Consider the following 57671-nt stretch of genomic DNA (forward strand, 5'->3'; position numbering starts at 1 on the left):
GGCCTTTGAATGGGTTCATGTGCAGCTCCATCAGCAAAAGGGGATGATAAGTTTATCACCACCGACTATTTGCAACAGTGCCATTTCTTTTCTCATTCCTTCAACACTAAAAGCTCCTTTAAAAAGGTTGCAGGGGGCGCATGATGGAAATAAGTTTTCTATAGCATGCAGTTCAGGGTGCATAACCTTACCCGTACTTCGGGCAACATGAGTTACGCCGCTGCCGACAGGGGCTCTCACCAGTTCAAAGTCGCGTCGAACAGGCTCAACATGATCGGCATGCCACCCTTTTTCAGGAAGCTTGCAACCACAATAGGCACAACGCCCCCCAAATTTCATTCGCAGCTCAGCTCGCTGTATTTTAGAGATCTTATTTTTAGGTTTTGAGAACCTACCATCAGGTGATTCAGCTTTGGATAACTTTGCTGAGGGCTCAGGTAATTCAACTAAATTCCCGTTGATATTTATCACCTTGACCATATCATTTTCCGCCTTTACTAAGCTCACGGGCACAGGAACTGGCTTAAGTAACCGCTAAAGATAACAGCCACTGACTGCATCTACCCAGACCTTCTGTTTATACTCAATAGGCCACCCCTCTTTATCTGCCCGGATGACGCAATCATTTACCGTGGTGCGTGACCGGATACGAACATCAAGCGGAAGCGAATCGTTATCCACACGAGCCTGTGCCTCATTTAAAATGCGTAAAAACATCTCTTTGGTCATTCAGATACCCCCTCAACTTTGCGAATTTTGATCAGATGAGGGCGACTCAGTTTACAAAGTTGTTCTGTCGCTTCATCAATCGAATTGAACCGATGAGCCTCTTCGATATTTAAAGTCCAGTATTTCGCTTTCCCTTCTCCCAGATCGGACTCAAAATAATTTCGCTTTACATCCATTTTTTTAGGCCTGCCATTTATCTTGACGACATTATGTCTGTCATCAAAAAGAAATTCGTCCCCCTCAAAAGTGATTAATACAAATGGCCCCTCAGGCTTGGAAGTCCGGGAACTTTCCATTTTCAAAGTCATACTTCAGCCTCTCGATAGAACTCATGAAACGTCAAATTAAAATGGACTCACACCACACTGATTCAGTATTCCTCCTGAACCCCATTAGGCTCTGTTGTGATTTCATATTTAATTCCGCCAGGTGCTCCCACAGCGTCCGCGACCGACTCACACAGCAGCGAGAGATCGTTGAGGGTCATTGGGTGTTCAATGTCCAGCGTGAAGAGTTTCCCGGCTTGCTTGGCGGCTGTCTTGTCAGCATGTTCGGCATTAAAAAGGTATACGGTGTGTTTTTCCTGAGCGGGTGTATTTTGATTTTGCATTGATGATCCTTTTGTTTAGTTCCCCGATTCCGGGGGTGAGTGAATTAATTTAAATTTATATTCGTCTGGTTTAATTAGAACGTTTCCACGCTATGCGTAAACAGGTAATGCAAGGGCTGTATCAACAGGATTAAAGTTACTTTTCTGGATGCAGCAACGCTTGGACATGATGTCCACATTACATCACGATCAAAGCTAAGTTTTTTTTGTATAACCCCTCCATTTTCGTGTGTTTCGCGTTTCAGACGCTTATACGACCTGCTTGACCATCCTCATCAGAAGGCGGTTTAACAGTCCTTTCGCTGTCGGGCGATTGCTATCGACATAGTAAAAACCTGTTTTGGTCGTACCGTGAGCACTGCTCAGCACCCTCAGTTCCCAGATAACGTCACGGATAACGCCGCCATTTTCTGGCTTAAGGCATTCAGATAAATGGCGCATGAAACGAGCTCTTACGGCACGGTAATAGCGGAACTCCTCTGGCTGGTTAGTATTTTCTTTCACCCGGAGTCGCTGGTTACACAGAGTTAGAACTGCATCCATCATTCCCGCCTTCAGCTTCGCCTGGATCGCACCTTGTTGCTGTTCCCTCTCACCTTCGAGTAACGTTAAAATTCTTTCTCCGAGTGCCGTCTTGTTGTGTACGTGCAACTGAACACAGGCAGCTACGCATGCCCAGAATCTGAACTTTTTTATCTGTCCACGCAATTTCCGGGCTACAACCTGACGGTATGCAGAATCACTGAGTATTTTAAAACGCCGACTGGCAACCAGCTCTGGAAGCGACACTCTGTCGCCTATCCCCAGGCGGGAAAAGGTTTGTCCCCGCTGTGCGAGACGATGATAGACAGCGCCCTTGCCTTTTGAAATTCGGACCGCGCCATAACGAAGAAGATACTGAGCAGCAGTCGTTGGAGTAAACTCACCGTCAGCGATGCGCTGGCGTAACCCGTCGTATTCATGCCAGATAATCCAGGACGCCGTATCTTCTTCAACAGTCAGCTCATCCTCTTCCTCGAATGCCACGACGACAGAACTGCTCTCTCCGGTCTTTAGGCTACGTGAAGCCCTGGGGTCAGCCTGCCCGTCAAAATAGGTCATCAGCGGCAACGTATCAGTCAGTCCATCATAAGCTGTACCGAACCGGCCTCCGGGCAGTTTCATCCAGAGTGGAGCTGGCATTGGTGTACGGGGCACAGGCTGCATGTCAGGCTCATCCTCAAGAAGGTCCAGATCGGCCTCTTCCCAGACCCTGCGATAGATCTCAATTGCCCGAAACGGGCGAGGGTTGAAACAGTGCAACGACCAGAGGAAATCAACGTGGATCACGTTTGCTTCCTGTACAAGCCGAAATTGTGGCTCAGCCATACGACGGTTATAAGCCGTATCGTCAACCTCGCCGGAAAGTAGCTTTCTGCGATGCTCTGCCGCACGTCTTGCTTCAACATAATCAAGGCTGCAACAGGCATGAAAAAGACGTTCAGTCAGGGACGAAGAAAAGATATTGGGTTGAAGACGCACATATCCGCCTTCGAACACTTTACGACCGATATAATCCCGCAGGCTCCAGTCGTACTGGATCTTAGAAAGAAATCGCTGAAGACGACTCAGGCCAGCCTGATAACCGTATTTCTCCGGGTCAGTTCGAAGGAGCGTTTCCATTGAATGGTCAACCCCTACTGCTGTGCAAAATGAGCACCCTATAATTCTGATCATTTAGAAATTTTTTTGCGTTTAAAATCAATGAATTGAAAGATTTCATTTTTCTAAGTCTGATAAAACAGATGAAAACCCAACTGACTATACTCATAAAACTCAATCTTTGCGCTGCTGTACGATACCAGTAATTACAGGTGCCGAGTTTAACATCATGAAAAGTAGCCCAATAATGAATGACGCAACGCCAGCTGCGGTGCCTAACTTCTGACTGAACACCATTGAAACAAAGTACATATTTGGGATAAAAACGGACATAGCAATCACGAAAAGTAACTTATTCAGATAATTATTTATTCGGGTCTTAACCTCAACTCTATCATAAAAAGCCATCGAAACGTAAGCAGTTATCAGTGAATAAAAAGACCATGTCATATAGTTAACCGATTCATTAAATGCCTCTCGCAAAAGCAAAGCACTTTCTGTCATTCCCTACCTCATTAAATCAATAGAAAATAAATCTGAATAATTTATTTTTAAAAGAAAAGAGGCTTTGTTGAATAAATCAGATTTCGGGTAAGTCTCCCCCGTAGCGGGTTGTGTTTTCAGGCAATACGCACGCTTTCAGGCATACCTGCTTTCGTCATTTTGTTCAGCGCTCGTACCAGGGCCATAGCCTCCGCAACCTGACCATCGTAGTCACGCAGCGTCAGTGAACCCCCGAACAGCTGTTTTACCCGGTACATCGCCGTTTCCGCTATCGAGCGACGATTGTAATCTGTTGTCCATTTCCACCGCGCATTACTCCCGGTCAGCCGCTGATTCGCAACAGCACGGTTACGGTCTGCATATTCACCGGGCCAGTAACCCGCACCTTTTCGGGGCGGGATAAGCGCGCTGATTTTCTTACGCCGCAGTTCATCGTGACATAGCCGGGTATCGTAAGCGCCATCGGCGGCGGCTGACCTGATTTTCCGGTGGGTTTGCCGGATTAACCCGGGGAAGGCCTCTGAGTCCGTAACGTTGTTCAGCGACAGGTCAGCGCAGATGATTTCATGTGTTTTACTGTCAACGGCGAGATGCAGCTTACGCCAGATACGGCGGCGTTCCTGGCCATGCTTTTTGACTTTCCACTCGCCTTCACCGAAGACCTTCAGCCCGGTGGAATCAATTACCAGGTGTGCGATTTCACCCCGGGTGGGCGTTTTGAAACTGACATTAACCGACTTTGCCCGCCTGCTGACACAGCTGTAATCCGGGCAGCGTAGCGGAACGTTCATCAGAGAAAAAATGGAATCAATAAAGCCCTGCGCAGCGCGCAGGGTCAGCCTGAATACGCGTTTAATGACCAGCACAGTCGTGATGGCAAGGTCAGAATAGCGCTGAGGTCTTCCCCGTGATGAAGGCGTTGCCGACTCATACCAGGCCTGAATAGCTTCATCATCCAGCCAGAAAGTTATGGAGCCACGGTTGATGAGGGCTTTATTGTAGGTGGGCCAGTTGGTGATTTTGAACTTTTGCTTTGCCACGGAACGGTCTGCGTTGTCGGGAAGATGCGTGATCTGATCCTTCAACTCAGCAAAAGTTCGATTTATTCAACAAAGCCTCATAGAAGTAAAACTCAGTTAAATGAAGATCGTTTTCTTTCACGTATGCCGCCAATTTGCGGATACGCTGTTCAAGCATTGTATCTATCCGTAAGGAAACACTCTGCGGAACGTCACTTGCAAATTCATTGATACAATCAACGGTAGAAACTATGAATTTATTGGTCATGGCAGGCTCCAGGCCACCGGGGAAACCGGTGGCTACGGTAATTGGCAGGCTTAAGCGCCGCAAAGGGTGTCAAGGGAAGGGAGAAGCTTGCTCAGCTTGTCGTAATCGAGCGGAGACAGTTCTGTAACGAGTTCGACCGAAAGACTAGTGTTGTCTTCTTCACACAGAATATAGATTCCGTCTTCTGGCTCTTTTCCGGCACATGCCTTCAGTCGTTTGTTAACGACCTCCTGGGCTGAATCCGCTACGTCGCAGCTCAGGACATAGCTTGCCACATAGCTGCTCTCACCGTGGTAATGCGTCACTTTACACAGAGCATACTGGATACCGGCTTTGTGAGCCTCATTCATGAGACGAGAAAACTGACAGCCATCCTGGTAATAGTGGGTATCCTTTGTGACCAGAATAGTCATACCCCCAAATTCATCTGTCCGGCTTTTACTGCATGTAAATGCAGCAGTAATTGTTACCATTTCCGAGAGGTCGAATACCGACAGCACGGCAGTTGTGAGGCAAATTGCATGGTCAAGATCAATGGTCTCTCCATGAAAAACTGCCAGCCCACTGCTGGTAACTTCTGTTGCGAACAACAGTTCATAATTGCAGTCTGGGCAGGATGGTTGCCCAAAGCTCGGCTCAGAAGGGTCATACTCAGGGTGGTTCTCGATAATACTGAGGATCAGCTTCTCAGTCAGAGAACAATCTGTCAGTGGCTTATCAAGCAAACGCTCACCTTCTGCAATTTCTGCTTCGGTAACGAATGTGATTGCTTCTTGTGCCATTTTTGCCTGCTCCTGAGTGCAGGGAATAATAAACGACGCCTGAGTATAATTATCTGCCACAGTTGACTCCTTGATTATTTAATTAATGTATTTGATGAGAAGATCATAACAAATACACTAATACCAACTAATAACCTGAAGGCGTTTTTTTAGAAAAAATATTAAGAAGAAGAATATGAACACTACCTCATCTTAAATTAATATCATTCAGGATTAATATTCATTTTTGCAAATAAAAACCGCCAGACGGCGGCTTTTATAAAGAGGGAAATATCATTGGAAGTTGAAATTACTTCACGGCAGGCCGACAAATTACGCGACTGCTGTGAGCTGAAGCGAAACTTGTAGAGGAAACTATAATCACCTTTTCTAAGTCGTCGGCACTGTCAGCAATATGATGCCGGAAAGCCTCCTCTGCATCACCAGGGGAGTCGGCTTCGACCAGGTAGGCCTGATCATCATCATCAAACATAATGCGCCCGGAAATGAGATAAAGTCGGCTCAAATCTGGCGTTGCTGCGCTCGTGCTTCGTTCGTTCAGATTCATTTTTTCTCCGTCTGTTGCTCGTAAAAAGAATGACGCCGGTTTAAAAGGCGTCGCCAGGGTTCGGGCTAAAACGCAGGGTTGCCATCGAGGAAGCTCATTGGCTGGCCAATAGCGGATGCCACCCTGAGAATTTCACCTGGTGTGGCATAACGCAGCATTTCAGAGCGTCCAAATTTCTGATACTCATCTACTGACATCTTTCTCCACTCTGGGTGAGGATCTTTTCCGCACAGTGACCAGTTGCTTTCAGAGGAATCACGACGGAGAACGTACACATCAAGCGAGGCTGTAAGCCCACTTCCATATCCCCGCTGCGCTACAATACGAACCTGAGAACCATCGTCGCGTTGCAACGTCTGGGTTAATTTCGTGATAGGATCCTGAGAATGCATGCCATTTACCTCGTTTTCAAAAGATTTACCGTAAGTAAATGATACCGAATCGAGAATTCTGGCTAATAGGTCAGAAGAAAAAATAATGAATATTTTTGAAGTGTAGGATAATGATTAGAATAAAATGGCCTGAATAAATCGCTAGCGGTTAAATCCGCTTATTTCAGAGAAGCTCTGATTTAGTAGTTAGGGAAAACGATGCGGTGAAAAGTAACTTTTACACCGCAATTCAGAAAAAAGTTTCAATTAGTCACATTACGAATAACCCGGCTTACTTTCGCATGTGCGTTCCCCTGGATGTTAAAGTAAAGCCCCTCAGGCAGACTCGTCGCCCACTTAACTCCTCGCTCAGCCATACGCTTCGGTGTTTCCAGCCAACCACGAGGAATATTGCCCGTAACGTCACCGATAACCCGTGAAATGCATGCTGCTACCCGGATGCCGCCGGGAATATCGCATTCGGATTCAACAATATGCATAACCTCAAATAAAGCACCATGCCGCTGGACATGATCGCCAATGTGCAACTCGATAGGAGAAACCATTTCTGTATCTGACTTCATATCTGTCCACCTTTAATTTAGAAACCGTCTAAATTACCAATATAGTTAATGTACCGGATGTTAATTCAACAAGTTCTGTATCACAACCATCAGTTTTTTTTGTTGGGTCTATATCGGAGAAACAAGTGAATATTGAATACACTCGTTAATACAGACAACCGGAAATGAATGGCACCCTAATTATCTCTGCGGCGTATGCTAAGCCGTTAATATTGTCATTTTATGGTAGAAACAATGCAAAATGAATAAACCGCTTGTCGCTTCAAACCACTTTATCAAAACCGTTAACTTGCATTAAGCCCGATACAGTTCGGCGAGCTCGTCCAGCATGGGGTTACTCTTATATCCCGGTGCGGCCGTAAAAAGGTTTCGGGAAATCGCCAGCCATTCCATGATTTTGTCCGTCGCCAGCCAACGTCTGCCAAGTCGCTCGGCTGCGATGGGAACTTTATGCAGGCCAGCGAAGGGATCTACAACAAGATCTCCCGGCTCTGTCAAAAACTCAATCAGAAACGCTGCAAGCCTGGTAGGAGACGTTGCACCATGCAGCGGAAAACCTAGCTCGCGGGCAATGGAATGGCAAAATCTCGTATCAGCGCAGCTATTGCCGTAAAACAAAGTATTTTTGGGGATCGTTCCTTCTGTTTTATTTCCAAAGGATCCGCTTTTAAGCTGGTACGCCCCATCACCATAAAAGGTCGTGCGATTTTCACCGCCTGCTGCCTGCAATTTAAGATGCTGCTCTGAATGCGGTTGCAGTACACGTAAGTTGTTTGAACGAACCTTACTCGCATCATTGGTAAACCACAGCACAGGCTCATACGATGAGCAGAGCTGCACTCGTTGCTTACATGCCCAGTGCGTTGGCGATGGGGGCTTACTGCGATTCACCCACTGAAGCCTGTCCATGAGCTCAAGCCCCAGCTTGTCACATAATGCCAGTGTCAGACGCTCCAGATACAGAGAACGTGAAGGCCTGCCCCTATTAAAGCTATCTTGAGTGATATTCAATGCCACACTTGCGCCGGGTACAAGCTGTTTCACGATCGGTTCGAGGATACGCAGAAGCCAGTCAATATAAACCTGCTCGCCACGCCCCCCGCCATGCCCGTAGTCTCTTGAATTTCGAAGGAGGTAAGGCGGCGAGGTCAGGCAAAGATGAATTTGCTCTGTGATATTGCTGAAGAAGGCATAGGCGTTTCCAAAAACCGATGCCCCAAGAGAAGTTGAGAAACCGACAACACAGAGCTTTTCCCATGACTCGTGTAGGTTTGTTTTCGTCTTAGAGGAGTATCTCCAGACGCCCCGTTTTTCTGGAACGCGTTCGATGACTCCGGCCTGCCGAAGAGTCTGCTGAAACCAGCGTACTTTGTGTTTGACGCCGCTGGTTCTGGTTTTATCTGACCCAAATTCTTTCAGTTCGTGCAATTCGGCATCCGACATGCCAGTTTCACGCTGCACTTCGCGATAAAGCTCGTCGTTGCTCAACGGCAATTCGGAGGCTGCGTAGATCCGTGCAATTAAATCCGTAGAAATCGTGCTCATCAGCCATCCTTAATGGAGATGCAGTTTAAATATCGGCCTGATGGTTGGAAGGGGGATTACTAAATCAAACCGATCTGTTTATTTATAGGCTTTGTCAGGTCATGCAGCACAGCTGGGCATGCGCAAAGAGACCCAGTCTTCTTTAGCGGAGACACCTTCAAAAGTTGTACTCAATCAGCCCCAAGATTTTGAAACTCAATGTGCTTTTGCTCACACTCCTCCCTGCCCCACGAGCCCTGCCATTCACAGATGTCCCGGTACTTAATTTCCAGCTTATCCATCTGTGAGAGGTTAGCTGTTGCGAAGTCTGGCCATATGTCGTGCCAGCATGCGTTGTACGTGACGCCTGCTGGTGGGCAATACATCATTGCATCAGCATGGATAATTTCAACGCGAGGATCGTTTGCAAACGAGGCCGCAACGAGGTTAATAACGTCCTGTTCTTTTTCAATTACTGTTACATGGGTTACATCTTCTTTTTGAAGAATGGCGTGAAGCACCATCCCCAGACCAAGACCATTAATGAGCACGCGCCCGGTGGCTCGCTCTAAAAAATCCTGGCAGGTTCTGATCTCCATCGGGGTATTGGACATCACCACATCCCAGCCGTTGGACAAACGCCGATATCTACCGGGCGGGATAAACTCGTCTGTATTACCTGTATACTCGGCACGAAGGGCGAGGCTCATCGCCTTATCTGCGGTAATTTCGAATGTGTCCAGTTTCCAGGTTCCGGACGTGCCGTCTTTAACGGGTAAATCAGAAAAGCAGCTCTTCATCAAGGCAACCAAAATTCCAGTAATGTTGTTACGCTGAACCTATCACAAACCTGCTCTTAATACAGTTATCAGGAGTGACAGCGATCTTTGAGGAATCGTTTAAATCACGGGCATCCTGTAGCGGACGCCCGATATTTAATCAAATGTCGCAGGTGTTAAAGGAAGCGTTGCAAAGTTGCAACGTCTTCTGGAGCAACCTCCACGCAGCTCCTGACACTGTAGTGATTTTCGCCGTTGTAGTCGTAAACCCCACCGTCTTCAAAACTCAGCTGTTCAAGCTCGCCATGGCACTCTGAAATGAGTGCCGTCTGGCAAGCATTTTTCTCACAATCGCTGACGAGTAACCGAACATAGCTATTCTCATGGTCGCCGTTTCGGTTCTGGATTTTAACGATAAAGTGTTTTTCAGACATTTGTGCCTCCAGCACAGTTTGAGGTTAATTTAGCGTTGCCCCGGCTCACCGGGGCAAGAATAAATCAACCCTTAATGAAACTGTGCCCCCAGGTGTTAGGCTTAAATGCCTGCTCTTTGATATATGTTTTCATTACCTTGCAGGTTTTTTTCAGGGCTTTGGTATTGGCATCGGTTACTGAGATAAAATGGCGAGAATAACGGTTTTCCCGGTATTGCTTATCAGCGTTTGGGTCAATTGCTTCGCTTTGCAGGAGTCCTTCGTGCCTGCCAATTACTATTACGTAGTTCATTTCACCTGAAACACGATCCGTGAGTAATTGAATGGAAATATCAGTCGCTCGCGTGGCCTGGCTAGCAGAAATTTTTGCATGTAAGAAAGCTCCCTTTCGAAAGTTGGCCGGAGTCAAACCTGTAATATCCTCGGTGCTAAAATTAAGTGAAGATAGAGTTGAAAATAAATCACAGCTAATGACTTCAGTATTATTAGACATAACCCGGCTCCGCTCATATTCATGTTAAGGTAATTATATCAGGTTGATAGCATTACCTAATAACTTGGTGGCAAAAAGTTGTGGTTTTTGATTAACTAAAATTGATGTTCTCAATACTGCTCAAGAATTCTTTCTTTACACCCGGAGTAAAAGGTATACGTTCAATGTATTTATAAAGCGTCGCAAAGGTTTTGGTTTCAATGTTTCGTGAAATAACATCATCAATCGGGTCTTCGAACATATTAATAAAAACATCAATATGCTGCTCTCCGCTTTCTGAAGCTAAAGAGAGAATACAGACCACTTCAATGTAGCGGTTATCCTGCTCTGCAATGAACAACCAGTGCCCTTCGTTAAAGGCTGGTGCAGCACTGAAGCGTTTTACAACAATTTCTGAAAGAGCATATCCTGCCTGATCCAACAGATTAATAAAGTTGAGTTGAGTTGAAACCACGTCTAACGCTTTCATAAAACCTCCTTTTCATCTGTACTTATTATACTGTTACCCATCCCCCCAGCTAATAACCTCCCAGCAAACTTTCAAAAAAAATACCACCTTTAATTAGAATTGAACACATCCTTTTTAAATAACAAAAAGGATTATGAAACCCACAATGTTTGTGATGTGCCACCAAGGAAAAGTAACTTTTATGTGCTCATAAATCTTATTTCGTATTCACTTTCCTTTGTCTTTCGGTCGTAGATTATCAGGGGAAGCATAAGAAGAATATGTGAGGTTTAAGCAAATGCGGTGATCGGGCATTATAATTTGGTGAGGCTATTATAAGTGGATAAAGATAGTCGTAGGTATAGGATCAGGTTAAATTGCATTTTCCCGGTTGCCTTCCCTGGCCTACCGGTTTCAGCTCAGATACTAAGACCAGCGGTAATACTTAAAATATTCCTCATTTGCAGCTATAAACTCCCTCAAACCGTTCATTAATCCCTTCTCAAACGCTGTCACGATAAACCGGTAACCGTCCAGTGTTTCAATGTAGTAAATACCGCCTGGTGTAATTCCAACATGCAACACCTCGGCTGTCATCATAAACTGGCCTTCCGGAAAATCATGCGAAAGGTAAATGAAACCAGTAGTGGCCGATGCGGGTGTGGCATTCACTAAGACCCCGTTAAACTGCTGCCCGTGCCTCGCCGGTACAAGCTCACTTCCCCTGGTTGACTTATCAAGCAGCCTCTTAACATCTTTTTCTTCTTTTAACGAGGTATAGACCCGCACATCACTGTCATCACCTGGGCGAGAGCCGGTGCCAACATGAGCAAGACGACGGTAAGCACTGCGCATATTAACGTGGCAGGATGCCCCTGCTCTACCCTGAAGCCTTACGCCAAAGTCTTCGCAAAGTAACAAAATCTGACGTAGCTGGTTTTCATGCACGGACGCTGAGAGTGAAAGATTGAAACAGGAAAAGGTCAGTTCTAAAACCTTTTCGCGTTTGTCATTGAAATGAGCTTCCAGCCTGATGACTGGCTTTTCCGACATTGCAAAAGCTTTGTCCGTTACTCTGTACCGGCATTCATCTCCGAAACATTCTTTAACAACGCTGGCTATGACCGTGTCGTGTTCTCCATCTTCCGGAGCTGGCACAAAGATTTCAAATTGTGCCGGTGTATCCGGCTCAAGCAGAACGGGATAGAGACGCGGAGAATTAAGCAAAGCGCATTCAGAATTAATGAGCTTAACCCAGGCGCTTTTGTCGTCCGGATCCTTAAGCTGCTGTCCAAGGTTATCGCAAAAGTCAACTATCTGACGGGTATGCTCATCCGTGACTGCACAGATCAGGTTAAGACCATGCGTGGCCATACGCAGTTCCCGGGTTCGGGACTGGGAATTGATCGACCAGGGGTTAAGTGAAAGCGAAATAGGGCTTATGGAAGGGACGACCGTCTCATTCTGCAAATCTGTAAGCTGGCAGTTCGCAGTAGGCTTCGGGGAAAGGGTACTAAATATGTAACTTGCCTGTTGTTTAGTACTGGCCTGGATATAAAACATCGCGTCCATGCTTGTATCCCGGGATGAAATTGAAAATAGCTTCATTTTTAACCTTAATGGATGAGCGATTTATAGTCATGTGCAGACAAATGAACATTATGTGCGCCATCATTCCATTCAAAGAATAATCGATACTTAGAGTTTACTCGAATGGAGGAATAACGGTTTGACGTCATTCTTAAGCGTTCATAACGCAAGCTGTTGGATAATAACTCCCGCTCACTCTGGACATTATCCAGCGTTTCAAGTCGACACAGAATCGCGTTAATAATTTCAGAAGGAATACCTGCCGTTGTTTTTCCATTACGGAAGAACTTTTCAAGCCGTCTGTCTTTAAATGAATGGATCATAGTTCCTCCGTAATAATTGACCTTAAAATTAAATTAAAAGGGCTTTGAATTAATGAATACCTAAAATGCGGGCGGCAACTGCCAGCTGCTTATCACTTAACTGACGCTGGTGGGTTAAAGAAGACTTAAGGCTTTCCAGAAAATTATTACTACTGGATTGTTGGGTGATTGCATCAACCATTTTTTGATGAGACCTGCACCATGCTGTGAACGCAGAACTGTGGGCGCTTTCAGTCCTTAAACGCTCGTCTTGCAGGGATGCTGACACTTTGCGGGCAGCTTGCGCATTAATGCGGTACAGCGCATTCAGCGTGTAAGCAGTACGGGTCGTTTCGAGGCTGTAACCCGTGGCTTTACAAGCCATACAGCGACTTCTATAAAAATGCTTACGCTCTCCCCGCCCATTGCATTTATCGCAAACAATACGAAAAGTATATTCCGCAGTACCTTTTACAGAATCAACACAGCGGATTTTTGCGCTGGAGATTTCAATTCCACTGCGATCATAATATTTGGTCATAATGTGATTCCTCCGGTTAGTTCTGGAGTAATCATGACAGAATGAATCTACTGGCTAATAACCTGAGAGTAAATATTTTAAAAAAACATTGAGAGAGGGGCTGCAAATTTATACACGAAGGATTCAAATATAATTTGTTTAAAAAATTAAGAGCATTCTGAAGTAAAATTGCATCAAAAAGCATTCATGGATAAATCATGTACTGGTGCCAGCGATTTAAACGAGGACATTGTTCCGGTGTAATTACACAGTTTAGCATCATAGATTATAACCAAAAGGAAGGAGTCCTTCCCGTCTCGGGAATATTACTTTCCCGTTTGCAGTTTAAGAGACACTTAATGAGAAAGTAATAATTAAGTCATGCTCAACTCTACATTTTACATTGAGGATGGCGTAACAGGGTACGGCATACTACCGTACCCTTGTGTAGGGTTTATGTTTGAGGGAATTCTATAGTAAATGTGGCCGTGCCAGATTGACCACTTACAGCGGGAGTAACGGGATATGTGCGCTCTTCACCATTACCAAGATCCAGTGACAGCGATTTAGTTTCACCAGGCTGGACCGTAACTCCGGCAACCGTAACGCCGAACTGGGCGTTTTTCTGAACAGTCAGGGTTCCGTTTAACTGTCCGGTAATGATAGAACCGTCCTGACGACGCAACACACTGGTTCGGATGATGGCCAGCGGCGTGTTGTCCGTTGCTTTCAGTGCTACGGCTGTGGCCAGCGTCTTGAGATTATCCAGCATAATCAGGTTAGCTGGCTGGTAGGTAAAATTAAGCGTTTTAGTGGTCCGGTTACCTGATTCGTCAATAGCCAGAGCCTCCAGATGATACATCTGTCCCGATTCGTCAGTATTGGGGAAGATTCTGGGGTATTCAGGAATAAAGACATCCTTGGATAGCGGCGTGAATGCAAGGGTGACCTTTTCAGAGTTAGGTCCACCAGCGAGCTGAAGCGATATCAGGGAAGCATCCCCAGAGGCATCAGTAACGCTTATGCGTAGGTTCTCAAGCCCTTTAACCAGTTTTCCTTCTGCGTCTGCGCCATTAAAGCTGAACGCAATAACCGGAAGCGTTGAGTCAATTTTCAGCGGTGCATTAAGCGTTTTGGTTCCTGTGTTTCCAACAAGATCCGTGGCAGACACGCTAACAACCGTATAATCCCCGTCCGGTAGACCAGCGTATGAGAAAGTGGCGTTTTTGGTTTTATAATCGCTTTCACTGACAGTCACAGGCTTCAGGGTGAAAGTTTCCCCCCGGGCATTTTTAAGGGTGGCTTCGAAAACTTTGGTATCCCAGTAGCTGATGTTCCAGGCGTTGACGCGATCATTATCGGTGGCCGTCATAGTGATTGTCTTGGAGGCCTTGTTTACCTGAGCGACATTAACCACCGGTGGGTTGTTATCCCAGATAACCGTAAAATTACCAGCAAGCGCATCGAATATGCTGTCACCATCTTTTCCCGAGTAAAGATGCAGATACTCAAATCCTTTGTCACTGGTGTAGTTGAAGTTAACCGTCATCTCGCATGAACTTTGTCCGACAGGAATAGTGCAGAACCAGGCTGCATTTTTTACCGTTCTGAACTTTTGCACGTATGGTCGGGGTTCTGCGGTTACCTTTATGCGGCTAATGGTGGCGGTTTTAACGCTGATTGAGGCCTGAGTTAACCACTCACTGGTATCACTCCGGTACATCTCTTTAGCCACTATCTTCGGGGCTATTTCCATCGCCGGGGCTGGAGTGAAGTTGAGGGAGTTATGATGAATTCGTCTTACTCCTCCCGCCAGAGTCTGAAATTCATGATAAGTATCCCCCACATTTGGATATATGTATTTGAAAGTATAGATATTATAAGTGCTATCGGACGTCTGGAAATTCGAGTCCGCCCAGCCATATTTGGAACCGTTAACAGCAGTAAAGTCACTTTTCTTCCTTAATACCCGTACGGAAATAGGGTTCTGGAAGACGGTCATGCCAGACTGATAGGAGACCCATGATCCGGTAGTGGCGTCCTGCACCTGGATGATATCGTCAGGCTTAACCCGATCAATTACGCTTCGGCGGCTTAGTTCGCTCCTGTTTCCCGCTTTGTCATAAAGGTAGATCCCCACTTTATATTCAGAGCGGTTTTCCGGTGCCAGGGCATTGCTGCTTGCGTCGGCGACTTGAACGGTTACGCTACCTTCCACTGTATTAATTTCCGCTGGCTTTTTACGCTCCACTCCAGCGGCATCGGTTATGAAATATTCAGCATTAGCAAGCCCGGAACCTTTATCACTCAGTCCATTAAAGACCAGTGCCTGGACGCTGGCGTACTGCATACCGGCTGGTACTGAAGTGAAGATCGCTTCGCTGCCAAAGTTCCACCCATTTCTCGTATAACTTATGGTACCCGTTGCCGGAGGCGTTCGGTCAATTGCAAGCGGGTAATCCTGCCGGGAGACCTCCTTCCCTTGCAAGTCGGTAATCACCTCTCTGAGGGTGAAGCTATCTTCTCCCATCGCTGGTACGGTCAGAGTCTTGCCGTAATAATCAAAGCCTGTCGAAGATGTGGTACGGTCATCAACGGTAACCAGGCTGCTTTTCGTGCTCCAGATGAGGCTCCCGTCACTTTTCAGCAGACTGAGCGTAATATAACGGTCCAGACCGGAAATAACGGCAACGTCAAAGCTCGTTACCGGATTAATCCATACGGATGCAGGCGATACGGTCTTTTTAACGTTCAGGGTATCTTTAAAGCTGAATTCTGCGATTTCAGCGGAAGCTCCTGCGCTGAAACCTGCAAATGCAATAAGCAGGGCTAGTTTGATTTTCATGGGTTGTCTCCTGATCAGGTTCCCCATGATACTTTTTCAGTGTTCGTGATCTTTTCGGGAAAATAGCTATTTTTGATGTTTTTCTTTTCTGCCCGGCGGGACTTTTTTGTTTACGTGAATGCAACAAAACCAGAAAAGTTACTTTTTGATAGGGTAAAATTAGGTTTCCCTAATTTCCAGAAGCAAGCGAAAGCAGAACTAGCTTAATAGCCATTAAGAACGCCATACCTATTGATAAATAACGCTCCTTACATTTAATGATTTGAGCATTTAAAAATGAATTAGCGAAAGAATTTTGGTTTGCTTTTTATTGCATGAGTAAAACAGTATTAATAATCCGGAGCCATTAGAACGTACTCTAAAGACTCCGGTATACAGATATCTTGCCAGTAAAAATGGCCTTACTCCTCATCATCCCCCAGCGCTTTTTTGATGGCGCGGCGGCGGGCTGCATCACCTACACGATATCCGACTGAATATACGTCATTCAACCGGCGCAGAATAAGATTTATTTCCTCATCCTGAATGTAGGCAGGTAAACACAGAACCACGTCGCCATCTTCATCATAGACTCGAACAACTTCCTTCTGCCCATCTCGCTCGCGAATAATCTGGACATGCTGAACCCTGGTGTATTCTGGGTTTACGCTCATTTTAAGTATCTCTCTGTAATTGTTGTTACCAGTTAGCTATAAGCCGGATAATTCTGGTATTCAGTGTTCTGCACAGCAATCGCCTGCTCGTGGATCATTGACACTGCCAGGCGGGCTTTAACTCGCTTGCTGGTGAGAAAACGCTTCACTTCTTTAAGTTCGCTGCCAGCCGACAGCATATTGAAGACATGCTGTTTGAGACTGTTGTTATTTTTGGCCACTTGTTTCTCCATCATCTTTGTACATGGTTATTTCAGGCTGGCCTGCCAGATCACACACGTTATCCATATGCTTTTGGACCCAGTCTGTTAGACCCAGACCTTCGGCCTTTGCCTGATTGACGTAACGCAGTTTACGTTCAGGGGTAACCCGCATCTGTAGTTGTGCCGTCGCTGGAACCGCCTCTTTCAGGGCGTTAAGGCCCCTCTGATCACGGGCCTGAATTGATGGTTTACCGCTAGGCATCTGATGTATCGCTCTCCCGGCGAGCGGTGGACAGCTCTATTTCTTTTGCGATAGCTTTATCTATGGCATCCAGCTGCATGGCAAACTTGATTTCAAGCGAACAGCGTAATGCCTTCAGGGCGCGTTCTTTGGTGCTGTATTGTGGTATGCCGTTCTGGCTACCATTCATGCCTCGCATGCGGCGGGAGGTTGCATCGACAACCTCTCCCTCTTCCCGTGTGCCGTGAACCGTAGTTCCGCTCCATGTCGGATAAACAGTGCCAGTGGCGGTGTTGAAGCTCCAGCCGTTTTGGTATTCCCCCGAGACCTCTGGTACGGGCATATCGCGTTCAACGCCATAGTCAGACCAGCGTAAAGCGCGGTTTATTCTGGCCTGTGCCACCAGCTCATCATACGCGGCTTGTTCTTTTTTATTCATCGCCATTTAGGGCAATCTCCTTAGAGGGGAATTAGGTGTTATATCGGTACGTAAGTGCTTTTCAGGCCTAATCTCTGACAAGGCCTGATGTGCCAGACTGCCGTTGCATTCACCGTTTTATGGCGGTTGACAGAGCCTCATTAAGAGCCGCAATTAGCTCAGGCGAAGTCGGCTCCAGATTTTTGGAAGCGTTCAGCAGCTCCTGAAGTGAAGAGATTTCCTTTGGCTCCACCTGGTTTGTTTCAGGTGCCGTTTTTTGCACTTCATCCAGTGTACGCTGTGCACCGTTATCCAGCACCAGCACCCCCCCGGCACGAATTTCTGAAATGGTGCGCAACGTATACATCAATTTATCCCAGACACGGCTACCAACCTCGAACCCGGAATCAGCTACTTTTTCTTCATTATGCTTTTGAAAAATTTCTTCTAACCAAGTGGTGAAGCGCTTTCCAAAAGTATTGGCGGCTAAAGAAGTGCAGGAATAAACCTGTTCAACCTGTTTTGTTCCATTTTTATCAGTGAATGTAATGAGACCGATTCGGCCACTGTTAACAGTGTAAAAGCGAGGTTGAAAGCCAGCTTTGAGAAGGTTTTCAATAGCTGAAAAAAAATCTTTTTTGAGCATCGGTTTCAAAATGGTTTTCCTTTTATGCCCGGTGCCGCCGGGGCGGTGGCGTTAAATATACGCCATGTAAGTAAATTAATTTATACCCATTTGATTGTCAATACAAACAAAAAAACAAACCATGTTTATTATTTTATCAACGATGCTATTTTAAAGTCCGTCTAAAATAAAAAACCAAAAAGTTAAATTTGAAGCCGTCCTTCCTAAATTCATTTCTTGCGCATATTAGCACCCTGCTTTAAGTAAATAATTTTTGAAAAAGTTGTCTGGAGGTTATTAGCTCGTGCATCTGGATTGGTAATATAAAGCCAACACAGAAAAGGAAAACAAAATGTATAAATTAGTATCTCCTCGTGAACTGACTGAGATTATTACCGGTTTACTGCTTAAACCTGAACTCCTTGGTGAGCTGGACTCACCAGAAAAGCATCGGATGTTTATGGCAGATTTAGGCCGCGTGGTGGCCGAACATTGTGGAGGTCTGGTAAACAGCGTCGTCTTGCCAGGAACAGAAGTTACAGTGTCGGATGGGTTACCGCTTAATGGCCAGCCGGTACGTTATCTCGGAATCAAAGAGAACATCCCTCACCTCCTTGTAGAGCCTGATGCTTCCTTACCTTCGCTCGCTAAAAACGTCTGGATGTATGCAGATCCTGAAGGCTGGAAAGAACATTTTGGAGCTGAGGAAGACTGCCTTACTCCTGAAATGATGCAGCTGTTCCGTAAAGGTATCCAGGCTCTTCAGAAAGAGCATGACACCCCTGAAATTAGCCTCACACTTCAGGACTGGCGCCTGGAGGAGGAAACACTGCCAGAAGAGGACAGTCAGGCCTATCAGGTCAGCGTTACCGGCCAACATAACATCCACTGTGAAGTTGTTAACAAGGAAGGTAACCCCTGTTTTGGTGTCATGTTCGAAATCGATCAGGGTGTGCCTGCCTTACACATCAACACCGGCGGGGATATGTTGCTCCACATTCATTGCGCCCATAACGGACTCGTTCTGACCCCTGATGCAAGCGGTCAGCGATTTGATAAGGCTCCCGTTGACCGCTTCTCTTATAACAGCCCATCCCTGCTGTTGTCTGCCGACTAACCAAGGCCAAATCTGAATTGTCCCGTTTAAGTAACCAACCCGCTGCCGCCAGGCGGGTAAATCCTCTTAATGGAGTTTTAATGCAAATCTCAACTGAAGTTCTGAACGTCTTATCTCGCTGCCGTGCTGAAGGGAACTTTCTTTTCCTGGCCGACCAGCTCGACCGCAGCATTTATGTTAAGACAAACAAAGTGCTCGAAGCCGCCGGTGGCAAATGGAACCGAAAAGAGCAGGCACATATTTTTACGGCGGATGCAGCTGAGCGTATCGAGCAAATCATTCTGACAGGTTCGGTTGACATCCCACGAGATCTGTTCAATTTCTTCCCTACACCTGAGAATTTAGTCACAGATATGGTTCTACGCGCTGAACCAGCTGCCGGGGAGCGTGTACTGGAGCCAGAGTTTGGTGATGGCCGCATTCTGAAAGCCTTAAAACTGGCGGCTCCGGATGCATTGATTACCGGGATCGAATTGAACGATGAGCGATTCCTTGCAGTGAAGAACGATAGTGTCCTTAGCACAGGAGTCGAGCTGGTGCATACCGACTTTCTTGGGTACCAGCCCGATGAAACTTTTGATGTTATCGTTATGAATCCACCATTCCTTAAACGCTCTGACGTTAAACATGTCATGCATGCCATCGCAATGCTCGCTAAGCGAGGTCGCTTACAGGCCATTCTGTCAGCTGGGGTATTGTTCCGGGAAGACACACTGACAAAAGCGCTCAGGGAGCGAGTCAAACAACTTGGCGGACAAATTTCGCCTCTTCCGGATGATACATTTAGGGAGTCCGGAACAAAGGTCAAAACAGCCCGCCTTGAAATTGATCTTCGCCGCTAACTGACAAGCAACCGGAAAGAAATCTTAATACGAGTAGCCGGTTAAAGTTACCTGACCGGCTTAACTGACTAAATCAATAAAGAGTGAACAGAAATGACGCATACTGCCGTTTCTCAGGCTAATAGTGCTTTGCAGCTACCCACGGTGGAGCATGTCTACGCTCTTCTGAAAGCAAATTGTAAACCTGACCGCTTTGACGGGCGTGACGGACCCGTGTGGGGCCAGGAATACTCGTGGAATCTGGCAAAAGATCGCTTACAGGATCTGGAGAAATACGGTAAGGCATATGTCTCCCGTCATGAAGACCGTATGGGGGAAGGATTTAGTTTTGGTCCTGACCTGTTAATTATTCGCTAACGCTCCTAATGCCTGATGATATGGTAAGCACAACTGGAAAAATATGTTTTCAAAGCCTATGACCACTTTCACACCAGAACGTATTGAACAAATTTTGGAATTTGCCGAGGGTAGTAACCCAAGCGAAGCAATGAGTCTCAGAGCTGACGAAGTTGCTGTACTGGCACGTATTGGAAAGGCAGTTATGTCGATTGCGCCTGTTTATCAGTGCGAGTTTTGCCACCATGACGCAACCGGGCAACTTCAGTGGCACTGGGAAGATGTGAACAAAGCTTTTTATGATAAATACGATCCAGACAGACGCGGAAGACGTCGAATCCTCTATACCGCCCCGCCGATGCCTTTAGTTTCGGCTGACCTGCTTAACATGGCTTCATCTGCTATTGAAGACTTGCTCACTAACAAAGACAGAAGTGGTGCGGGAATGTGGAATGACATTCCAGAACAGCTACGACGCGCAGCAGAACTGGTAATGGATAATAGCCGGGCCGCTGAAACAGAAGCGATGCTGATGCGTCTTTATGTAGAATGTGACACAGGTGAGCGCAGGGGCAACGGCACTCAATCTGGCGTAGCAATGCCTTCTTGGCAAACCGTTGAAGAGGCACGTGTGTTGCTAGGGGTGAAATGATGCAGTTCTCGCCAGGGCAGTTTGTAATTCACAACAAGAAGCGCCTTGCGGAACGAAGGTAGACGTACTGACTGAGGTTCACTCCCCTCTCGACTGGTGGCGTAATGCCGCCAGGTTTTGATTCATATATGCCGTCCGTTAACGCATTTATATCTGACATACCTAATTTATCCTGATTCTTTTTTACATAAAGTAAAAGCATCACTTAATGCGATATGTGGATGCCGATAGTTTCAGGCTAATGTTATAAGTTTTGCAATCGTTGCCAGTTTGGACACCACAGAAATGTCAGATGTAATTCCAAAAAGAAAGATTTCCGTCCTGAACGCACAATAAGGTTTGTCGAAAGGCAAATTATAGATTTGTAATTTCGAGCACCATATGGAGAAGTTTTTTATACTTTTACGAACATAGTGACCTTTAGGAAAAGCTTAAAATAACACCAAACCTAAAGGGGAATAAGAATGAAACATCTCGCTTTTATTACTGCTGTAGCCGGACTCGGTATGTCTGTTCAGGCCCCAGCTCAGATATATGAATCGGCCTTTAAAGACACGAACGGTATTGAGATCCACGCCCCGTCTTCTCGTCTTATGCTTAATCCGGCATCACCGGTAACTTTGACACTTATTTCAGGTCTTGATCGTTTCGTTAATGTCAAAGTCACGAAAGACACTGGAACTGTCATTCTTAATACTACGACTACACGGACGGGTGTATCAGACCGACTAACAGCTGCTGACGGTAGTGAGTTCTACGGCAAAAAAGTAACTTTGCCTGCTTTGGGTGAAGGCAAATTTGTCGTTCAGATAAACGTGTTAGATCTCAATCAGAAGCCTGTAGCGACCTATAACTATAACTGGCTAATTGATGTCACCCCTCCAGCGGCAAATGCTCTTACCGCTAATACTGGTTCTGGCTCTACCGCTGGTGACGTGTGGAAGCTTGGATTAGAGGCAACGGGGCAGTATGACTTCACCTCTTCGGGCGTAAGTGATGCAAATGGTATTGATAAGGGCCTAATATATATTTACAGGCAGGACGGTAGCCTCTACAGCACTACACAGATGCAGTATGACGTATCCGGCCAAAAGATGTACCACACTTACTCTAAGAATTCAGTTAAGGGAACCGGAATACCAGACAGCAACCTGGATGAAGACTTTACTGCAAAAGTTGTTATCTTCGATAACGCAGGTAATAGCCGAACGCTGCCAACTCAAAAATTTCGCTACGACAACACGCTGGGTGAGATGACACTGTGGGCCGTTCATGATCCAAATACGTCTTCCAGCGTCGTACCCGGGGTTTCTAATTATCCGGCTTACAAAGCCGGTATGGTCGTTAACGAAAACCCTATTCGATTAGTCTACCGGATCCCAAAATCTAACTACCGTGCTTATTCAGAAGGTGGGCTTCAGTTCATCAATCAATATTCCGCCCCCAAAGAGATAGCTGTAGACAGCACTTATGCTTATGTTGAAATGACTCTTCCCTATGGCTCAATTAATGGGGATATGGCTCGTATGGCGAACTTTGGCCAGTGGGGAGGGTATTATCCGTCATACAGCCTCGTTCTAAACCCATCTGCAAACCAAACGCCTGCATTTGCGGGTACCTGGGTAGATTTCCTCGATGACAAGGGGAACTGGGTTAAGTGGAAGGATTTTGAGAGTGTGGCTTCATCACGACTGCCAATTAAAATTTCCCGACTTCGTTTTAACGTTGAAGCCCGGCCCTTTGCACAAGAGATCGGCGGTAAGGCGACCTGCACCATTCCGGCAGGAAAAACCTCGTGTGAAGCGCCTGAGACGTTTGATATGGCCTTGGGTACCCAGGGCTACAATAGGATCCTTTACTTCGTTCGCAGCATCAGCAATCCCATTTTGCGGTCTGAGCAATGGATTATGACACGCTGGAACAATAAACAACTGCCGGTAATAAACTCGATATCATATGACGAGACTAACAAGCAGCTGGATGTACTGGCGTCACTTGAAGGCGATGGTAACTGGTTCGACTCGGTCTCATTGAGGGAATTTTATCTTTCCGATAAGAACACCGGTACCCGGATGTCACCCACAGGCGTAATCAAATCTCGTATCTCAGGTAACTACACGATTGCTTATGATTTATCCCGTCAGTCTGAAGGAAAATACAACGTTGAGGTCAACATCAGGGACTTCTTCCAGAACCAGACCAATAAAACTTTCGGAGAAATTGCTCTGGATAACACTCCTCCGACAGTGGCCATAACATTCGACGGAAAGCCGGTAAAAGACGATACGGTAGTGTACGGCCTGGAGAACCTCAGGATCGCTCTGGCAGATAATCTGACAACCCCGAGGATAACCCGTCTTCAGCTCGTAGGTGGCCCCACAGCTGATAACGTTGAGCTTACGTGGTCACCGGCAGGCAAAGATACATACATGCCTGAGTATCCGAGGCTGTTCCCAAATTTCGAACCATCTGAAAATTATTCAATTAGCGTAACAGTTGCCGATAGTCAGTCGAATACCAAAACCTATACTCAGAAGTTCAGTTATCTACCGAATAACCTTGTGCAGTTACATAATCTACGCACATTATCGGTCAGTTCGCCTCTCAAAACGACAGATGGCGTACCCCTTGCGTACCTGTCCACTAACGTTCTGCGTAAGACAAATGGAGAAATTGCTAAAGGGGTCCAGAACGCAACGCTGACTGTGCGGAAGGATGCAGCCTTCGGTATTAAATTTAACGGGGCACAGGCGGCTCCAGGTGAGTCAGTTGAGGTGCAAATAGATATGGGCCAGGGGGATAATCTTCTGTTACCCGTTTATCCTTCCGAAAATGGGAAAGTTGGCACCTCAGAATTCATGATTCAGATCGACGAGTTGAAGTAACTACCCGGAGCCGACAGTAAAACTGACGGCTTCAATTTTACTGCCCTCCTTGACTCCGATCAGCCAGTACGTCTTCAGAGATTCGCAAGGAAGAACCGAAAGAAAAGTTACTTTAATCGTACGTTTCCAGCGATGCTTTTAAAAGACAATGCACACTCGTTGATTACGACAATGGGAGTGAGTGTCGAAACCCTTGAGTAAGGATACCCGGTAAATATACAGCCCCGGGGATCCTCTTCCTTCAACCGGGGATGACAACGGTAGTGAGTCCGGCAACTCACTCCCGTTGTCACTTCTCTGACATATCGTCATACGAGCTTACTCAAGTGCATCCACAAAGATGGGATCGTTTTGAATCTAAACTGGTACTGGTTAGCCAGTCACTTGCATCTATTCCCCCGTCGATACTTAAGTGACAATTGTAGTGATCTGCAATACTGGTGTCTCAGAAACACTGACGACGGTAGAGACTCAATACCCTAACCCCTGACAACAGGAGTGAGCTTAGAGGTGTTACGCTGCTGTCACTTAATGCTTGGGAATTGCCTGACTCACAACCATTGTCATCCGGAGCTACTGATTAACGTTGAACCGCTGGACTTTAATGACAGTGGTAGTGATGGATAGGCTCATTTCCATTGTCGTCATTTTATCGGACAAGCCTCTTCGTCCTACAGGTTTAAGCTGACAATGGTAGTGATTGGATGATCTCACTACTGTTGTCACTCAGTTCTTTGAGCGGACCCTTCCCTCGGTTGGTCGGCATTAACAACGGTAGTGACTCGATTGGCTCACTGCCATTGTCATCGTGTAAATGACGTACCTTATCAGCTCAGCTGAAAGCAATGACAACGGAAGTGACTCTAATTGCTCACTGCCATTGTCGTCGTGTCTATTGAGAGCCTTATCAGTGCACCTGAAAAGCAATGACAACGGTAGTGATTCTAATGGCTCACTACCGTTGTCACCGTGTGTATTGAGAGGATGGTCCACTTAACTGGACGTCTATGACAATGGTAGTGACTTTAATAGCTCACTACCATTGTCGGCGTGTGAATTGAGAGGATGATCAGCTCAGCTGTACGGCCATGACAATAGTAATGACTTAATGAGCTCACTACCGTTGTCACCCTGTTAATTAAGAGGCTCATCTGCTCTTCTGGAAGGCTATGACAACGGAAGTGACTTGCTGGGCTCAGTGCCATTGTCGCCGTATGAATTGAGAGGATCATCCGCTCTTCTGGATGGCAATGACAACGGTAATGACTTAATAGGCTCACTACCGTTGTCATCCTGTAAGTTAAGAGGTTGATCTGCTCAACGGGACGACTATGACAACGGTAGTGACTTGCTGGGCTCACTACCATTGTCACCCTGTGAATTGAGAGGTAGATCCGCTTAACCAGACGTCCATGACAACGGTAGTGACTTTCTGGGCTCAATACCGTTGTCACCCTGTGATTTAAGAGGTTGACCCGCTCTACTGGACGGCCATGACAACGGTAGTCACTTTCTGGGCTCACTACCGTTGTCGCCACATAGAATGAGAGGAGCATCAGCTCAGCTGAACGGCAATGACTACAGTAATGAGCTGGATGAAGCATAACCATTGACATCTGGCCCAACCGGAAGCCGTATTCGCCAATCCAATCGAGATTCACAATGGCCGTGACTCGCCGCATTAAGTTCCGGTGTCCTCCCAAAGCTGAACGCACACTCGGAGGACAATGACAATGCCAGTAAGGTACACATCATTACCATTGTCACTATAGCTACCAGAGAAGCCGGGATTTGAATGTCGATGGTAGTGAGTGGGTCAACTCACTGCCATTGTCACCCCGTTACGATATTTTCCGTTGGATGTACTGGCCAATGAAGTAAAGCGTAGAAACCGGGTGTTAACAGGTGACTCAGGAGAAAGCGTTGAATTCGCAATCTCGATCTACATAGGGTGGTAGAGAACAATGACAACGGTAATGACTTTTGACTCATTACCGTTGACGTGAAAGAGCGGGCTGGGACTAACGAAAATCGAAGAAGTAATTTAGCACCCGGAGCCTGAACCGCCGGGTTAACTTTAGCTGGCGTTGCTGTTCTTTTTCTGGCTTCGAAGACTACGAATATAGCGCAGTTCTTCAGCGGTTAAATCATGGACGGTAAGAACATCATCGCCGTCTATCGGGTCAGCTGGTGGGCATAACTCACCTTCTAAAACAGAAGACCCTGAGTTCTCTTCTTCATCTTCAACCACTTCTAAAGGAGGCTGAGTATTGTTCAAATTCAGATCGGGATCCCGCTTATGAATCTGGAAGTATACTTTTCCGTCTTTCTTAATTTCGGTGTACTGGAGGTATCCTATCGATGCCAACTCTTCAAGAGCCTTTCTCACGGTAGCATTCTGACTATTTGCTCGTGTTTTGAGGTTCAGACGATTTTTCAGCCGAGTAAGGGATATCGGTATAGGATTTGGCGGTAATGACTCTATGAACGTATAGAGAGCCTGGGCGCTTTCCTTCTTGGCCAACTCCTTAATTGCCTTCAGCTGCATCAAAACCTTATGATCGTATTGATAGAGCTCGAAAATCTTAGGATCAACCTGAAGGACAACCTGATCTGATTCCGGGTCTAACAGGGCAGACTGTACCAGATGCGTTGTATAGACTTTGGACGAGTTATTACTGGTGAACGACAAGGTAACGGATGCTAACCTGCGTAAGGAGGCGTCTATACGTTTTCTGGACGCTGTAGATGAGCGATAATTTTCAGGCGTACATAGCTTGAGGAATTCAGTGAATTTTAAGCTTATCGTGTCATTGTTAATCGGATGATTGGCATAGGTTCGAATGATGCCCATCCACGTCTTAAAATCTACTGACATATCAAGACGCTCACCGACAATTGAAATATTGGTGAACCCCTCGCTCTCCATTAAAGAGAGCGTCTGTAACTCTTTCGTTGCGTCAAAGCCAACCGTTTTATATTCCCGATTTTGACGCCCCACACTCTTTGGTGATGGGACGAACAGCCCGAGCCGCATCAAAGCAATAGACTGCACCGTACGGTTGCTGTTAGGACGCAAAATGATGTCTTTACCTGATTCTTTCTCTCTAACAGAGAAAGCCCTGGTGACCAGGTCCTGCTGCTCAGTATCTTTCTCTTTAGTCATAATAAGTTATCACTGAATGTGTAAACAGATTGGTGAATAGTAAGCCCCAGCGAACTCTATGTCACTGGATGGATCATTGTGATGATCCATATCTGTGCATAAGTTCTACCTAAAAAAACGACTCCACTCATTAAAACTTGGCAAAAACTCTTTGCATACAATGACCTGCAACTCTTATCAACAACGGATCAGATCAAGTTAAAAAGATCTAATGAAAAGTCACTACTATTGTCGCTCTGATCACTACTGATGTCAAAAAACTCATTACCAACGTTATAATAATCACTACCAATGTCAAAATAATCACTACTGTTGTCACTGATCACGTCTCAGGCCTTGTGCCGTCTGGCCTGGAGGCAGCGGGGATCTCTTTTGATCTATCAGGAACACTAAGGTACTAATTATTGGAACTACCTTGTGGAAAATGGGGATAAATAAATGCTTAGTTCTTATACAGGTCTCAACTTGCCTCCCTGATAAAAACTGTCGTCAAAGCTAAATCACAGCCACAGGCATTTTCGGTGGATAAATTTTTGAGAAATAGAAGCATACATGCAGACTCGTGTCGCAAGTAATTGAAAGTAATAATTTATTTAAATAATGCGAGTCACCTTACCTTACAGTGGAAGTTTAAGTCTAACCTCACTACCATTGTCACTTAAAATCATTACCAACGTCGAAATAGTCTCTACCATTGTCTTTTAAGTCACTCCCGTTGTCACTTATGTCGCTACTGTTGTCAGTGACAATGCTCCAGCCCAGTAACCATGCGGCCTACAGCGTACCGGGATCTTCTTTGTACTCTCTGGCACCTTTGGGATCATTTATTGGATCTACATGAGGGATAAAATCTTTTGACGATTTCGTAGTGCAGTTATACCAGCGACTTAGCAAGACAAAAGCTGCAATTTAGTGACGAGTTACTAGTCTGCCCAACAAGAGCAATGCAGAGAAGATATGTGGTGAAATGACCATGGTAGTGAGTCTAATCACTACCATGGTCCGCAGTAAGCGTTACTTACGCAATGAACGTCGGACTGATTTGCAACAACATGGGCTACGGCGCATCAGAAGACGGCCGTTGTGCTTCAGCAAAACAGCCCTGCTTTATTTTAATTCTTCAATGTTAATCATGAACTCAGATCTGCCTGTAAGGCCGGATACAGCAGGGAAAATAGGAAAGCTACGGCTGTCCCCGAGCCCCAAATCCAGTTGAAGCTCTTTGCTTTCACCTGGCATCGCAGAAACACCATTTACAGTCACGCCGAATGCAGCGTCCTTACGGACAGTAAGCACTGCGTCCTGAAGCCCTGTAGCGATTGAACCATCCTTTTTACGCAGCTGGCTGGCATACAGAACAGCCAGAGGAGTATTGTCAGATGTTTTGAGAGAAGCATTGACAGCTAAGGTTTTCAGATTCTCTAGCCTGACGAGATTGTTTGGAAGGTAGTTAAATTCGACTGAGCTTTCTTTAACGTTGTTCATCTCATCTTTGGCCTGAACTGTGAGAGTGTATGTTTCGCCTTCATTAAGAGACGGAAAGATCTTGGGATAATTAGGTGCATACAGGTTGTTTCCCAGATTCACCCAAGACAATTCCACCGCATCAGAAACAGGGCCACCGCGAAGAGTCATACGGCTTAAGGATGGTTTAGTTAGAGCATCGGTGAGCTGTATACGGACGTTCTCCAGCCCATATACTGTTACGTTTTTGCTGATCGGTTTTCCTTCGTAGCTAATACTTACAGATGGTGCTGTATTATCAACGACAACAGTTTGATAAGGGAGGTTACCGGTATTGTTGAATGTATCTTGGGCATTAATTACCACGTTATAACTGCCTTCTGGTACCTCTTTCATGTTGAACTCATACGTGTAGTTCCCAGACGCCATATTTCTACCTGTTTGTTTGCCGGTTACGCTTATTTCTGCGTTGTTACGGTTTTTATCTGACAACCAAACTCGATTTACATAAACATGGTCGAAATATGAACCATCTCCAGGTTGATTCACGTAAACCTGGAGAATGTTGGTGGTTTCAATGTAATCAAATCCAGTGACGGAGGGACCCAGTGTATGCCAGGCTATATTCTCCCATATAGGGGCAAAGAAGGTTGCTTCGGTGGTTGACCTTACTTCATAGCCACTATGAAGATAGCCGGTAGTGCCATTTATAATATCCTGGGGCAAAGAGACGGTACAGGTTGTTGAGCCAGCTGGAATACTGCATGTTGCTCCGCCAGTGATTTTTTGATCATATGGCCTAGCCTGTACATTGAACCGGATATTAGTAAGTTTTATAGGCATATCAGATGCCTTGAACAGGTTCCAGTTTACGCTGTTGAACCATGTTCCATCAGCCTTTTGTCGTTCTATGGGTGAACTTCCCCAAGCCGGACTCTTTACAGAGGCAGGATCCCAGTTGAGCCAGCTGGCATACTGACCAAGATCTCCTCCAGACCATTGATATGTATTCACAGGTCTATAGTAGTTTCCATCTAAGGCACCCTGTGGCAGCTTAACTTCCACGTAGACATAGGTGGCATCTTCGGAAAGGACCTGTACTCCGCCATAGTTATTGGTAATGCTCATGCCACCATTTCGATATGGCTTCCAGTTAGTTCTTGGGATACGTATAACCAACTTGTAGGGGTTTTCCAGCACTGTAAGGCCTCGTTTAAACGGGACGTATCCCGAAGAAATGCCGGGTACAACACTGGTGCTTACACGTGAGTCATGAACTGCAAATGGCGTAAATTCTCCCATTTGATCGTCATATAAAAACCGCTGGGGAGGAATGTTAAGCGTATTTCCTGCCAGGTCCGTAACGATGAAATTGAAGGTGAATTCTTCATCAAGATCACTTGAGGGCATGCCAGCCTGGGTGTTCATATCTTTAATCCACGGATAGAACGCACGTTTATTGGCTGTGTCATAACTCAGGTTATTGTCGGAGACCACAGAACCATTACTTCGTTTAATGACAAGACGGATCTTGGCAATTCCACTAGCATCCTCAATACCGTCTGCAAATATAGAAAACTGGCCACTACCGCCTCGGCCCAACTCCCAAAGTGGCCCAGAAAGTACCATGTCGTAACCTGCGTTTTGACTCGGATAAATACTCTTATAGCGTGGAGGAGTTGTATCAACGATGAAATGATAAGTAGATGTGCTCACTACAGTCTGGCGAATATCCAGAGTTTCATTGACTACAGTAAAGGTCCCTTCTCCGAGCGCCGGTAGAACCATATCCTTTCCATAGTATTCTGTTCCATCGGCAGCAACGATACGATCTGCAACGCTCGTTTTGGTCGAGACGGAGGAATACATAACCTTTTTATCGCTGTCTCGTGTGACCGTCACTCGCTCGTACCGATCAAGACCCGATATCAAGTTCAGAGTCAAAACACCAGCGGGATTAAGATATGTTTGTGTTGCAGGCTTAATATTCCGAACAGCCTTATTGGTATCTGTAAATGAGTAGCTAAATACCTGAGCATGTGCCGAAGATACAGTAGCAAGGGCAGTTGCAACCATGCAGCCAATTAGAGTTTTACGCATATGATGCTCCGGGAATAGGTTATAGCCTTATTCTACGGATTCAGCCTACAAGGTCCGGTCGGATAAAGTGATAATTTGCCTGTTAAAAGAGACATCAAGTGAGAAAGCAACCAACGTACAGAATGCAAAATGGCGGCAGTGCATCTGGATGACGCAAAAGTAACTTTTTGTACCCACTTTTTTGGATTTTAGCCTTCAAAATGAGTATTCAACCAATCATAAAAGTAACTTTTGATAGACGCTGCTCCTTTATGTTTGCCAATTGTGCTGATATGTTTTTAAATTCAAGGAAGCGAGATTTTAAAAGCATCTGTTGAGTCAAATTTATGTAAAATAACAGGGTAACCATCACTTCTAGGTTGAGGAAACCCAATGTTATACATGCTCTTATGCTGTTTTCTGATGCTCAACAGTACATTCGTTATGTTCAGAGCAATGTCTGCAATAAGTAAAGGATCCGCTAAAGAAAACCGGTCTGAAATATCGCTGATAGTCCTAGCAACACTTGGAATTGCATCACCATTCATTGTCGCAATGATTACTATTAATGAAAGTATGACATCTAAAACAGTAACAGATTTTTCTTTGGGTGCTCAGTGGTCCGGAATGGTTTCAGCGGTAGCGCTAATGGGGTTATATGCTCGACGCGTTTGGAAAGAGAAGAAGTCCTTATTTACTGGCGCTTTCCTGGCCTCTTCCTTAATGGCCTTTATTTTTACTGACAGCCTTGTTTTCGTATCCCAGAAGGACACCGGCGTTCTGGCTACTTTCGTACTCGATAAAAACGCTGGAGATATTGATTGTAGTCGCCCGGCTATGATTGTCCATTACAGTAAAGGTGTTCCAACGGACTGGCGTTGCCCAACCAGTATCATGTTGATGGCGTATTCTTCATATCCTTTTTTACCTTGGCCTGAGTATAGCCATGGTACCAGCCAGTCTCTTACGGTTGTTATTGATACATTTATGGAAAACGCTGTTAATCTCAGTCAAAAATAATAAATAAACCTCTCTAGTGAGAGGTTTTATAAACCTGAGCCACCAATCTAATTAACTCTATATTTTTGTTTTAGCTTTTTTAAAGGTAGACTTACCGAATAAAACAGCAATTATAGAGCAAAGGCCTGGCGTTAGGACAAAAGCTAATAATGCACTGCCAAAACTTGTCATTTCAGGCACCACGAACCAGCTGATAGGCCACGTCAGGGCAGGTAAATTTAGCGGATCATAAAGCGCATGTAGAGCGCTTAACACACAGTAAAGTGCTAAAAAGCAAACTAGATAAACAACGATCCACATTTTAATTTGCTCAGCAATTTCAAATTTAGGACTGCCCATGCTTTACCTCAGTGGCTGAATATTGATGGTTAATATCTTTAATCACCCGTAAGCACTTAGTGCATACCTTAGTTCGATTTGTCTGCTTGTCCAGAGTGTATTTAACTTCAAGTTGACCTCCAGCATTAAGCAAAGTGAGCATCTCATCTTCTAACACGCTTCGGTAAATGGTCTTGTCCGAGAGTGTGCCCGGTAACGAGTACTCAACATAATTGTTTGAAACTCTTACCGATTTAGGGATTTTACCACTGAGCTGGATTTCATTCGTTGAAGGCATTACAGTTACTTTAATCACAGTTGCCGGTGACCAGAAATCCTGATAACGCACTTTATGAATTTTATCAGCTCTAAGGCCTAACCACACATTTCCGGCGATAAGAACAATAAGCAATCCATAAACTGATCGTCGAATGTTACGCCTTTTAATCACAATGTCCCCCATCCCTCAAATATCATTCTAAATAACTGCACCAGGATATCATGAGCGTAATTAAAAGAATTCTTCATAACCGGGGTTTTCAGTTGAGTTTGCGGACTCTTTACTTTGCGGTTTCTCGCCCTCTATTTGAGTATCCCTGACAGGTTTGGATTTACCCATGCTCCTCTGAAAGGTATCCATAACAAACTCAATATCTTCTTCTGGCAGGCTGGTGGGTTGGTTGCTCATAGGACTTCCTCTTGTTGAATACGTTCGGCGTACAGGATGCGAACCGAAACGGTCGTGTTTTCAAACTCGTTCTCAAAAACGTCCATCCATTCCGTCCGGAATTCTTCCCCCAGAAGGTTATCGAGCCCCTGAAGAGATAATGGAAGAACGGCTGCTAGAGATCCCCCGGCTGCGAGATGAGATGCAGCTGCCTGGAGATGCAGCCTGGCCCGGTTATCGGCAAAAGGTGGGTTCATCACGACATAATCAAACTTCTTCTGTTGATTAGACTTAGACCATGTGAGGAAGTCAGCTTCTGTCGTATCGTATCCCTTAGCCCGGGAGATAAGGCAATTCAAAGTATCAAGCTCGATGCCAGTAACGATCACACCGGCAGGGAATGATTTAAGCAAATCCGCATGGCCAATATTAGGCTCCAGGAGGGTATCCCCTTCCCCTGCACCGAGCAGGGAATATACATATTCGCTGATTCGGCAAGATGAAGGGTAAAACTGATGCGATACAATATCAGGCATCTCCCCTATCTGGCCGATGTAACGAATAACCTCACACGGATCATAGGAAAATGTCACATCGTATTTTGTTACTGTTGCCCCTAAGAACCGAAGGGTGTCAGCGGCAACACTCGAAGATTTGCGTTCGGCGAGAGACCCTAAAGATGTCCAGCAACTCCATTTATTGTCCCCGTCATTTTTAAACATTAGTTCAGAAAGCTGCATCCGGGTATCAAAGTCGATGCACTGCTTAAGTACAGGGAATGCCTCCAAAGATTTCTTGCTATGAGCCATGCGGTCGGCAGGTAATGCCAGCGGTACGATAGCTGATAAAATATTGTTAAGCCGCTCGGCGATATCAGGGTGGACGTCAATATGCATTGATCCATTTTTGTAAACCCTGAAACGAATACTGTTGCCATCGATGCAGATCCATTTTCTGAACCCCTCATGTTCGACCAACGCCTCAACCAATGATTTGGTGTTATGGATCGCCTTCACCTGTTCGCCACGGAAGAATGCGCATATAACGCGGAGCTCGCTCAGTGGTGAAATGCCAGACTCTTTAAAATCCACCCTTAATTTCTGCCAGGGGTATTTAGACGGCTCGCAAACTCCGGTAGTGATCATGCGGGTGGAGAACCCAAAAGCTTTGTTTGTCTTATGACTGCGGCTCAGAGACTGGAAGACGTCGTAAACCCTTTCTTTAATAAATTGATTGCGGTCATTAAGCAAAGCAACGACTGTGCCTACTACAGCGTCAGCTGTGAAATCAGGGATCACCTGAGGCGGCATAATATAGCGGTCGGCCGTAAACTGCTTATCCCATTCGTTACGTTTGGCATCCGACATGATAGGCAAAACATCAGTGAGTGCCATAACGCGTTTCCAGTATTCAGATCTCAGAGCGTTTTCCGCGAACAAGGCATCCGCTTCAGAGATACTGTGGTTGTAGCCTGAGAGATAAGAATAAAGTTTCTGGTGATTGTGGGTTTTGAACTGGACAGCCATGTGTTTCAACAAGCAGAGTTCATCATTATAGGACTCAACAAGATCCGCGATAATGCCGAGCTCTTTGCGCATATCTGGAAGAAATGTTTCAGAAGAGCTAACCACCAGGCTATGAGAGGTTGTTAAAGCCAGTACGCTGTGACCTGCATTATCGGGTTTAGCTTCAGAATCAAGAGATGACATTTTACCGGTCCTTTAGAAAAAACTTTTACCAGGATAGCAACGTCGCTCTGTAACCTAATAGGTTCAGTGACACGAAAAAGTTTTTTATGTCTCTGAATAAAACTTAAAGATGTCAACTCATAGAAAGAAGCAAAAAAAAGCCCCGCATAAACGGGGCAAGAACGATACATGGAGGTTTAAAAAAGGCGGGCAAAAAGCCTGAATCCTTAATGACTCTGACAAAACCAACACTTTGCCAAAAGTAAATTATTCTGCGTCCGGCTGTGGGTCAGTATCCTGATCGGTCTCTTCCCCTGCCTTCTTAGCATTTTTTTTACGTGGGTATTTTGGCTTCTCACCATTAAGTTTTGCCTGACGATTCTCCGCACGGCGAAGCTGCTTGTTCTCTGATTCTGTGATCTCTTTTGAAAGATTTCTCAGCATCTCCAGAGTACTGCGGTTCAACGTAATGTTGATTTCTTCGTCAGCACTTGAATCTGTCATCTCCGGCAATTCAATATCCCCCAGTTTCTGTAATAAGCTGGTGGTGATGAGTTTGACGCCTTCTACGGCTTTTGTGGCAATAACCGGCGGAATCCGTGCTGGCTTGAAGTCTGAAGGTCTGACTCGTACCTGACCATGTTGGGTTTTTTTCACCGTGATGCCATTCGCATCGGCCTGCTCAAGTTCCGCGATCATCTTCTTGATACGTGAAATTGCTTCTGTTTCACCGAGCTCATCGATCAGTGAAAGCACGTTAACATACGAAATAGCGTCAGCATGAATCCATTTCTTGATAACAACAGAACAGGTTGTCAGGCGGATAAGAGAACTGATGGTCGTCGGGCTTTTATTTTCACGTTGAGCAATTCGTTCGAGTGACCAGCCAGCAAGAGAATGTAGGCGACGATAGGACTCGCCAAGCGCAACAGGAGAAAGCGCAAGACCACGGTTACCATCAATGGTCGCGAGCTCACAGCCAATTTCATCTTCTTTAATCTCAACGCAAAGGATTGTGATGTCATGATCTTCATCACATGCCATCATTGCGGCTTTTAAACGGCAGTGCCCCTGGCGAACAAAAGGTACCCCATCAATGACACGTACTCGGATAGGGTCTACATAGTCACCTCGAATGTAGGCATTCTTGATGTTGTAGATGTGTTCTTCAACCTCAGGGAGCTTATAGTAATCGTCACCCATTCCCATTTCGCGGGAGTTGAAGCCTGGCGTGACCTGAATTACTGAAGGGTGGATAGCCCATGCTTTCTGGTCACTTACTTCAGTACAAAGTTCAGGGTTTGCATCACGGAACTGTTTAAGCCCAGTGACGTAACGACCTGTGCCAGTAACTACTGAAAAGGCAACATGGGCCGTTTTAAAGACCTTGTCATTAGCTTGCTGTGTAGGTTCTGTCAGTAAAACACTCATAGGGGCTCCGTTACATTTTTCTGCTTACTTTCTGCGTAGCGGGGATACTACCGAAAAAAAAATCCATAATTTTTCGCAAAAAAGGTACTTTTTGAGCCTATTCTGATTTTTCACAAAAAAAGAGGGCTCCCCATTTCTTGTGATGGCATCAAAATCGCTTCATAAACAAAGACATAAATCCAAAACATAAAGTTCAGGTATCAGTGAGGAAAAATCTTATAAATCCGCAATGCTGAAAGTCAAAACTGTGCGTCTTAAACAACTTTTTTTTGCTCCCTAAGTTATTAGTTAAAGCCCGTGGTTAGGTACGATACCAGCACCTAAATTTCTCTCTCAGGTATAGACACTTTGACTCGACATCTCAGACACATGCCGATAATCAAATGGGCTGGTGGAAAAACGAAACTGATGCCTTTCATCAGCCATCACTACCCACACGATCATAGTTGCCGGTGGGTAGAACCCTTTATAGGCGGTGGTGCCGTTTTTCTGAACATGTTTGCACAAAATGCATTGCTTGCAGATAGCAATCCAGACTTGATCAACCTATACAGGACTATTCAAAGACAGAAAACTAACTTTATAAATCAGGTCCAAAACCTAGCGGATAAAACCTTTGTCGAAAAGGACTACTATGAGATGAGGGACCGTTTCAACAAAACCTGTATTTCTGGTCAACCGCTTCAAAGAGCGGCTTTGTTTTACTCCCTGAATCGCCTGGGCTATAACGGTATGTGCCGCTATAACTCAGAAAGAATCTATTCAGTGCCCTGGGGGAAACATACAGAACTGAAGCTTGACTTCAATAAAATAGACTACCTTTCATTTCGTCTTTCAGGTATTGAACTGATCACCGCTGGTTTTGAGGAGACTCTGGCCGCAACCGGCGAAGGAGATCAGATTTATTGTGATCCGCCATATGACAAAACAAGCAAAACTAGTTTTGTCAGTTACGATGGTAAACCGTTCAGCCAAAGCGACCACGTGCTGTTAGCAAATATGCTCGTTGACGCTCACAGAAAAGGCGCTGCTGTTGCGATATCAAATAGCCTGACACCATTCACTTTGGGCCTCTATGAAGAGCGTGGATTCGTCATACACAGACTCAGCGCTTACCGATCCGTAGGAAGTAAGCCAAATACACGGAAAACGGAAACAGAAATACTGGCCGTGCTGAAATAGAGTTAATTCTAATCAACGGGGCTAATCCATTCCTGAAAAGTTAATACCTCAGGGTGAGTTCGTTGAACATAAGGTATAAACTGAAGCTCTTCTATTCTCCGGTCGCCCCTCTTTCCTTCGCAAATAAATGAAATGAGTCCTTGCTGAGAAAGCCCAGTAAGGACGCTCATAAGTCTTATATTTAGAGTTTTAAGCTGTAAGTCGTTATTAATGTCCTCCACTTTATGAGAGCTCTGGCCTGAACGTTTAAGATACTCGTAAACCATGAAATTCGAATTTCGTCGTTTTAACAATTTTTCGGTTATGCATTCCTGAATGAAACCGCCAAGAGCATCTAAAAGCGGACTGAGAACTACCGGGAAAGTTAATGTGTAACTTTGAGAAGTTTTAGACAAAGTAAATGAATTTAGAAAGCTAAAGTTAAGTCTCTTTTTTGAATATGGAGCGTAAGCGACAAGAGTAGTTGACATAACAGTAAGTAAAGCTTCAAGATGTTCCACTGTTATTAATGTGGTTTTATCTGTATTTCTTAGATTATGGAAATCAATAAACGCTACTCTTGAACGGCTAAGCCAATCTTGTACTTTAATGTCGATAGAAAATTGCGATATATGATTTGAACATTCATTTTGGTTGATAGGGCATGCAGACGAAAGATGGTTATGGATTATCATGCATAGCACAAAAAAAGGAAATCGGCAGGCTGTGGGGCATTGAAAACCGGTTAAAGAAAGCTTAGACGTTTCATATGCGCTTACCGGAAAAGTAACTTTTCTTAACGTTGGCTTTGACGATGTTCTTGCATTTTTACAAATGAAACCGAGACCCAGATCATTGTGCATTTTAAAGTCCATCTCCATCATCACCTTTTAGCCTTAACTGTATGGTATTGGTATACAAAAAATTAAAAATTATAATTAATAAGATTATCATTTTTTTACTATTGAAAAGGTTGTGATAGAGGGGAATTTAAATGTAAAAGATTTATACTCGCAGATCTTTATGAGGGATAAAACCCATTGCGTAAGCAACAATATTACGTGAGTGAGTCCTAACGACAGTTTAAGTCTTGGCTCTATATTTAAGCAGTAAAACATTTAACTGTCTTGGAGTTTACTTAACTTAAAAACTGTTATTGCAGCATAATTTTTCGAATCAAAATCATAGAATTTTCTGACTTTTCCAGTCAAATGATAACGTTCACCCAATAAAATGTGATCCTGTTTATCGGCCGTTAAAGCGATCCCGTCATTTCTAACTTTACCAGTAAATGTAAAAAAATAACTCCCTTTACTTTTTGCGTACGCGGCCCTGACTTCAGTAAATGTTAGTTCAATGCTTATGACCTGGCCGATATTGTAGCTATGTTTTAAAATTTCTTGTTCATTTTCCGGAGTTTCAGACAACATCACATCAAAGGTTGTAAAGAAACAATCCAGCTGGCGTTCTGTCAAAAAACGGTTATTGTCTAGTTGCGCCAATATACTATTAGAAAACTTAGTGTTAGCCTTTTTTGCTTTCTCAATAAGTACGTGGTTTCTGGATTTCCATGCTTCGAGTGTTGGGTTAACACGCAGTTCCGGAATGTTATCGAGAAAGGTAATTGGCTCTAGTACCACTAATTTTTCAATAATGGGTCCAACTGTTTGCACCCCATGACACTTTTCACATACATCAGCCCCTTTGTGGCCTGTGCCCGCACATTCGTTACATTCTCTTTCGATAGGTGCATAATAATTTCCATCTCCGTTAAGGGATACATTCACTGAGGCTGGTACCATATGACCATCAAGAGTAAAGAAAAGAGATTTCATTTTCGAAACACCTCCAAACGTGCCTCTACGATTGCTACAGCTTCTTTCACAGTTTTTTCATAGTGGTCATGCCCTTCAGGAAATTGGTCAAAACGTTTACCGTGTTCTAACTCTTCCATGTTGCGTTTAAGGACTTCATGAGTTAGAAGCAAATCATTATAATTATCGATAAGAGTCAGCTTTATAGGTTTAATCACTCAACTAATCCTCGGTTTTTTATTCCTTAAGGAGATCTCGAATTTCCAGAAGCTCTTCTAATTTTGGTTTAGAAAGAATGATTGCTGTATTTTCGTCGTTAAGTAAAGACAATAAAATATTTAGCTTTTCATCATTCAAGATTATTTGAACACCATCATCAGAAAATATTACATTTTTACTATCAACATTTTTGAACAAGTGTGCACTATCTCTACCAAATTTTAGTTCTGTTTGAGTATTCGTTATAGATTCCGTATGTGTACTTTCCACAAGCTCAAGAAATTCAGATTTTAGCCGTTCTGTTTTCTTATGCGAGAGGCGCTTAATACCCAAAGTCTTACGTGTGACTGCCGAATTTTTCTTTTCTGGTCCGCCTTTATTTAAGGTGTCTGGTCCTGCTCCAGCTGCATTGTGTTCAGGTATGCCTACAATTTTGCTCGTTGTAGTCTCAATATTCTTAACGCCAGGTAAGAAACCTTCTATATGTTTTAAAACCATTTTGTGATCGTTGGAATATTTTAACATTATTTCAATGGCGAGCGTTTTTTTGATTAGATTTAGGCTAATCAAACGTTGAAGCTCTAATGGCATATCAAGGATTTTTAGCATATTACGAATTGCGGTAGTTGATCGTTGATATCGCATTGCTAGTTCTTCAACCGAATACCCGAGACTAACAGCATGAGCTAATGCATGAGCTTGCCCAACCGGATTTAGCCCATTGCTTCTGTTACCATCGAGGTTCTCAAGGTATTCTTCAATTTCGTTTTTATAATCGATTAAGATAACAGATAATTTTGGAATATTAGCACCTTCAGAAATTGCTAATTTTAAGCCATGAAAACGAGTATGACCTTGACGAACTAAATATTTACCTTTTCTTTTTACGACCTTGATCATATCAACCTGCCTTCCTTCCTTAAAGGCTTGTTTGATTGACACAATCATCGATTTGACAGGTTCTTGTTCGTAACACAAATCTCCGATTACCGCCTCTCGGGGATTAAATCCCTTTTCAATTTCAACTAGATTAGTATCCACTTCAATGACTGTATGTTTGCTGTTGTTCATATCTTCCTCCTGTTTACTACATGATACATGAACCTCAAATTTGCCAAATAGGGCTGATACATCTAAAAGGTAAACTCAAAAAATTTGCTTAATAAAATTAAAATAAAAACTGTCTTGAATAAAACAATGATAGTAAACCCACTTTCATTTCCGTTTGCGATCTGTAGATATTGATAAAGGAGCGCTATTCCTTGTTTTATATGGACTTATCATTGTTTTCAACAGGTTAGATCAATTCTTTAGATCACTAAAGATCAATAGAGTTCAAGTAAAGATCACGGCATCTTTAACTCATTGATTATAGTAACTTTATGAAAGGATCCGGCATTCGGATGCATGCGAAAAGCATTTGAATGAATAAGGAAGGCATTTACTGGAATGCTTATGGCATTTAGGTAAATGCGTAAAAAGCATTTGCAAGAATATGTTATAAACAGTTTGCCAAATGAAAATCTTATCACCGACGAGTTAAGTTAATGATTAAAAACAACGAGTTAATCCATCCTTTTGACGTAACCAGTAATGAATCAGGTAAGACTTATCAACTGACGCCTAACTCGTCCAAGTCGGTTCAGCCCGTGGCCCTGCTGAGATTGAGTGTATTTACCCCTGTCGGCACAAAAGAAAACCGCGACCGAAACTTTGAAGTTGATGCCTCTGATGAGCTTTCGTGTATGGAAATTGCAAGATCGGAGGGTTATGACGACATCAAGATAACTGGTGTCAAACTATCTATGTCTACCGACTTTAAGTGCTGGCTCGGGATCATCATGGCTTTCAGTAAATATGGTTTTACTTCCGAGAAGATTAGCCTGACTTTTAACGAGTTTGCGAAGATGTGTGGTATCAGTTCAACAAACATCAACAAACGAACTCGTGCGCGCTTTAAAGAGTCATTAATGAACCTTGCATCGGTAGTGCTTGCCTTCTCAGACTCTCGTAGTGGTCGGTTCACAGTAACGCATCTGGTGCAGAAGGCTATGATTGATCCAAAAAGCGATACTGTTGAGCTGGTTGGGGATCCTTCTATGTGGGAACTGTATCGTTACGACCATAAGACATTGTTAAGCCTTCAGGTTCTATACATTTTGGCTAAAAAAGAAGCTGCGCAATCTCTCTATATTTATTTTGAAGCAATGCCAGCTGGTACGTTGTTCGTTAATATGAAACGGTTGAGGGAAAGGTTGCTTCTTACAACCCCTATTCGTACGCAAAACCAGATAATTCGTAAAGCAATGCGGGAACTTGAATCTATCGGATATCTCGATTATCAAGAAGTTAAGAAAGGTCGCGACATACAATTTCAGATCTTCAAAAGAAGCCCTAAGCTGGCCCTTGCCAAACAAGGTTGAAAGCTATCTGGTATGCACTGGTTATAACCTGCTGAAAAATAAGTTATTTATCAGTGCTATGCTTAGTGCTTCTTTTACTACTGGTCTTACATCTCGGCTTAATGTGCAAAAAAGTAACTTTTCAAACGAACTCCTGACTATTCATCTGTATGCCTTTCTGACTCAAGCGTACATGCTAGCCCATTCATTAAATGCCGTTGAGCAAGATGGTTTCGTGCGCACTCTATTCACGTGAATGCCTTTTGTGGATTACGCCTCTTACATTCATACAAATGCTTTTGATGTCGGTATCCCAAAAATTCATTCATTGAAATGCTTTTGTTTGCCACTGTATCCCGAGCATAGCTATGCAGTGGTATAAAAAGGCATTTTGGTGAATGGCATTAGGTCGAATGACACACAGTTCAGCTTTGTTAAGAGCGAGAATGGTCCAAGACATCTATGACATTGGGCATCAGAAGGACTATGTGCTTGATATGAGATCAAAAAAATATCAGAAGCATCACAACTCCAATGGCATTCAAAGAAATGCCTTTGTTTTGTTAGTACACCAAACAACCCAAAATTCATGCAGTTATATCAAAGACTCATTCGCAAAAGGACTCAGCCAGAAAGCATTTGCTTAAATAGCATTGGCCAAAAGCATTCGAATGAATGATGTTCGTATGGACAAGACAAAGTCCCACTCACGCCCAGAGGTGTAAAAGGCATTTAGATGAATGACGCACCGGCCCGAGGATTGTATGTAGTTTCTCCAACTGATAGTTGCCGAACCAGGGAGCACAGTGATATGCGGCCTTCTCAGAATCAAGAGATAGATAATAAGGGAACAAAAAAGATTAGATATGAAGCTTAGTTACCTGCCCGATATCTAGTTAGAGCTTTTCAAACCATCAAAAGTGACTTTTATGCTTGAGGAGTCTCATCAGCTTCAGGATTGAGCTTAACGTAATCTTACCCCCTCCCCTCTTTCAAACTTTTACTAAGCGTTCACTGGTACCTTTCAAAGATTATGCTTTAGGCCCTTTGCTTAAAAATTCACCAATCGCTAAACGTTAAAAAAAGGGGGTTTATGCGAACGGAAGGATCGGAATAAAAAAGTATTATTCATTCGCGTTTACGTGAACTCAAATCTACACGGAGTAATTATGGAACTTTCTTTAAATATTGGCCTTAGTGAAAAGAAATCTAACACGGCTGCACTTTTTAAAACAAAAAGCGCAAAAGTGATTTTGTTTGTTCTGCTGACCGTGCTTTTTTGCGGTCTGGCATATGCGGGTTCAGATGATGGGGCACTGGGAGATATTTGGTCATACATGAGTGAAAGTATGACTGGAGCTCCGGGCAAAATTCTGGCAGCCGCGATGTTGATCTCAAGCGTATATTTCTCTGTCCTTAAGCCTAACCCGGGCCTGGCACTGGTTTCATTATTCATGATGCTGGTAATGGCCAACGGCGAGAAAATTATCAGCACCTTTATGGATGCTGGCGTACCGCTGTAATTTATTGTTAATCATGCATGAGGGGGTTCATCCCCCTCTCTGGATTTTTAATGAGTAAGCAGAACGACGTTCCTCAGCATACCTATAGATTCCCTTTCAGGATCAACATGCCTCTACTGATTTTGTTTTGGGATGCCAAAAAATTAGGGCTTGCATTCATTCTGGTTGCATTTGGGAATATCTTCGAATGCTTCGGGTTTTCTGTTGTAGCAGCGGTTGTGTATTGGATTGCGTATAACAAAGCAGCTGAGTCAGGAATAAGAGGATTGCTAAAACACAAACTCTGGTGGCTCGGTTTTTTGCCAGGTAAAGCAGTTTTTAGTAGCCGTTATTTCAACGATCCATTTATCAGAGATTTGTATTCTTGATGGAGCTATGAATGAAAATGCTAAGTGGCATTAACATCCCTTTTTTCAAAAAATCTAAAAAGGATGAAAACGGTGATCTTGAACAGTCATACGTAAAGAAAGATGAAAGTGCTAAGGGACGTTTTTTGGACATTAAAAAACGATTTAGCCCACAAGCTGAAGCGTCAGGTGCTGGAATTACATACAGCGCCCTGATTAATCGTGATACAAAACTTATCCGCATTAATACTGTTTCAATAGCCGTCATTGGGTTATTGGTTGCAAAGATTCTTTTTTTCACTGACCCAGTGACGATTGTTACCCCTCCAAACATGAATGAAGAGATCACGGTTGTTGGTAACAAAGCATCGGAATCTTATAAAACACAATGGGCTCTCTTTTTTAGTACCCTTTTAGGGAATATTAATCCAACTAATATTTCCTTTGTGACGGCCTATGTCCTCGATGCCCTTTCACCTGAACTACAGGCTAAAACGAGTGAGTCTTTACAGGAGCAGATAAATATCATGCAGGCTCGTGGTGTTGAGCAGACCTTTAAGCCTAATGATATTTACTTTGATCCAAAAAATGACATGGTCTATGTCTGGGGTACCAAAACGACTCGACTTGTAAATGTTCCGGACAAAACTGAATCATCGAAATGGACTTATGAATGGGTTCTCGGGATGAAAAATGGTCGCCCAAGAATTGCATATGTAAATCAATATTCCGGAACACCGAATATTAAAAAAATTACGATAAACGGCAAAGAGCAACTGGCAACGCTGGATAATCCGCCACCGTCTACAGGTAACAAGTGATGATTAAAAAAAAGGGCTTAGGCTTCAACGCAATTACAGCATTGATCATGCTCACGACTTCGAACTGCGTAATCGCTGAAGAATACCAATTGCCAGCAACAATTAATAACCCGGTTGTAATGCCAGTTGGTGCTGACGGATTTCAGAATGGAGCTGCAAAAGCCATTATTCCGGGTCAAGCTGGTTCTGAACAGTCAGGTGCACAAACAAACCTTAGTGAAGCCGGTAATGCGCAGGGACAAAAACCTACAACTGATCTCCCTACCGTGCAACTTTCCCCAGCCAGCAATGCTTCGCCTGCGGTAAGCGCTATTACTGGAGCATTATCAAATAATCCTAGTCTCCCCGGATTTGACGCACAGACCCGATCTGGTGCAATTGATAGCTATGGGAGACCAACAGGTACCTCTTCCCAGCAGAATGCAACCAATGCGACCGCCACGTCAAAAGCCGATGAACTTTATGTCGAAGCTCGTAACCGATATAAAGAAGTTCAGCGTGTAAATGTGCCGCCTGGTGGGAATGTGGTACTGCCAGTTTCACGAGGACTTCAAAACAGAATATCGACCAGCTTCAAGAATGCTTCTGTCAGTACTTCTACCCCTGCTGAAGAGGCAAGCATATTTGTTAATGGTGGCGATGTCTTTATTTCAACTAATACCGATAAACCAATCGGGATTATGTTGTCTGAAGATCAGGTACCTGAATCGACCTATAACCTGACCCTGGTACCGCTTGATGTTCCCGGTGCGATGATTTCAGTTACTACATCTTTAAGCCCATCTATGCAAGCCAAACGTGAAACCTCATTGGATAAGCAAAACTATGAGGAAATGTTGGCCCGCTCCCAGTCAGAAGAACTGGCTCCAACGGATCCAAAACAAGACGATCATAAACAAAGAATCATTGATTTATTGACTCCTGTGGCTCTTGGTGAGGTCCCTTCAGGATTCAGTTTACAACAGGACCGACTTTCTCGTATTCCTGCGCCAGAGCAGTCACCATGTAACTTTAATATGTATGCAAAGCTCGGTCAGAGACTGGTTGGCTCACGTGAACTTATTGATGTAATTCTTGTGAAAAACGATAAACCATACGGTCAAATCGTTGCTGATCAGCAGTGTATGGCAGAAGGCGTTATTGCAAGTGCTTTATTTGATAAAGCATACCTGCAACCGGGAGAAGAAACAGAGCTTTACATAGTCCGGGATAAATTGTTCAAGGAACGCGAGGCCCGGGTTACAACCAGACCAAGTCTAATCAGAAAATAATATGGGAAAAGTTACTTTGCCTGCTCTGCTTGGGGCCACCGTGATTGGTTTTGTCGTATTTGCTTTAACCAGCTTTTACTACAGGTCAGAATATATACCAAAAAGGAGTGTATTAATCGTTCCGGACGCACCCATTAGTATCGAAGATGGCAGTAACGCTTTTCCCGTTCAGACAGTAATAATGAACGATCCAACTCTTATTGATAAATTTGTAGGAGAGGGCAATATTAATGAGGAGAATGCTTTTGACTATCACAAAAGTAACGTTTTGGAACCTAATTACAAACATGAAATATCTAGAACGAGCCAGATAGATAAAGCTGAAATGAATCATCCATCTGTTCGTGAAAACTGGGCCAGAGCAGGTGAACCCTATATCGTTCCTCAGATGTCTGACAGCGAACGAAATCTAAAAATTAAACGATTCCAGAAACCTACAAGTGGAGCTAATCATGGACATTAAAAAGGCCTGGGAAAATAAGACCGTCAGACTTTCTGTTATTGGCGCTCTGCTGGTAGTGATTGTTTATATTATTAGCCAGTCTATTTTTTCCACACCAGTTAAGAAAGAAAAGAAAACACAGAAAAAAGACATGCAGACCAATTTGTTGTTAGATGATTCGCAAATGAACAAATTGAGTAATGAAGAAAGCCAGAAAGTATATAAAGAAATGGTTAAGCAAAACCGACTTGACCAAAATGCGGCGAAAGAGGACCGCGAAAAAGCAGAAAAAGCCCAACAGGAAACTAAAGCCCAAGTTGCAAGTTTAACTTCTCAACTTCAGCAGCTGTCTCAGCAAATTAATGATATGCAGACAAATCGAAACGGCAATCGTAACTTGGATGCTGGTAGTTCGCGTAAAACGATTAATGAGCAGGCACCGGCAGCTCCTTATCAGCTTAATGCTAATGCGCCGATTAATGGCGTAAACCCTAATTACGCTTCTATCACACCTACGCGTAATAGCCCAATGAGAACAATCACACAAAGTTCCATTAAGACTAATGGTACCGATGGTGTCATTCAGGTTATGCCCGTGTCTGAAAACAGAATCAAGGAAGGCAGAGAGGTCATTGCAGGAGATAAAGCGCCAACTCGGACTGTACGAGGTGATGGTACTGCGCCAGTTGATAGCAAAGCGCGGCATGCTGCCCGAAAAGATGAAATGTTTCTTCCGGCAACATCTATTATCACTGGTGTTCTGATTACCGGGCTTGAAGCGCCTACAAGCCTTTCTTCCAAATCAGAACCAATGCCAGTAACGATGCGTATTAAAAAAGATGTCATCATGCCCAATAATTTCACCATGGATTTGCGTGACTGTAACCTTCTGGGTTCAGCTGTTGGTGATCTGGCGTCACAGCGTGCTTACATACGTGCCACTTCTATCTCTTGTGTTAATTCAAAAGGGAAAGCTTTTGACGTAAAACTGGAAGCATATGCTGTAAGTGAAAATGACGGAAAAAATGGGATCCGAGGCACGCTTATCAGCCGAAATGGTAACGCAATTGCAGGAGCTGCATTTGCCGGTGGACTTTCTTCACTTGCCGGTAGCTTAAGTCCCAGTAAGGTATCTTCACTTAACATCGACCCTAATTCACAGGCTCAGTATCAGTCCCCTAATTTTGGTGCACTTGGGGCATTAGCCGGGGCTGGTGCAGCTCAAGGTGGTCTTAATCGACTCGTCGATTACTACACCGCAATTGCAGAACAACAGTGGCCAATCGTAGAAATTAGCCCTGGCCGAGCTATTACATTTGTCGTTCAGACCGGAACTACAATTCCAACGAATCTGACCAGTCGCTGAGGTTTAAATGGATAGTTTAGAAAAAAAAGAATCGCCTGAATCAGCTGGACCTGAAATCACTAAAAAAATGGTGCGAGAAAGGACAACAAAAAAAATTACCTTCGAAATTGATATTGAAAAAATATTGAAGTATTTATTTTTCTTCGCCTTTGCCGTATTGGTCATTATTTATGGTTATAAAGGCTTTATGAATGTTTACGATTACTTCAATAAACAATCCCAGCCTTCGTACAAGATTGCAGTGCTTGACATGCCTGAATTACGTAAGGAATTTTTCAAGCATCACGGAGGCCGTACTGCTGACAATGATAGATCTCAATTCGAAGAATATTTCAGAACATTAATGAAGATCTACCGTGACCGTGGCTATTTAATTATTGATGCAACGCTTGCCGTTACTGTACCGGATAGTGTTGAAATCGTCACTTATATGGAACTTGAAGATAGCTCTGAAGCGGTACAATCAAGTTCTTATAATGCAAAGAAGTAGAGGGCACCCAATAGTGAAAAAGTTACTTTTCCCTTTAATGGCGGCTTTCGCCATTATGGCGAATACGGTCACTTATGCTTCAGAGCAGGTCCTAACTAATAGTGATGCTGCTGCGTTAATGGCAAAGGCAAAGGAAGGTGGCGTTTCACCCAGTCAGATCTCGGGTGTGTTATCAAAAATGAAAGGATATAAACCTAAGGATGCCATATACATTCCTTCTGGTGGGCTATACCTCTTTCAGGACGAACGTTCGCAGCTAATGGCAGTAACGACCGATGGCCGATACTCCCTTACTGGGGGAAGCCTTGTTGATGTAATTAAACGTAAACCTGTTCTGACTGTAGAAGAAATCAGGAATTCCTATTTTATTAGTCTTGATGAGGCCCCCTTCCCTCTGGAAACTGTAGCGTCCATTCCTCTGGGAAATTCAAAGCTTAAAAGACAAGCAGCCATTTTCATAACACTTGATTGTGACGGTTGCATGGAACTTGTTAAGAAATTCTATGCAGATCGGGACAAGTATCGGATAGATATTGTTTTAGTTCCCTCACCCGGTGAGCCAAAAGAAGAGCTTAGAAGGCTCTGGTGTAGTAAAGAAAAAGGAAAAATAAACAACCTCGATATTCTTCGTTGGCTAATGGGAAGCAAATCCGACATTGAAAAAAGATTGCTCTCTCAAAAAGAAGCAGAAGAATGTCCGGCGGAACCTTTGGTAGCGTCATTGATGCTCGCAGGAATTTATAAATTGCAGGGTGTACCTTCAGTTGTCAGACAGGATGGTTTGGCTGGTAATGGCATTCCAAAAGATTTCGACTACTGGTTGAACCAAAGCGTTGAACCTCTCTTAAAAAATCCATTTGAGACAAATTAAGGCTAGTTTATGAACATCAAAAGATTGGTACTCAGTGCTCTGGTTGTAGGTACATCCTCATATCTTACGGGGTGCTCCATCGGTAGTTCCGAATCCGAATGTCCAGGCATTGAAAAGGGCGTTATCTGTAAAGGTCCTCGCGAAGTTATGGAGTTAACTAATAATCGAGATGATCTGTCTGCACTGGCGGGGGAAGAGTCGGAATCGGGAAAGGAGAAATCGGCTGTCAATGACAGCCGTTATCCAACTGAAATTAGCCCTCCAGGGGAAGTCAAATATCCACAGTCTACTACCCTTAAAAATCAGCCTGTGGCTTATTCAAAAACCGAAATTAAGCCAGTTGGTCAGTTACCTGTCATGTACGATAAAACTTTAAAAATGGGTGCCCCTACTTCATCCATTGGACCACGGCCTATTTCTGGTGTACCGGTTAATTCAAACGTAAGGATGACTAGCAGTTATAGCACTGCCTCTTCAACTGGTAACCCTTTCGTTCATCCGGCTGCGGAAGTCGTTAAACAAACAAGCTATCCGGTTTCTGCTGGAAATGCCCCACGCTACGTTGCACCTAATTCTGATATCAGCCCTGGTAAGGATATGTACTCTCTTTACAATGGCCAGCCCGTTAACCCGACTCTCAACCCTGGGCAGATCCAGCAATACCGTTCGCAAGGTTATAAACAAGCTGTAGTGGCTCCTGAACCACTTGCTGTTCTGCAACAGGGGAAAGTAATGAGAATTACTTTTGCACCTTATACCGATGATAACGATGCGCTTAATCTTCCCGGCTACGTTTATGTCAACGTAAAACCGCAAACATGGATTGCTGGCAAGAATTCGACCTCAAACCCAGCTCGCATAGTTCCTTTAGAAGTACAGGATGCGGCCCGGGAAAATATGCAGCAGCAACAAAAAGCAACTAAAGCTGTCTCTTCGAACGGCATTGTTAGACAACTGTAAGGTCAAATATGGAAGCTATCAATAATTACAATAGCGGTTTAAATCGCCATCAATTAGGTGGGTTTATCCCTGTTTACGATCAATTAGCAGGGACTCACTATTTTTTGATTGATGGCAACAGATTAGGGTTTATGTTTATCTGTAATCCATCCCCTGGAGTTTTTGATAATCAGCAAGATGTTCTTGCTGAAATGTTCAAAATGGATTTCCCTACAGATACTGTCTGTCAAATATCTCTGACTGCATTGCCAGACCTGACTTTACAGCTTAGTGCTTGGTCAGCTGTGCGAGGTGGGCGTATGACTGGGAACGATAAGCTTAAAGCAGATCTGCTTAATGGTTATCAGTTGGACTACTACGACAGAAGTATGCATAAGCCTTTAAAACCTGATCATGATAACCTTATGTTGAGGGATTTTCAGGTATGGATCTCGCTATCGATTCCTTTACAGTCTGCCCTTCCTACCGAGCTGGAACATTCGCGTATCGATTCACTTTACTCTGAACTTGTAAGTAAGTTAATTACGATTGGATTGCATCCGTTTAAGGTCGATGCAGAAAACTGGCTCTATTGTATAGATAAGGTCGTAAACCCCGGAAAGAACTCCCGGTGGGCTGAAGGTTTCATAGACGTTAACACTATGAAAAGGCTTAATGAACAAGTTAACGTTCCCGGCCGTAAGTATACAGTCACAGAAAATCATTTCTCATCAGTCACACAAAGTGACGACGAATCTGAGCATCGTTACTTCAAACAACTTTCCGTTGTAAAGTTTCCTGAATACGTCAATTTCGGTTGTATGTATGAGTTAGTAGTTAACTGGATGCATGGACGTAAGACAATTTTCAGCCCATTTATGATCACTCAGACTGTTCAGTTTGCCGATCCGCTCAAGTTGTCAAAAGAAAACGTCCGCTACAAAGCAATCACTAATAAACAGGCAAGTATACCTTCAGTTGTCACATTCTGCCCTCGCCTGCGGGATATGGATAATGACTACATGGCCGTAACTCGCGAGCTTGAGGATGGCGCAAAGCTTTTAAGAGGGTATCTTACTTTCACTGTTATGGGTAGTAATGCCAATTCTGTGCAGACAGCAGCTAACGATCTCAAATCCTTTTACCTCGAAAGCCGGGTCAAAGTAGCAGATGATTCCTTTATCGTTTTCCCGTCATTTATGTCATGTCTGCCAATGTGCAATGACCCAAAGACAATTTTCGACCTTGACCGTTCCGAAGTAGTGAGCAACACCGGAGCGGCTCATATGACACCGATCTTTGGGCCCTGGAAAGGTAATACAGATAGACCAGTACTGAGTTTAGTTTCTCGTGAAGGTCAACTCATGGGACTTGATATTTTCAAGACTTCTGCAAGCTATAACATGGTTATTGGTGCAACGTCAGGTGCAGGGAAGTCATTCTGGACAGCATATCTAATCAATAACTATCTTGGAGCTGGACCGCGATCTAATAACCTCGTTCATTATCGCTCAACATTTAAGCATTTTTTAGAAAACGAATACCCAGATGATGATCCTGACGGTGCTCAAGTATTTGTTGTGGACGTGGGCCGTTCTTACCAGGGGATTGCGGAACAATATACAAACAGTCAATTTATTGATTTCGGTAAAACCCCTGACTTCACCCTAAATCCCTTTGCCTTCCTAACTGACATCACTGTTAACGACGATGTATTTAACGAAGCACCTGAATTTACCGGTGAATCAACTTCAAACGATGCAGAAAAAGACAAAGTTGCTCAGACCATAATGGTTTTGAATCAGCTAAAAATTATGGCTTCAGAGAAAGGCCTTATCGATGATTATCAACAATCAGTGATGCTTCAGCTTATTGCAGAAGAGTACCAAGAATCCAGAAAATCAGGTCGGACCGGTTCAATAACCGGCTTTGCTCTGCGTTGCAAGAAGCATGAAGACAAACGTATAAAGGATATTGGGGAGCAACTCGGAGCATGGTGCGAAGGTGGAATTTATGGGCACCGGTTTACCGATACGTTGCCTCCAATCAACTTCGACAGCAGATTTATTGTTTTGGAACTGGAGGAGCTAAAAGGCACCCCCCACCTTCAGACAGTTGTATTAATGTCTATCATTCAGGCTGCTCAGCATGCAATGTTCATCAAAAAAGATGGGCGTCGTCGCTTGTTCATCCTTGATGAAGCATGGGAGTACATTCGTCCTGATAATTCATCAGGTGCCGGAAATCAATCAAACCAATTCTTCTCTTCCTTCCTCGAAGCGGCATGGCGTAGGTTCAGGAAAACAAACTGCGCTGGCATCTGTATCACACAGTCGTTTGAAGATTATTTTACTTCTTCTGTTGGCCGGGCCCTGACTGCTAACTCGCCTTGGAAGATAATCATGAAACAAGAAAAAGAAAGCATTGAAGCAATGAAGGCTAATAAATATTTTTCTACTTCAGATGCAGAATATGAACGTATGAAAAATATTCGTACAGTCAAAAAGGTGTTTTCAGAGATGTTAGTCAGGTTCGAAAACTTCCAAGAGATCTGTCGGTTATACGTAGACCGGAAAATGGAGCTTTGTTTTACTACGGATAGTGCTGACAGGAGTAAATTATGGGAAATTCAAAGCCGCGAGAATTGTAGCTATGGCGAGGCAATAGAAATTCTCTATGCTCAAGAAGTAGCAGCGGGTTTGGCCGCGTAGAGTAAATATCTTCAAGCAAAAATAATTAAACCAGATGTCTCATAAGAATCTGGTTTTTTATTGTATGCCTTAAGTAAACAAATGAGGTTGTGACTTAATGAGTTCATCACTGTGCTGCAAATTTTGGTTTTATAATTAATGTGGTGTAAAAACAGTGACATAAATACAAATCGCAGTTAGGTTGTGTACGCATTAAGTAAACAAAATTTATAACTTCAATACTGACATTATAAGATGAAAATCACGTAAATTACATTTTTGTTTACCAAAGGTAATCAAAGTAGCGCGGCATTATTAGTGAAAACAGATCACTGGTGTCATTTTGCATACAAAACTTAATATCCTTTAATCATTCTTCTAAAAGTTTATTATTAACGGTTTGGTTTCTGAAAATTTATCCAATTTGCTCACCGAAGACTTTTAACTTATTTAACCCCCTTTATCGCCAAACTGTGATTTTCTAATGTTAGTCTACAGTTCTAGGGCCCTTGCTCCCATGATGCGAATCCTGCCACCTAATAAAGATTAACGCCTCATTCCTGTATGCCGGTCTTACGACGCCAGTGCACGGACTATTTTTGGTCATCACAAGGACAGGCGGGAGATTTAATCAGGGCGTGGTGTTGCTGAGCAGCAGCTGCGGCACTGTAAGCCGAAGGCGGAATTAACTCCTTTATCACCATCTGGGGACGTCATTATGGGTAGCCCTTTTAACTTACTCAGGACCATTAAGCTAAAATTCCGGATAGCGATTGACGTAAGATTTAGGCTAAGCAGGTAAAGTGATCCCCGCTCCCGGGGTGACAACTTTATACAAAAGGCCGAGCGGAAGATTGTCCTTAGGGAATATTTCTTTAACACAGCACGGGCACTTACTCACGCTGCCGGATTTAACCCCCTTAATCGCCAAACTGGGGTTCTGTCCTCATGCTGGCCTTCAGTTCTGGGCGGGGTTGCTATCACTTGCTCCCTAATGCGAGATGTACCTGCTGATACAGATTAACGTCATATTCCTGCGTGCCGGTCTGCCGACACCAGTGCACGGGCTTTTTTCGGTCATCACATTACCGGGCAGGAGATTTTATCAGGACGTGGTGTGACTGAGCAGCAGCTGGGGCACTGTCATCCGCTTGCAGATTTAACCCCCTTAATCGCCAAACTGGCGTTCAGTCCTGATAGTGTCCTTCCGTCCTGGGCAGGGTTGCTAACACTGGCTCCCTTAATACGAAATGCGCCTGCTGATAAAGATTAAAGTCACATCACTGCATACCGGTTTGCCGACTCCGGTGCATGGCCTTTTCCGATAATCACAAGGACGGACGGGTGATTATATCTGTGCATAGTATGTCTGAGCAGCATCAGAAGGCACTGTCAGCCACTGGCAGATTTAACCCCCTTAATCGCCAAACTGGCGTTCAGTCCTGATAGTGTCCTTCCGTCCTGGGCAGGGTTGCTAACACTTGCTCCCTTAATACGAAATGCGCCTGCTGATAAAGATTAAAGTCACATCACTGCATACCGGTCTGCCGACTCCGGTGCATGGCCTTTTCCGATAATCACAAGGACGGACGGGTGATTATATCTGTGCATAGTATGTCTGAGCAGCATCAGAAGGCACTGTCAGCCGCTGGCAGATTTAACCCCCTTAATCGCCAAACTGGGATCAGTCCTGATAGTGTCCTTCCGTCCTGGAGAGGGTTGCTAACACTTGTTCCCATGATACGAAATGCGCCAGCTGATACAGATTAACGTCTCATTGCCCATGCCGGTCTGCCGACACCGGTGCATGGCCTTTTCCGATATTCGCAAGCACAGATGCTTGATTTTTTCAGGGTGTAATATACCTGAGCAGCATCTGAAGGCACTTTCAGTCGCTGTCAGATTTAACACCCTTAATCGCCAATCTGGGATTTTATGATGTTAACCTCCAGTTCAAGACCCTTGCTCCCATGATGCGAACCTTGCCACCTGATAAAGATTTACGCCTCATTCCTGTATGCAGGTCTTACGACTCTAGTGCACGGACAATTTTCGGTCATAACAAGACCTGGCGGAAGATTTAATCAGGCGTGGTGTGACTGAGCAGAAGCTGGGGCAATGTCAGCCGCTGGCAGAAAAAACCCTTATTCGCCATCTCAAACCGTCATTATGGGTAGTCCTTTTAACTTTCTCAGGACCATTAAGCTTAAACTCCGTTTAGAGAATGACGTAAGATTTAGGCTAAGCAGGTTAAGTGATCCCTCTCCCGGGTTGAACACTATATTCATCGTACGAGCGGAAGATTGTCCTTCGGGAAATATTTCTTAAACACCGCTCGGGATCTTATTGCCACTGGCGGATTTAACCCCCTTAATCGCCATACTGGGGTTCTGTCCTGATGCTGGCCTTCAGTTCTGGGCTTGGGTTGCTATCGCTTGCTCCCATAATGCGAAATGTGCCTCCTGATACAGATTAACGTCATATTCCTGCGTGCCGGTCTGCCGACACCAGTGCACGGGCTTTTTTCGGTCATCACATTTCCGGGCAGGAGATTCTATCAGGGCGTGGTGTGACTGAGCAGCAACTGGGGCACTGTCAGCAGCTTGCAGATTTAACACCCTTAATCGCCAAACTGGGATTCTGTTCTGATGTTGACCTTCCGTTCTGGGCGGGCTTTGGTTTACTAACACTTACTTCCATAATACGAAATGTGCTTGATGATGCAGATTAAATTCACATTACTGCATACCGGTCTGCCGACACCGGTGCATGGGCGATTTCCGACGATCTCAAGAACATATGGGAGATTATATCAGGGAGAGTAGTATGCCTGAGCAGCATCTGAAGGCACTGTCAGCCGCTGTGAGATTTAACCCCCTTAATCGCCAAACTGGGGTTCTGTCCTCATGCTGGCCTTCAGTTCCGGGCTGGGTTGCTATCACTTGCTCACATAATGCGAAATGTACCTGCTGATACAGATTAACGTCATATTCCTATATGCCAGTCTGCCGACATCAGTGCTTGGGCTATTTTCGGTCAAAACAAGACCTGGCGAGAGATTTAATCAAGCGTGGTGTGACTGAGCAGCAGCTGGGGGCACTGTCATCCGCTTGCAAATTTAACCCCCTTAATCGCCAAACTTGGGTTCAGTCCTGATGTTGGCATTCCGTTCTGGGCGGCGTTGCTATCACTTGCTCCCATTATGCGAAAAGTGCCTGCTGATACAGATTAACGTCATATTCATGCATGCCGGTCTGCCGACACCAGTGCACGGGTTTTTTTCGGTCATTACAATACCGGGCAGGGGATTAAATCAGGGCGTGGTGTGACTGAGCAGCAGCTGGGACACTGTCAGCCGCTGGCAGATTTAACCCCCTTAATCTCCACACTGGGGTTGCCTCCTTAAGTTGGGTTTCATTTCGGGGTGAGGTTGCTAACTCTGCTCCCATAATTCGTAGTGTGCCTCCTCAAGAGATTAACACCTCATATCTTTAGACTGGACTGACGACAACGGTTCACAGTTAGGAAACGTATATCAGCACACCGGTGAGATAGATTTTAGGGTCTAAGCAAGAAATAGGGTAGGCGTGAAGATTCATTAATGGAGCTCTTAACTTCAAAGCGTAGAGAAGGAGACAAGAATCGTGGTTTAAACAGGTTGTGCATTAGGTATGGACTAGAGAGTCTGAGCTCACATCTGCAAGTTAAGCTCACAAAAAATCATAAAAAAGTAAACAAACATTAGCTTAAGATTGAAACTAAGGATAGAATTGTACGCATAACAAGGAAATGGACGCATTATACGTAAAGTTTACATATATGCGTAAAAGTCGGTTTTCAGTGCAAAAAGGTCATAACCATGAATTTACTTGAAAAGATCGCCCTCGTTGGTCAGCGCATGAAAAGCGAGCAGATTTCTCTAAAGGAATCTCTGATGGCTTCATCAAGAGTATCTGTTTCTGATGATAGTGTTGATGGTGTTGATAGACTGATCTATAACCACTGTTTGAATAAAAAAAATCTCTCTGATTTTTTTGGGAAGTCACGAGTAACGTTCAATAAAATACTTTCGGACTTAGAAGAAAAAGAACTTGTTGGTGCACCTATTTATCAAAACAAAAATCATCTTTACACCCGCTGGGATGTTCAAAAAATAATGGATGCCCTGGGTTATCCCAAGTACCGCGATCATTACTTTAGCAGAGCTATTGTTACTCAGAATCATAAAGGCGGTACAGGGAAAAGCACTACATCTGTAGCTTTAGCAGTAGCAGCTGCTTTAGATCTACAACTCAATGCACGTGTATTAATGATCGAATGGGACCCACAAGGTTCGATTGGAAGCAGCATGATTCAAAGTGTCTCAGAAGATGATGTCTTCCTTACAGCAATTGATGCAATCCTTGGAATTTATGAAGAAAATTCTGAGTATAAAAAATATTTAGATTCAGGATTCTCTGAAGAAGAAATCATCACTAATATGCCTTTTTCAACGCATCTGCCAAACTTGGACGTAATAACGGCTTTTCCGACAGATGCTCGTTTTAAAGATAAATACTGGCAATGTTCTAGAGAAGAACGTACGTCTTTGTTACTACGTTTCAAGGAAGTTATCTTACCGGTACTGAAGCAGAACTATGATTTGATTATTATAGACACTCCACCTGAAGATTCACCTTTGATCTGGGCTGCTGACGAAGCGGCCGATGGGATTCTTGTCGCAGTGTCACCACGTGAATATGATTACGCCTCTACTACAGACTTCATGCTTACAATAAGTGAAAGGTTTAAACAATCACCAAGTAAGGGCGACAATTTAAAATGGTTCAAAGTTCTTGCTGTCAATGTAGATGACAAAAGTCCATATGAAAGAATAGTTTTGGATAAATTAATCAGAACTGTTCAGGACCTTTTGATGTCCGCTAACATAAAAAATTCTGAAGCATTTAAGGCAGCTGCTTCCAAAGGGCGTACAGTGCTTGATATCAAAAAATCAGAGGAACTTTGTTCCGCAAAGCAGCTTGATGTCGCAGAAGAATCTGTATTACAGGTATATCAGCAATTTATAAATGAAATAAAAAGTTTTTCAGCTAAGCAAGGAGTTAACGCATGAGCGATGAGCAACATATCGGGAATGATAAATCTCGATATTTAAACGCACCAAAGCGGACAGAAGTCGGTCACCGTTCAGGTCTTGCGGGTTTGAAAACAGCACCTCGCATAAAAAAGTTATTCACTCTTCATAAGGGCCGGAGACTTGAAGCGGAACATGTGATTGTTCCAGCCCAGAGAGTGGAGAAGGAGACCTTAGTCCATCCAGCGAACCCACGAAATCAAGAAGCCCTTACAGATTATTCTGTTAGAGATATTCTTAAGCAGATTGAAGAAAGAGGGGTCGATACCGAAGGGATCGCTGTAAAAAGAGATGGGGTTTATTTATTAATAGAAGGAAGTCGCAGACGTTTCTGCTGTATAAAGGCAGAAAAGGATCTCCCCCTGTGGGTTCTTCCGGATGAACTA

Annotated in this window: 57 protein-coding genes (1 of these 57 running past the window's edge); 21 read left to right on the forward strand and 36 right to left on the reverse strand. The window is 44.2% G+C overall.

Annotation, left to right across the window (positions count from 1 at the left end; all coding sequences use genetic code 11):
- Positions 1–30: 30 nt before the first annotated feature.
- From ACOTYB_RS11395 to ACOTYB_RS11515, 25 genes are all read right to left on the reverse strand, one after another.
- The gene (locus ACOTYB_RS11395; RefSeq protein ID WP_000241453.1) at positions 31–480 is read right to left on the reverse strand and encodes an HNH endonuclease; all 450 of its coding nucleotides are present in this window, start codon (positions 478–480) and stop codon (positions 31–33) included.
- Positions 481–534: 54 nt separating this feature from the next.
- A complete protein-coding gene (locus ACOTYB_RS11400) occupies positions 535–729 on the reverse strand; it encodes a hypothetical protein (RefSeq protein WP_000159617.1) in 195 nt (64 codons plus the stop codon).
- The gene (locus ACOTYB_RS11405; RefSeq protein WP_000172888.1) at positions 726–1037 is read right to left on the reverse strand and encodes a hypothetical protein; all 312 of its coding nucleotides are present in this window, start codon (positions 1035–1037) and stop codon (positions 726–728) included. The genes ACOTYB_RS11400 and ACOTYB_RS11405 overlap by 4 nt, the downstream gene beginning before the upstream one ends.
- A 62-nt stretch (positions 1038–1099) precedes the next feature.
- A complete protein-coding gene (locus tag ACOTYB_RS11410) occupies positions 1100–1339 on the reverse strand; it encodes a hypothetical protein (RefSeq protein WP_001180999.1) in 240 nt (79 codons plus the stop codon).
- Positions 1340–1588: 249 nt separating this feature from the next.
- Positions 1589–3001 carry a hypothetical protein gene (locus ACOTYB_RS11415; RefSeq protein WP_022646499.1) on the reverse strand — a complete coding sequence of 471 codons (1413 nt, stop codon included), beginning with the start codon at positions 2999–3001 and terminating at the stop codon, positions 1589–1591.
- Positions 3002–3154: 153 nt separating this feature from the next.
- The gene (locus tag ACOTYB_RS11420) at positions 3155–3484 is read right to left on the reverse strand and encodes a hypothetical protein (RefSeq protein WP_000140246.1); all 330 of its coding nucleotides are present in this window, start codon (positions 3482–3484) and stop codon (positions 3155–3157) included.
- A gap of 116 nt (positions 3485–3600) precedes the next feature.
- Positions 3601–4569, reverse strand: a complete 969-nt coding sequence (locus ACOTYB_RS11425) for an IS5-like element IS903B family transposase (RefSeq protein WP_072223036.1) — start codon at positions 4567–4569, stop codon at positions 3601–3603.
- A gap of 1 nt (position 4570) precedes the next feature.
- The gene (locus ACOTYB_RS11430; protein WP_022646497.1) at positions 4571–4771 is read right to left on the reverse strand and encodes a hypothetical protein; all 201 of its coding nucleotides are present in this window, start codon (positions 4769–4771) and stop codon (positions 4571–4573) included.
- A gap of 50 nt (positions 4772–4821) precedes the next feature.
- A complete protein-coding gene (locus tag ACOTYB_RS11435; RefSeq protein ID WP_000774871.1) occupies positions 4822–5613 on the reverse strand; it encodes a hypothetical protein in 792 nt (263 codons plus the stop codon).
- 229 nt (positions 5614–5842) lie between these two features.
- Positions 5843–6100: a hypothetical protein gene (locus ACOTYB_RS11440; protein ID WP_001052325.1), complete on the reverse strand. Its 258-nt coding sequence runs from the start codon at positions 6098–6100 to the stop codon at positions 5843–5845.
- A gap of 65 nt (positions 6101–6165) precedes the next feature.
- Positions 6166–6492, reverse strand: a complete 327-nt coding sequence (locus tag ACOTYB_RS11445) for a hypothetical protein (protein ID WP_000556022.1) — start codon at positions 6490–6492, stop codon at positions 6166–6168.
- Between the two features lie 242 nt (positions 6493–6734).
- A complete protein-coding gene (locus ACOTYB_RS11450; RefSeq protein WP_000834113.1) occupies positions 6735–7055 on the reverse strand; it encodes a hypothetical protein in 321 nt (106 codons plus the stop codon).
- A 294-nt stretch (positions 7056–7349) separates the two neighbouring features.
- Positions 7350–8600, reverse strand: a complete 1251-nt coding sequence (locus tag ACOTYB_RS11455; protein ID WP_000104393.1) for a site-specific DNA-methyltransferase — start codon at positions 8598–8600, stop codon at positions 7350–7352.
- A 170-nt stretch (positions 8601–8770) separates the two neighbouring features.
- Entirely contained in the window at positions 8771–9379 is a 609-nt protein-coding gene (locus ACOTYB_RS11460) for a hypothetical protein (RefSeq protein ID WP_000833775.1), read from the reverse strand.
- A gap of 155 nt (positions 9380–9534) precedes the next feature.
- The gene (locus tag ACOTYB_RS11465; protein WP_001290639.1) at positions 9535–9792 is read right to left on the reverse strand and encodes a hypothetical protein; all 258 of its coding nucleotides are present in this window, start codon (positions 9790–9792) and stop codon (positions 9535–9537) included.
- A gap of 64 nt (positions 9793–9856) precedes the next feature.
- A complete protein-coding gene (locus ACOTYB_RS11470; protein ID WP_000069824.1) occupies positions 9857–10285 on the reverse strand; it encodes a hypothetical protein in 429 nt (142 codons plus the stop codon).
- Between the two features lie 91 nt (positions 10286–10376).
- Positions 10377–10754, reverse strand: a complete 378-nt coding sequence (locus ACOTYB_RS11475; protein WP_000645320.1) for a hypothetical protein — start codon at positions 10752–10754, stop codon at positions 10377–10379.
- Between the two features lie 405 nt (positions 10755–11159).
- Positions 11160–12305 carry a hypothetical protein gene (locus ACOTYB_RS11480; protein ID WP_000339750.1) on the reverse strand — a complete coding sequence of 382 codons (1146 nt, stop codon included), beginning with the start codon at positions 12303–12305 and terminating at the stop codon, positions 11160–11162.
- Positions 12306–12349: 44 nt separating this feature from the next.
- Positions 12350–12646 carry a type II toxin-antitoxin system RelE/ParE family toxin gene (locus ACOTYB_RS11485; protein WP_000581857.1) on the reverse strand — a complete coding sequence of 99 codons (297 nt, stop codon included), beginning with the start codon at positions 12644–12646 and terminating at the stop codon, positions 12350–12352.
- A 49-nt stretch (positions 12647–12695) separates the two neighbouring features.
- The gene (locus ACOTYB_RS11490) at positions 12696–13166 is read right to left on the reverse strand and encodes a hypothetical protein (protein ID WP_000170639.1); all 471 of its coding nucleotides are present in this window, start codon (positions 13164–13166) and stop codon (positions 12696–12698) included.
- Positions 13167–13599: 433 nt separating this feature from the next.
- A complete protein-coding gene (locus ACOTYB_RS11495; protein WP_000694552.1) occupies positions 13600–15990 on the reverse strand; it encodes an Ig-like domain-containing protein in 2391 nt (796 codons plus the stop codon).
- A gap of 401 nt (positions 15991–16391) precedes the next feature.
- The gene (locus ACOTYB_RS11500) at positions 16392–16643 is read right to left on the reverse strand and encodes a hypothetical protein (RefSeq protein WP_000115760.1); all 252 of its coding nucleotides are present in this window, start codon (positions 16641–16643) and stop codon (positions 16392–16394) included.
- A gap of 32 nt (positions 16644–16675) precedes the next feature.
- Positions 16676–16864 carry a hypothetical protein gene (locus ACOTYB_RS11505; protein WP_001107529.1) on the reverse strand — a complete coding sequence of 63 codons (189 nt, stop codon included), beginning with the start codon at positions 16862–16864 and terminating at the stop codon, positions 16676–16678.
- Between the two features lie 236 nt (positions 16865–17100).
- A complete protein-coding gene (locus tag ACOTYB_RS11510; protein WP_001251242.1) occupies positions 17101–17532 on the reverse strand; it encodes a hypothetical protein in 432 nt (143 codons plus the stop codon).
- A 103-nt stretch (positions 17533–17635) separates the two neighbouring features.
- Positions 17636–18151, reverse strand: coding sequence for a hypothetical protein (locus ACOTYB_RS11515; RefSeq protein ID WP_012695482.1), 516 nt, complete (start codon positions 18149–18151; stop codon positions 17636–17638).
- A gap of 331 nt (positions 18152–18482) precedes the next feature.
- Between ACOTYB_RS11515 and ACOTYB_RS11520 the strand changes: the two genes are divergently transcribed.
- The 5 genes from ACOTYB_RS11520 (at position 18483) to ACOTYB_RS11540 (ending at position 23962) form a co-directional block, all read left to right on the forward strand.
- Positions 18483–19247, forward strand: a complete 765-nt coding sequence (locus tag ACOTYB_RS11520) for a hypothetical protein (RefSeq protein WP_000277498.1) — start codon at positions 18483–18485, stop codon at positions 19245–19247.
- 80 nt (positions 19248–19327) lie between these two features.
- Positions 19328–20089 (forward strand): methyltransferase, encoded by a 762-nt coding sequence (locus ACOTYB_RS11525; protein ID WP_001447802.1) that lies wholly within the window; start codon positions 19328–19330, stop codon positions 20087–20089.
- A 93-nt stretch (positions 20090–20182) separates the two neighbouring features.
- Positions 20183–20446 carry a hypothetical protein gene (locus tag ACOTYB_RS11530; RefSeq protein ID WP_000149862.1) on the forward strand — a complete coding sequence of 88 codons (264 nt, stop codon included), beginning with the start codon at positions 20183–20185 and terminating at the stop codon, positions 20444–20446.
- Between the two features lie 43 nt (positions 20447–20489).
- On the forward strand, positions 20490–21077 hold the full coding sequence (locus ACOTYB_RS11535) for a hypothetical protein (RefSeq protein WP_000491820.1): 588 nt from the start codon (positions 20490–20492) through the stop codon (positions 21075–21077).
- Between the two features lie 464 nt (positions 21078–21541).
- Positions 21542–23962 carry an Ig-like domain-containing protein gene (locus ACOTYB_RS11540; RefSeq protein ID WP_000681217.1) on the forward strand — a complete coding sequence of 807 codons (2421 nt, stop codon included), beginning with the start codon at positions 21542–21544 and terminating at the stop codon, positions 23960–23962.
- A 2077-nt stretch (positions 23963–26039) separates the two neighbouring features.
- Here the strand turns inward: ACOTYB_RS11540 and repHI2 are convergent.
- Together repHI2 and ACOTYB_RS11550 are read right to left on the reverse strand one after the other, a co-directional pair.
- Positions 26040–27128: an IncHI-type plasmid replication initiator protein RepHI2 gene (repHI2, locus tag ACOTYB_RS11545; protein WP_000159528.1), complete on the reverse strand. Its 1089-nt coding sequence runs from the start codon at positions 27126–27128 to the stop codon at positions 26040–26042.
- Between the two features lie 1107 nt (positions 27129–28235).
- The gene (locus ACOTYB_RS11550) at positions 28236–30692 is read right to left on the reverse strand and encodes an Ig-like domain-containing protein (protein ID WP_001232713.1); all 2457 of its coding nucleotides are present in this window, start codon (positions 30690–30692) and stop codon (positions 28236–28238) included.
- Between the two features lie 372 nt (positions 30693–31064).
- On the opposite strand from ACOTYB_RS11550, the gene ACOTYB_RS11555 reads away from it, so the two are divergent.
- On the forward strand, positions 31065–31691 hold the full coding sequence (locus tag ACOTYB_RS11555) for a hypothetical protein (protein WP_000966518.1): 627 nt from the start codon (positions 31065–31067) through the stop codon (positions 31689–31691).
- Between the two features lie 57 nt (positions 31692–31748).
- Here ACOTYB_RS11555 and ACOTYB_RS11560 read toward each other — a convergent pair whose 3' ends face one another.
- The 5 genes from ACOTYB_RS11560 to ACOTYB_RS11580 all read right to left on the reverse strand — a co-directional run bounded on the left by ACOTYB_RS11560 (position 31749) and on the right by ACOTYB_RS11580 (position 35795).
- On the reverse strand, positions 31749–32030 hold the full coding sequence (locus ACOTYB_RS11560) for a hypothetical protein (protein ID WP_000535423.1): 282 nt from the start codon (positions 32028–32030) through the stop codon (positions 31749–31751).
- Positions 32017–32460 (reverse strand): hypothetical protein, encoded by a 444-nt coding sequence (locus ACOTYB_RS11565; RefSeq protein ID WP_001805248.1) that lies wholly within the window; start codon positions 32458–32460, stop codon positions 32017–32019. The genes ACOTYB_RS11560 and ACOTYB_RS11565 overlap by 14 nt, the downstream gene beginning before the upstream one ends.
- A gap of 60 nt (positions 32461–32520) precedes the next feature.
- Positions 32521–32697, reverse strand: coding sequence for a hypothetical protein (locus ACOTYB_RS11570; RefSeq protein WP_000070862.1), 177 nt, complete (start codon positions 32695–32697; stop codon positions 32521–32523).
- Entirely contained in the window at positions 32694–34385 is a 1692-nt protein-coding gene (locus ACOTYB_RS11575) for a DUF4942 domain-containing protein (RefSeq protein WP_000096325.1), read from the reverse strand. The genes ACOTYB_RS11570 and ACOTYB_RS11575 overlap by 4 nt, the downstream gene beginning before the upstream one ends.
- Positions 34386–34631: 246 nt before the next feature.
- On the reverse strand, positions 34632–35795 hold the full coding sequence (locus ACOTYB_RS11580; protein WP_000114860.1) for a hypothetical protein: 1164 nt from the start codon (positions 35793–35795) through the stop codon (positions 34632–34634).
- A 369-nt stretch (positions 35796–36164) separates the two neighbouring features.
- Here ACOTYB_RS11580 and ACOTYB_RS11585 point away from each other — a divergent pair, with 369 nt between their 5' ends.
- Positions 36165–36977 carry a DNA adenine methylase gene (locus tag ACOTYB_RS11585; RefSeq protein ID WP_001121574.1) on the forward strand — a complete coding sequence of 271 codons (813 nt, stop codon included), beginning with the start codon at positions 36165–36167 and terminating at the stop codon, positions 36975–36977.
- Positions 36978–36985: 8 nt separating this feature from the next.
- Here the strand turns inward: ACOTYB_RS11585 and ACOTYB_RS11590 are convergent, their stop codons facing one another.
- The 4 genes from ACOTYB_RS11590 to ACOTYB_RS11605 form a co-directional block, all read right to left on the reverse strand.
- The gene (locus tag ACOTYB_RS11590; protein WP_000970401.1) at positions 36986–37840 is read right to left on the reverse strand and encodes a hypothetical protein; all 855 of its coding nucleotides are present in this window, start codon (positions 37838–37840) and stop codon (positions 36986–36988) included.
- A gap of 234 nt (positions 37841–38074) precedes the next feature.
- Positions 38075–38791 carry a zinc finger-like domain-containing protein gene (locus ACOTYB_RS11595; RefSeq protein WP_000838219.1) on the reverse strand — a complete coding sequence of 239 codons (717 nt, stop codon included), beginning with the start codon at positions 38789–38791 and terminating at the stop codon, positions 38075–38077.
- Positions 38788–38988 carry a hypothetical protein gene (locus ACOTYB_RS11600; protein ID WP_000594930.1) on the reverse strand — a complete coding sequence of 67 codons (201 nt, stop codon included), beginning with the start codon at positions 38986–38988 and terminating at the stop codon, positions 38788–38790. The genes ACOTYB_RS11595 and ACOTYB_RS11600 overlap by 4 nt, the downstream gene beginning before the upstream one ends.
- 19 nt (positions 38989–39007) lie before the next feature.
- Positions 39008–40060, reverse strand: coding sequence for a hypothetical protein (locus ACOTYB_RS11605; RefSeq protein ID WP_001065778.1), 1053 nt, complete (start codon positions 40058–40060; stop codon positions 39008–39010).
- A 476-nt stretch (positions 40061–40536) separates the two neighbouring features.
- Between ACOTYB_RS11605 and ACOTYB_RS11610 the strand changes: the two genes are divergently transcribed.
- The 14 genes from ACOTYB_RS11610 to ACOTYB_RS11675 form a co-directional block, all read left to right on the forward strand.
- Complete coding sequence (locus ACOTYB_RS11610) at positions 40537–41412, forward strand: RepB family plasmid replication initiator protein (protein WP_000594611.1); 876 nt, start codon at positions 40537–40539, stop codon at positions 41410–41412.
- A gap of 1148 nt (positions 41413–42560) precedes the next feature.
- Positions 42561–42914 carry a hypothetical protein gene (locus tag ACOTYB_RS11615; RefSeq protein ID WP_000423602.1) on the forward strand — a complete coding sequence of 118 codons (354 nt, stop codon included), beginning with the start codon at positions 42561–42563 and terminating at the stop codon, positions 42912–42914.
- 17 nt (positions 42915–42931) lie between these two features.
- On the forward strand, positions 42932–43282 hold the full coding sequence (locus tag ACOTYB_RS11620) for a type IV conjugative transfer system protein TraL (protein ID WP_001447770.1): 351 nt from the start codon (positions 42932–42934) through the stop codon (positions 43280–43282).
- An 11-nt stretch (positions 43283–43293) separates the two neighbouring features.
- The gene (locus tag ACOTYB_RS11625; RefSeq protein ID WP_000783153.1) at positions 43294–44082 is read left to right on the forward strand and encodes a TraE/TraK family type IV conjugative transfer system protein; all 789 of its coding nucleotides are present in this window, start codon (positions 43294–43296) and stop codon (positions 44080–44082) included.
- A complete protein-coding gene (locus ACOTYB_RS11630; protein WP_000592092.1) occupies positions 44082–45353 on the forward strand; it encodes a TraK domain-containing protein in 1272 nt (423 codons plus the stop codon). Before ACOTYB_RS11625 ends, ACOTYB_RS11630 begins: the two co-directional genes overlap by 1 nt.
- A 1-nt stretch (position 45354) precedes the next feature.
- The gene (gene htdO, locus ACOTYB_RS11635) at positions 45355–45816 is read left to right on the forward strand and encodes a plasmid transfer protein HtdO (RefSeq protein ID WP_000521242.1); all 462 of its coding nucleotides are present in this window, start codon (positions 45355–45357) and stop codon (positions 45814–45816) included.
- On the forward strand, positions 45806–47161 hold the full coding sequence (gene trhB / locus ACOTYB_RS11640) for an IncHI-type conjugal transfer protein TrhB (protein ID WP_000351841.1): 1356 nt from the start codon (positions 45806–45808) through the stop codon (positions 47159–47161). The genes htdO and trhB overlap by 11 nt, the downstream gene beginning before the upstream one ends.
- 7 nt (positions 47162–47168) lie before the next feature.
- A complete protein-coding gene (locus ACOTYB_RS11645) occupies positions 47169–47651 on the forward strand; it encodes a hypothetical protein (RefSeq protein WP_000377632.1) in 483 nt (160 codons plus the stop codon).
- Positions 47652–47769: 118 nt separating this feature from the next.
- Positions 47770–48522: a protein-disulfide isomerase HtdT gene (gene htdT / locus ACOTYB_RS11650; RefSeq protein ID WP_182911723.1), complete on the forward strand. Its 753-nt coding sequence runs from the start codon at positions 47770–47772 to the stop codon at positions 48520–48522.
- A gap of 9 nt (positions 48523–48531) precedes the next feature.
- Positions 48532–49482: an IncHI-type conjugal transfer lipoprotein TrhV gene (gene trhV / locus ACOTYB_RS11655; protein ID WP_001022588.1), complete on the forward strand. Its 951-nt coding sequence runs from the start codon at positions 48532–48534 to the stop codon at positions 49480–49482.
- A gap of 8 nt (positions 49483–49490) precedes the next feature.
- Positions 49491–52172 carry a TraC family protein gene (locus tag ACOTYB_RS11660; protein WP_000387412.1) on the forward strand — a complete coding sequence of 894 codons (2682 nt, stop codon included), beginning with the start codon at positions 49491–49493 and terminating at the stop codon, positions 52170–52172.
- A gap of 2548 nt (positions 52173–54720) precedes the next feature.
- Positions 54721–54882 carry a hypothetical protein gene (locus ACOTYB_RS11665; protein WP_001371949.1) on the forward strand — a complete coding sequence of 54 codons (162 nt, stop codon included), beginning with the start codon at positions 54721–54723 and terminating at the stop codon, positions 54880–54882.
- Positions 54883–56010: 1128 nt separating this feature from the next.
- Positions 56011–57264 (forward strand): ParA family protein, encoded by a 1254-nt coding sequence (locus ACOTYB_RS11670; protein ID WP_001050364.1) that lies wholly within the window; start codon positions 56011–56013, stop codon positions 57262–57264.
- Positions 57261–57671: the start of a ParB family protein gene (locus ACOTYB_RS11675; RefSeq protein ID WP_001278838.1), read on the forward strand. 594 nt of this gene lie beyond the right edge of the window; 411 of the gene's 1005 nt are visible here — the first part of the coding sequence; the start codon lies at positions 57261–57263; its stop codon lies beyond the right edge, outside the window. Before ACOTYB_RS11670 ends, ACOTYB_RS11675 begins: the two co-directional genes overlap by 4 nt.

The sequence above is a fragment of the Enterobacter cloacae complex sp. IR5450 genome (assembly GCF_049238665.1).
Taxonomy (GTDB): domain Bacteria; phylum Pseudomonadota; class Gammaproteobacteria; order Enterobacterales; family Enterobacteriaceae; genus Enterobacter; species Enterobacter hormaechei_C.

What these genes read in the sequence shown, in the direction of transcription:
- ACOTYB_RS11395 (WP_000241453.1), bottom strand. Translation starts at nt 480, where the DNA reads ATGGTCAAGGTGATAAATATCAACGGGAATTTAGTTGAATTACCTGAG.
- ACOTYB_RS11400 (WP_000159617.1), bottom strand. Translation starts at nt 729, where the DNA reads ATGACCAAAGAGATGTTTTTACGCATTTTAAATGAGGCACAGGCTCGT.
- ACOTYB_RS11405 (WP_000172888.1), bottom strand. Translation starts at nt 1,037, where the DNA reads ATGACTTTGAAAATGGAAAGTTCCCGGACTTCCAAGCCTGAGGGGCCA.
- ACOTYB_RS11410 (WP_001180999.1), bottom strand. Translation starts at nt 1,339, where the DNA reads ATGCAAAATCAAAATACACCCGCTCAGGAAAAACACACCGTATACCTT.
- ACOTYB_RS11415 (WP_022646499.1), bottom strand. Translation starts at nt 3,001, where the DNA reads ATGGAAACGCTCCTTCGAACTGACCCGGAGAAATACGGTTATCAGGCT.
- ACOTYB_RS11420 (WP_000140246.1), bottom strand. Translation starts at nt 3,484, where the DNA reads ATGACAGAAAGTGCTTTGCTTTTGCGAGAGGCATTTAATGAATCGGTT.
- ACOTYB_RS11430 (WP_022646497.1), bottom strand. Translation starts at nt 4,771, where the DNA reads ATGACCAATAAATTCATAGTTTCTACCGTTGATTGTATCAATGAATTT.
- ACOTYB_RS11440 (WP_001052325.1), bottom strand. Translation starts at nt 6,100, where the DNA reads ATGAATCTGAACGAACGAAGCACGAGCGCAGCAACGCCAGATTTGAGC.
- ACOTYB_RS11445 (WP_000556022.1), bottom strand. Translation starts at nt 6,492, where the DNA reads ATGCATTCTCAGGATCCTATCACGAAATTAACCCAGACGTTGCAACGC.
- ACOTYB_RS11450 (WP_000834113.1), bottom strand. Translation starts at nt 7,055, where the DNA reads ATGAAGTCAGATACAGAAATGGTTTCTCCTATCGAGTTGCACATTGGC.
- ACOTYB_RS11455 (WP_000104393.1), bottom strand. Translation starts at nt 8,600, where the DNA reads ATGAGCACGATTTCTACGGATTTAATTGCACGGATCTACGCAGCCTCC.
- ACOTYB_RS11460 (WP_000833775.1), bottom strand. Translation starts at nt 9,379, where the DNA reads ATGAAGAGCTGCTTTTCTGATTTACCCGTTAAAGACGGCACGTCCGGA.
- ACOTYB_RS11465 (WP_001290639.1), bottom strand. Translation starts at nt 9,792, where the DNA reads ATGTCTGAAAAACACTTTATCGTTAAAATCCAGAACCGAAACGGCGAC.
- ACOTYB_RS11470 (WP_000069824.1), bottom strand. Translation starts at nt 10,285, where the DNA reads ATGTCTAATAATACTGAAGTCATTAGCTGTGATTTATTTTCAACTCTA.
- ACOTYB_RS11475 (WP_000645320.1), bottom strand. Translation starts at nt 10,754, where the DNA reads ATGAAAGCGTTAGACGTGGTTTCAACTCAACTCAACTTTATTAATCTG.
- ACOTYB_RS11480 (WP_000339750.1), bottom strand. Translation starts at nt 12,305, where the DNA reads ATGGACGCGATGTTTTATATCCAGGCCAGTACTAAACAACAGGCAAGT.
- ACOTYB_RS11485 (WP_000581857.1), bottom strand. Translation starts at nt 12,646, where the DNA reads ATGATCCATTCATTTAAAGACAGACGGCTTGAAAAGTTCTTCCGTAAT.
- ACOTYB_RS11490 (WP_000170639.1), bottom strand. Translation starts at nt 13,166, where the DNA reads ATGACCAAATATTATGATCGCAGTGGAATTGAAATCTCCAGCGCAAAA.
- ACOTYB_RS11495 (WP_000694552.1), bottom strand. Translation starts at nt 15,990, where the DNA reads ATGAAAATCAAACTAGCCCTGCTTATTGCATTTGCAGGTTTCAGCGCA.
- ACOTYB_RS11500 (WP_000115760.1), bottom strand. Translation starts at nt 16,643, where the DNA reads ATGAGCGTAAACCCAGAATACACCAGGGTTCAGCATGTCCAGATTATT.
- ACOTYB_RS11510 (WP_001251242.1), bottom strand. Translation starts at nt 17,532, where the DNA reads ATGGCGATGAATAAAAAAGAACAAGCCGCGTATGATGAGCTGGTGGCA.
- ACOTYB_RS11515 (WP_012695482.1), bottom strand. Translation starts at nt 18,151, where the DNA reads ATGCTCAAAAAAGATTTTTTTTCAGCTATTGAAAACCTTCTCAAAGCT.
- ACOTYB_RS11520 (WP_000277498.1), top strand. Translation starts at nt 18,483, where the DNA reads ATGTATAAATTAGTATCTCCTCGTGAACTGACTGAGATTATTACCGGT.
- ACOTYB_RS11525 (WP_001447802.1), top strand. Translation starts at nt 19,328, where the DNA reads ATGCAAATCTCAACTGAAGTTCTGAACGTCTTATCTCGCTGCCGTGCT.
- ACOTYB_RS11530 (WP_000149862.1), top strand. Translation starts at nt 20,183, where the DNA reads ATGACGCATACTGCCGTTTCTCAGGCTAATAGTGCTTTGCAGCTACCC.
- ACOTYB_RS11535 (WP_000491820.1), top strand. Translation starts at nt 20,490, where the DNA reads ATGTTTTCAAAGCCTATGACCACTTTCACACCAGAACGTATTGAACAA.
- ACOTYB_RS11540 (WP_000681217.1), top strand. Translation starts at nt 21,542, where the DNA reads ATGAAACATCTCGCTTTTATTACTGCTGTAGCCGGACTCGGTATGTCT.
- repHI2 (WP_000159528.1), bottom strand. Translation starts at nt 27,128, where the DNA reads ATGACTAAAGAGAAAGATACTGAGCAGCAGGACCTGGTCACCAGGGCT.
- ACOTYB_RS11550 (WP_001232713.1), bottom strand. Translation starts at nt 30,692, where the DNA reads ATGCGTAAAACTCTAATTGGCTGCATGGTTGCAACTGCCCTTGCTACT.
- ACOTYB_RS11555 (WP_000966518.1), top strand. Translation starts at nt 31,065, where the DNA reads ATGTTATACATGCTCTTATGCTGTTTTCTGATGCTCAACAGTACATTC.
- ACOTYB_RS11560 (WP_000535423.1), bottom strand. Translation starts at nt 32,030, where the DNA reads ATGGGCAGTCCTAAATTTGAAATTGCTGAGCAAATTAAAATGTGGATC.
- ACOTYB_RS11570 (WP_000070862.1), bottom strand. Translation starts at nt 32,697, where the DNA reads ATGAGCAACCAACCCACCAGCCTGCCAGAAGAAGATATTGAGTTTGTT.
- ACOTYB_RS11575 (WP_000096325.1), bottom strand. Translation starts at nt 34,385, where the DNA reads ATGTCATCTCTTGATTCTGAAGCTAAACCCGATAATGCAGGTCACAGC.
- ACOTYB_RS11580 (WP_000114860.1), bottom strand. Translation starts at nt 35,795, where the DNA reads ATGAGTGTTTTACTGACAGAACCTACACAGCAAGCTAATGACAAGGTC.
- ACOTYB_RS11585 (WP_001121574.1), top strand. Translation starts at nt 36,165, where the DNA reads ATGCCGATAATCAAATGGGCTGGTGGAAAAACGAAACTGATGCCTTTC.
- ACOTYB_RS11590 (WP_000970401.1), bottom strand. Translation starts at nt 37,840, where the DNA reads ATGATGGAGATGGACTTTAAAATGCACAATGATCTGGGTCTCGGTTTC.
- ACOTYB_RS11595 (WP_000838219.1), bottom strand. Translation starts at nt 38,791, where the DNA reads ATGAAATCTCTTTTCTTTACTCTTGATGGTCATATGGTACCAGCCTCA.
- ACOTYB_RS11605 (WP_001065778.1), bottom strand. Translation starts at nt 40,060, where the DNA reads ATGAACAACAGCAAACATACAGTCATTGAAGTGGATACTAATCTAGTT.
- ACOTYB_RS11610 (WP_000594611.1), top strand. Translation starts at nt 40,537, where the DNA reads ATGATTAAAAACAACGAGTTAATCCATCCTTTTGACGTAACCAGTAAT.
- ACOTYB_RS11615 (WP_000423602.1), top strand. Translation starts at nt 42,561, where the DNA reads ATGGAACTTTCTTTAAATATTGGCCTTAGTGAAAAGAAATCTAACACG.
- ACOTYB_RS11620 (WP_001447770.1), top strand. Translation starts at nt 42,932, where the DNA reads ATGAGGGGGTTCATCCCCCTCTCTGGATTTTTAATGAGTAAGCAGAAC.
- ACOTYB_RS11625 (WP_000783153.1), top strand. Translation starts at nt 43,294, where the DNA reads ATGAAAATGCTAAGTGGCATTAACATCCCTTTTTTCAAAAAATCTAAA.
- ACOTYB_RS11630 (WP_000592092.1), top strand. Translation starts at nt 44,082, where the DNA reads ATGATTAAAAAAAAGGGCTTAGGCTTCAACGCAATTACAGCATTGATC.
- htdO (WP_000521242.1), top strand. Translation starts at nt 45,355, where the DNA reads ATGGGAAAAGTTACTTTGCCTGCTCTGCTTGGGGCCACCGTGATTGGT.
- trhB (WP_000351841.1), top strand. Translation starts at nt 45,806, where the DNA reads ATGGACATTAAAAAGGCCTGGGAAAATAAGACCGTCAGACTTTCTGTT.
- ACOTYB_RS11645 (WP_000377632.1), top strand. Translation starts at nt 47,169, where the DNA reads ATGGATAGTTTAGAAAAAAAAGAATCGCCTGAATCAGCTGGACCTGAA.
- htdT (WP_182911723.1), top strand. Translation starts at nt 47,770, where the DNA reads ATGGCAAAGGCAAAGGAAGGTGGCGTTTCACCCAGTCAGATCTCGGGT.
- trhV (WP_001022588.1), top strand. Translation starts at nt 48,532, where the DNA reads ATGAACATCAAAAGATTGGTACTCAGTGCTCTGGTTGTAGGTACATCC.
- ACOTYB_RS11660 (WP_000387412.1), top strand. Translation starts at nt 49,491, where the DNA reads ATGGAAGCTATCAATAATTACAATAGCGGTTTAAATCGCCATCAATTA.
- ACOTYB_RS11670 (WP_001050364.1), top strand. Translation starts at nt 56,011, where the DNA reads ATGAATTTACTTGAAAAGATCGCCCTCGTTGGTCAGCGCATGAAAAGC.